We start from the raw sequence: 57,671 nt of genomic DNA on the forward strand, positions 1-57,671 counted from the left end.
CTAAAGGCTGAAACAATGATGAAATGTTTTATTGCATATCGCCGCAAGAGCGACCTTCAGAGCATCATCCAACGAGGAGAACAAGAAATGCTCAAGACCCCAATCGCCCGGGGCGTGGCCCTGGCCACTCTGGGAGCAACCCTAGCCATTCCTTCCATGGCTCAAGCTGCTTTTATCGAAGATACAAAGGCTGGCCTGGAGCTGCGTAACTTCTACATGAACCGTGATTTCCGCGATGACGCTAGTACTGCAAAGAGCAAGGCAGAAGAGTGGGCTCAGGGCTTCCTGCTACGAGTTGAGTCAGGATTCACCGAAGGCACTGTCGGCTTCGGCGTCGATGCTCTGGGTCTGTTGGGGGTAAAACTCGACTCCAGCCCTGACCGCACCGGAACAAACTTACTGCCGGTCGATAATGATGGGTCTGCACCCGATGATTATTCCCAGCTTGGCCTAACTGCCAAAGTAAAAATCTCCAAGACAATTCTGAAAGTTGGCACGCTTGAGCCAAAGAACATGGCTCTTCACCGCAGTGACTCTCGCCTGCTCCCACAAACCTTCAAAGGCGGACAGATCGTCTCCAATGAAGTTGAAGGATTGACATTAGATGCGGGTTACATAACGGAAGTTAACCAGCGTAACGACTCGAACTATGATGACCTGACAGCACTTCTGAACGGTGCTTCATTAGGCGGCGGTAGCATTGATGATTTCATTTTTGCTGGTGCTACTTACAAGTTGATGGACAACCTTACCGGTGCCTATTACTACAGCAATCTTGAAGAAGCTTACAAGCAGCACTCTTTCAATCTGATTCATGTTCTACCGCTTGGTGAGAAGCAGTCGCTGAAAACCGATCTGCGCTATGCCCGCTCGACAGACGATGGCTCTTCTAATGTCGACAACAAGGCCTTGGGCGCAATGGTCACCTACTCGGTCAGCGGCCATAGCTTTGGCTTGGGCTATCAGGAAATGAATGGTGATACCGGCTTCGCCTTCGTCGGCGGCTGGTCCGATCCTTATCTGGTGAACTATGTAATGACTGGTCCGGACTTTGCCAAAGCTGATGAAAAATCATGGCAGGCCCGCTACGACTTCAACTTTGCCGCCATCGGCATTCCCGGCCTGAGCCTGATGACCCGCTACGTCAGCGGTGATGGCTTCGATAGAACTGACGGCTCCAACGGTGGTAAAGAGTGGGAGCGCGGCACCGATATCAGCTACGTATTCCAAGAAGGCGCCTTGAAGAATCTCGGTGTTAAATGGCGTAACGTTACATATCGCAGCACCAACAACCGCGATGCTAATGAGAACCGTCTGATCGTCAGCTACACCATCCCGCTGATGTAATAGCGGCCTACCGCATCTCGATGCAGTAGATAGGAAACCCGCTTCGGCGGGTTTCTCTTTTTTCGGAAGTTTGTTGGGTTATGCCTTCAAATATTTCAAACTACACCTCGGATTTGTGTATTGGCAGGTGACTCCCTGGAAGGCACTTCCTCCACCCACCATGCCCCGCCGAAGCCAGTTCCAAACCACTTACTCACCGCCTGCCGCTTATCGCCTGCAACTTATCTGCCGCGTCATTCAAACCGAAGCGGGAACCTTGCGCCGTTGTCATGCTCGAAACCTGAGGCAACGGGACTTTTCGTCCCACAAGACTCAAGAGGAGCTGCAGATGTCTACCGAATCCACTTTTGGCACCAGCGATAACACCCCAATTCCCGACGCATCCACTTCAAGCCCTTCGTCGCTGATCGATAAATCTGCCCACCGCCGCAATCTTCAGGCCGCCCAGAACGCGCTGATCGAAGAATTCCATACGCTTATCGCCGACACCGAGCGCCTGCTCAAGCACACTCAGGAAACTGCCGGCAGCCAGACCGAAGAGCTGCGCGAGAAAATCACCGCCAATATGAATCGTGCTCGGGAAATGCTGAAAGAGCAGGAAGGCACGTTGCGTGATCAGAGCGAGGCCGCCATTCAGTGCACCGAGGAATATGTTCAAACGCACCCTTGGCAAAGCATTGGTATCGCTGCAGGCGCCGGCTTTCTTCTCGGCATGATCATGCGCCGCTGATAGAGGAAAGCAGGCCAATGGAAGCGAAACATTCCGATGAAGCGCCCGCACCGTCCCTGAAAAAAATGGGCGGTGCGCTTGTCGGCCTTCTTCAAGGGCATCTGGAACTGCTGGGAATAGAGCTTCAGGAAGAACGTAGCCGTGTATTCAGGTTGTTCCTCCTGGCCAGCATAAGCCTGATCCTGGGTCTGCTGGTTCTGGTAGGACTATCAGCGGCCATTGTCATCGCCTTCTGGGAAACCAACCCCATCGCGGCCATTCTGATTCTTTGTGGGGTTTATGCGATTGTCCTTGCGATATGCATCAGCAGGGCCATTCGCCTCGCCAAGGCGTGCGCTTCGCCCTTCCAGGCAACAGTCGAGGAACTGGCCCGCAATCAGGAGCGTTTACTACCATGAGCACTCCATTGAGCACATCCAGCGATCTGACCATGCGCAAAGATCTGATTCGACTGCGCATGGAGATGAATCGTCAGCAGATCCTCTATCACTCACAGCCTCTGGCCCATCCGGTACAGCGCATAAAGGGCATGATTATCAACCGTGGCACAGCTTCCGGGCACCACACCGATAAAAGCCCATTGATGCTGGCCGCGACCGTCGTCCTCGCGATATTCGGGCCACGCCTGGGTAAAGTGGGCAAGCTCGCCCGGCTGGGCATCACGCTCTATCCGCTGGTTCGCAAACTGCGGCAGTAATCAGGCTGCCTGATCCGCGACGAAATGGCTGAACCGTAGGGCCGAACGTGTTCGGCCGCTGCCGGCAAATTCATGGCCGCATGAATTCGGCCCTACGGGTGCTGGTCAGATCTGTAATCCCCACATGGAATGCGCCACACTGGCGCTGTCGGCATGCCAGGAACCTGGCGGCAACAAGGAGATAGCCCTTTGGACTGGCACACATTGCTCAATCGTGAACGACTCGGAAAATCTGTTCACAGCACCGAAGAACTCGGACGAAGTCCGTTTCACAAGGATCACGACAGGATCATTTTTTCCGGGGCCTTCCGCCGGCTCGGGCGCAAGACGCAGGTGCACCCCGTATCCAGCAACGATCATATCCACACGCGCCTGACCCATTCGCTGGAAGTCAGCTGCGTCGGTCGCTCGCTGGGTATGCGCGTGGGCGAAGTATTGCGTGAAAACCTGCCCGAATGGTGCAGCCCGGCCGACCTCGGCATGATCGTGCAATCGGCCTGCCTTGCCCATGACATCGGCAACCCGCCATTCGGCCACTCCGGGGAGGATGCCATTCGCTGCTGGTTTCAGCAGGCTGCGGGACGCGGTTGGCTGGACGACATGACGGATGCGCAGCGGGCGGACTTCCTCAACTTCGAGGGCAATGCCCAAGGCTTCCGTGTGCTCACGCAGCTGGAGTATCACCAGTTCGACGGAGGCACCCGGCTTACCTACGCCACGCTGGGCACCTATCTCAAATACCCATGGACGTCTCGCCATGCCGAGGCGCTGGGGTACAAGAAACACAAGTTCGGTTGCTACCAGAACGAGCTGTCGTTGCTGGAGCAGATCGCACACAAGCTGAACCTGCCGAAGGTTGCCGACCAGCGCTGGGGGCGCCACCCCCTCGTGTATCTGATGGAGGCCGCGGACGACATCTGCTACGGGCTGATCGACCTCGAAGATGGCCTCGAAATGGAGCTGCTCGAGTACGCGGAAGTCGAGGAACTGCTGCTGGCGCTGGTTGGCGACGACATTCCGGAAACCTATCGCCAACTCGGCCCAGGCGACTCCAGGCGCCGCAAGCTGGCGATCCTGCGCGGCAAGGCCATCGAGCACCTGACCAATGCCGCTGCCGCTGCGTTCGTCGAACAGCAGAATAACCTCTTGCGCGGCGAACTGCCGGGCGACCTGGTCGAGCATATGCATGGTCCTGCCAAGGCCTGCGTGGTGCAGGCGAAAGCGATGGCCCGCCAGAAGATTTTCCAGGACAAACGCAAGACCCTGCACGAGATCGGCGCCTACACGACGCTGGAGATCCTGCTCAACGCTTTCTGCGGGGCGGCGCTGGAACAGCATCGTGGCGGTACACCTTCATTCAAGAACCAGCGGATCCTCGATCTGCTCGGACGCAGCGCACCCTCTCCCGAGCTACCGCTCTACCAGTCGTTTCAGCGAATGATCGATTTCATCGCCGGCATGACCGACAGTTACGCCACGGAAATGGCCGGAGAAATGACCGGTCGCTCCAGCCCGGTCTGACCCCATGAAGCGTCTGTTGCGGCAAAGCATTCATTGGCATCCCGGGCGCCCCGCCTGGGGCGCGGCGATGGTCGCAGGCTTCGGCTGTGCGCTGCCGCTGTTGCTGGGCCTGTTCAGTGGTCACCCGGGTTTTCTCTGGGCGACGGTAGGTGCATTCCAGGCCGCCAAGGCCAATCCGCTTCATCGCTTCGGCATGCTGCGGATGCTGCTCCTTATCGCACTGGGCGCCGGCAGTGCCGGCCTGGGTTTCTGGTCAGCCACCCACCCGTTGATCAGCCTCGGCCTGTTCGCCTTCTACGGTTTGCTTCTGGCCTGGTTGCAACGATATGGCAGCGAGGCCGGCAAACTCGGCATCGGCCTGGCGATCTGCCTGTGCCTCGGCCAGGGCCAGCATGGCGTCGCCGATTTCAACAACCCCTATGCGATTGCCGTGCTGTTCGCGCTTGGCGGTCTGTGGGTGACGCTGCTGGCGTTCGGTCTGCGCGGCATGCATGGCTTGCGTATGTGGCCGTACATGCCACGATTGCTGAGCATCCTGCGGGTGCTGCGGCGGCACGCTCGACGGACGCCGATCCGGCAATGGCGAGTACACGCGCTGACCTACATGCTGGCCGGCGCGCTGGGTGGTGTGATCGTGAACATGGCGCAGCTGCCGAGAGGCTACTGGCTGACGCTGGCGGTGTTCACCACATTGCAGATGGACCTCGAGCGCAGCCTGGTTCGCGCTCTGCAGGCCAGCCTTGGAATCCTGGCCGCCGCCGCCATCCTCATCTACATCGGACATGGCCTGGCCGACCCGCCGCTGATGGTGATGATCCTGCTGCCGCTGGTTGTGCTCGGCAGGGCCTTCCAGGCGAATCACTACGGGCTGTTCGTGCTGCAGACCACCCTGCTCTTCCTGCTGCTGGCAGAAACCCTGGCGCAGGATTGGAACCTGCCGCAGATACGCCTCATCAATGCCAGCCTCGGCGTGGGCGTTGCGTTGCTCATCGCAACGCTGATGCACCTGCTGCATCTGCTGCTGGCCAGGCGCTCACGAAGGAAAGCCCAGCTGGCAGCAGCGCAACGAACCGACGAGCAGACTACTTCTCGGTCCTGATCGGGTTTTCCGGATACCACACATCCATCAGAGGGCTGACGTTGTACTCGGCAAGCTCGCTACGGCCTTTCAGCCAGGCATCCACCTTGGCGCGCTGCTCTTCGGTGACCGAACCACGGCGCGCCAGGCAGACGAAACCGTAGTCTTCACCGCCGATATAACCAAGCTCGTTGGCTTCCATCGCCTCGCTGATGAATGCTTCGAGGAAGTCGTCCACGGCCTTGCTTTCGATACCTTCGCGATAGGTGAGATTGATCTCGAAGCCCAGCTCTTTGTTTTGACTATTTTGAGAACATTGTCATTATCTTCTAAACAGCTCTGAAACGATTGATTAAGACGCCAATGGAAGCAAAAGAAAAATGACAATTATCAAAAAAACCCAAGCTATCCGCTATCACCCTTTGGCTGCAATCGACCCAGAGTTGGCGAATCTGATTATCCAAGGGGCAGCCGACCACCAAAAAATCTTCGGTCTCAGAAAATACAGCGTCCACGCGTCCATACAACTGTTGGAGGCCTACTGTGACATTACCGGCCAACGGATCACCATGGACACGGTCAGAAGCCCCTGTATCGAGGGGATCTTGCGTGGATTCTCCTCCGCCATGGCAGGCAATGCTCTAGTGGAGCTTCCAGAAAAAAAGCGTGAAACCTTATGCCGTTGCCTCTATCAATCGCTCACGACGGCTCTAGCGCAGCTTCCTGAAGCTCACGATTTTTCCTGGAACTTCTCCCTGTTCAAACCAGATGCAAGCGTGTGCGCGGAGATTGCTTCGGCTAATGAGTACAAACGTTGGTACTGGAAAGGTTGGTCAATCCTGCGCCCGGACGAAACTGGTGTGTACGTACGGCTCGCCCAGCTCGTAGCCCCTTATGGGCGGGTATTTGTAGAGGCCATCTTCGCAGAAATTGAAAGGTACTTCCGTGGCCGACCTGGCGCATTTCGCGTTGAATGGAACTACATGTTCGACTATCTCGGTGAGCACCACACCATATGGCCCCGGAGCACCTTCAAAACCGAGGCAGGCGTGAAAAGTTTCATACAGGCCTTTACAGTTGCTTACTTCAGCGAGGCAAAGGAAGCCCAGAAGGATGCAAAATCACAAATCAAAAACTGGGGCAGATTTATAACATCGATTGAGAAGTGCCTATGCAAAACTGGGGTATGGGCAAAGCTAACCTCACCAATCAAGCGACCACCACCGTCAACCAAGCATGGATCTGAAACCAAACTAGAAGAGCGAGAAGGCGGGCTGCTTGTCCAAGAAAAGCTACTTACGAGCATTCCCCTTTACGTAACCGATTCAGAAGCCGTTGACGTACTGTTTTTCCACATCAAGAACGACCTTGCCACAGTTCGTAACTGGGCAATCCATCAGGTTGCAGACCTGAAATCCCGAAAGGCCCGTCGTGTCTTGCTCGCTCAGAGCGGCACCCCGATCATCGAGTACCAAGGCCGGGGAATCGTAAACCGGTACACACTGGCTGACATCTGCGCGACACTGGAGGCCGCCGACTCTAAGGTGCCATCAAGTTTCCTTTGCAAGATTTACAACCGACTCACCGGTGAAAACTTCGATGCCGCGGATCTTGCCAACATTTACGGGTTCCCCGTTACAGGAAGTCTGTTCCCACTTCAGTGCTTATTAGTGCTTGAGCATCCTGAAATCACGACCGAGTTTCTAAAGAGCTTCGAGCTTTACAATCAGCAAGGTCAATTGGTGGGATTTAACGAAGAGAAGCGCCTGCTAACTGGATACAAAGACCGCAAGAATCCAGATGTTCGAGAGCAGGTCATCGAGCTCAATGACACTTCTTTCAACATAGTGAAGGATATTATCGAGATAACTAGCTCTGGACGGAGAAAGCTACGCGCGCAAGGGAAAGACAGCTATCGCTACCTATTTATCACTTCAGGGAAAGCCTTCAGCTTTAATAAGGCCGATGTAACCATCTGGAACGAACATACCTTTCGTGGCAATTCTAGCTTACGCGAACAACTGATCACACAATTCAAGCCCCACAGCGACCTGCCGGTTGCCCAGCTGGTCGAATTCATCAAACGAGTACGGTTGACCAAGATCCGGGCATCTAGGGCGGTTGAAATCTTTATTCATAGTAAAAGTAGCGAAGCCATGTCTAAGGCCCTCGGCCATGAGCACTATTACCCAGATCTGCTCAGCCACTACCTACCGGACGCTCTATTGGCATTCATCAAAGCTCGGTGGATCCGGATCTTTCAGAAAGCGCTCGTCTGTGAAGCCATGAAGAATAGTCACCATCTCCTCCGAGTGACCCGATTCAACACCATGGATGAACTGGATGCTTTTCTGGATAACCACCGAATTAAAGAGATTCCCTACCAAGCTTCAGATCCTGAGCGCACAGAACAGCGGACAATTACCGAGGCTAGTGAGGCTGTTTTTTCTATCGGCGTGCCGTTCCTGGCTTCTTTGCTCTCACTTGAAGCAGCAGTCAAAACCTCCACTGATCGGGCCCGCGTATGCGGCAAAGCGGAATACTGGGCGTCATTTGCAGACAAAATTAAATCTGAAATCACAAGCGGCTATAACCGCCTGCTGAAGCAACACCTAGATGCTGCGCTGAAACTAGTTGATGCGAAAAAGATGGAGGCATTGATCTATGTCCCTGCTCACTGGGCGTGAATCCAGCACCGGGTATGAATTTCTCGATGACTTTGTGATAACAAAACTAGCGCCTCATACGTCAGCACCCTGGCTGCTAAGTGACTTCTATAAGCATCGCTGGGCAATTCAGGCCCACCAAAAAAAACCCATAGAACTCGATTGGACGGTACATCTTGGGGATGGCAGTCTATTGACTGAGGCCAAGAACGAAAAATTATTACGGTCGTTGCAACATCTGCTCATAATTGGTGCGAACGGAGTCAATGAAGAGTTTTCCACGCGCGCGCCCGTGACCCAAAACATGCGTCTGTCATGCACGTTAAGACTCATTGACTACCTGTTGATACACTCAAGAAGGCTTGGCCTTATCAAGTTCGGCCTTGGCGCCTTGAGCGCCGATGATTTGAAAGGAATTCTCAACCATCTTGCCTCTACTCCATGGGCTGAAGACTCCGTTTATGCATGGCCTGAACGCTCATCCGCGTTCTGCAATGCTCAGCTGTGCAATCTCAGCGATAACGAGGCCGAGATAATCTTTGCCAAGTATCCAAGTATGTTGGAGGTGAGCGACGATGAGTGTGAGAATCTCAAACTCGATATCACCGTGGCTGATATCCCGAGGATTCGTGCGGCACTCATGAAGGCTAATCTGTACTACGGGAATAGTAGCAATGGCTACAAGGTAAGCACAAAAGCACTTTCGGAGCGCATCTACCCAGACACGTTGCGTGGGCGACAAACGCCAAAATCGGCTCTCGAAGTACTTAATTTCTACCCCAACGAAATCAACTACAAGCGCGAGTATCCAGGGGTCAGAGTCACCACAGGCGAGTCTGATATCCTCCAAGACACCGTATACTATTACTATCGGTACGCGCTCGTGAATAGCGCGACACTCAATACGTTAGGGTTATCCGCACCCGCAGATACCAACACCATCACAGAGTACATTCCAAAACTCAACGAATCTTCCCGATTCAGAAGCGTGCCGTCAGACAACCTGTTGAAGCTATTCCGCCGCAGTGTGGAATTCCATGTCGAACATGGGAGGAAGATCCTGAACGGTTTCATCAGGGTAGCAGCGCGTAGTCACGCTCAGAATATCTCAATGACCCAACAATCCAAAGAGGACTTTTTGAGAATTATCGGCCCGGAGCTCGCTAACTTCGGCGTCAAAAAGTTAGGCCTATCCAGCAACCGCAGCACCAATAATAAATCTCCTCGAAAAGGCAGCCGGGAGCAGTACTTCCAGCACCTGCGCGCCAACCACGGACTGCTTGAGCTGGTATACGTCTACCTGGGCAGCATACAGATGGTCGTTGGGATGATCATGGCGCGGCGCATTGACGAGTTGGTCACTCTGGACGCTGCGAACTGCTTGGACAAAAGCAAATCATGGCTCGTCTTCAACTTGGAGAAATCCACCCGCGACGCCTTGGGAATGCGGCAGCGTGAGTCTCGGCCTATTGACGCCATTGCCGTGGAAATGATCGAGGAGCTTCGCCGCTTTCAAAAGCTACTCAAGCGTCTCCGGGTTATCGACGATCTGACCGGCCTCTTCGCGACCCCATCGTCGCTGGGGCACAAAGGATTACAGGACTGCTCGCTTCACCTGTACAACCGCCATCTGGACTTCGCCTGCGACTACTTCGAAAGCGATATCACTGCTGACGGGGAACGCTACTACGTACGCCAGCACCAACTGCGCCGCTTTTTTGCCATTATGTTTTTCTACACCAATAGCTTCGGCGAGTTGGATACCCTTCGCTGGATGCTCGGACACCGCGACATTGAACACGTTTGGCACTACTTGACCGAGTGCCTAGAGCCCAAAGATCTCAGGGGCGCGGGCGCCCGCTATTTTGCTGACCTCGCCAAACACGAACGGTTAGACAATTACCAGAATTTGCAGGATCTGCTGTTTGCGGAATTCAGCACCACCAAATTCTCCTTGGTCGACGAGCAAAAAATCGAAGACTACCTTTCGGCGATGCTTGAAGAAGGTAAAGCTCGGATTGAGCCAAAATTTTTCAACGATGAAAATGGTAAATCCATGCAAGTCCTATTCATTGTCAGCTGAGAATAAAATGAACACACTACCCAAGCGCGAGCTGATTGATCAATCCATAGCGAACATCTTCAAATTACTGGTAGATATAGGGCAATCACCAGGTAACTATACTGACAACGAAAAAGTTCTGAACGCACTGAAGAGCCAAGGTGGCTTATGCTCTTTGGACATTGAGTTCTTCATACAGAATGAAAGCTTCACAATCCATCCCATAAGCCTTAACACTCTAAAGAAAAGGCTCGCCGACAATGAGCCTGAGAAAGATTTTCAGCACTTAGAAAAATTGCGGGCACATGCACAGAATGCTATACGCAAATTCAGGAAGGAACTGACGCCTCCAAATAAACGTACTCGTTCTGCACTGGAGGATCAGGTCGAAGAACTCAAGTCTTCGATTTCCACACTCCAAGCGGTAAATATGGTTTTAATACAGGCACTGGAGATTAACCGGAAAGATTTGATCACGATCTCTGACACCACGAATACGGGATTGCGGCAAAAGAGAATTAACGACGCAATCAACAGAATCATCAAGATACTAGGGTTGAATCCTGCCCCCTTTGATGACGTGACCGTTCTATCCATGAAAAATCATTTGCAGTTGGTGCCAAATGGCAAAGCGAATCATTGAGTACCCCGAAGCATCTCAATTGTTCACTCCAATCCCGAGACTGCGACTATACGACTATTTATCGCACGATAAACTGCATACACTTGATAGTAGCAATATACCATTCATGACTTGGCCTGATGGCTCGCCTTGCTTGCAGGCCAACGCCTACATGATCAAGACGCGCATGCAACCCAGCCGTGGCGGCAATGGCCCATCAAGATTTGGAACCAAAGGGGGTACCTTTGGTGAATACGCCGGGCAGATCAGTCACCTGATTAGATTCTGTTACTATAACAAACTCAACTTCATAGCCCTTTCCGACGACGATTTTTGCGACTTCATCGACGGACTCCGCAAGCAGACAAAACTAAACAATCCCACTCAGCTAAAAAGAACTGAGCGCACAATTACCAGCATAGGCAGAAGATGTTTAAGCTTTCTCTCACATGTGGGAGAGATGAATGGAATTCATAATTTCGTTGGAATAGGTGGAACCATTTCTATTGAGATGGTGGACTCAGTTTTCTACCGAAATGGAAAAGCCATCAAACGCTCCAGCGTTCACCACAGGTCGTTCAGGACGGCCAGTGCCAAAAAGACCCGCAGACCTATTGGCGAAGCCACCATCGCAAAGTTGCACAACGCGATTGATGAGATGTCCACATCGGAATTTTTATGCAATCGTCGGCATCTGATGATTTCCCTGTTCGAGGAGCTGGGTGGCCGTCGAGCCGAGATTCAGGCGATTACTGTTGCACAAGTTTTCGCTGCTAGCAAAATTAAAAAGCCAATAATTCGACTTTCCACGTTGAAGAGAGGCGGGACTGGGCTGACTCGTGAGCTTGAGCTTAGCCCACCAATGATAGAAGACCTCCTGAACTACATTCGCGGCGACCGCCGCTCCATCATGAAGCGATTCAAGGACGCTCCAGACCACGGTTTTCTACTAGTGACAGAGCGAGGCGGACGCCCCTTAGGGATAGATACCTTGACGACCGAGTTTTCGTTAATTCGACGTGCAGCGGGCATCGAGGAACAAGCCTGCTCGCACCTCTTCAGGCATGCTTTCTGCACCAACATTGTGGCTAAGCTCATTGCTGAAACACAGGCCCTGAGCCCCGACTCATTCAGGCAAACACTAATGACAAACAAGATGTTGGCCGAGCGCGCCATGGCCTTGAGCGGCCACGCAACGCTTGAGAGTTTGCTTAACTATGTGGACGCCGCCTTTAGGGAAAAATCCAAGTACGAACAGGTCATCCATAACGTCCAAGTTGCCAGGACTTATGAAACCTACCAGCGTCGGAGAAAACAGCTCTTAGAAGATTTCAAAAGAGGGAAAATCAGCAAGGAGAAATACATCAAGCGAGAAGAGGCTCTGACGGCAGCCATGGATCTTGACCTTGCATGAGCGACTGCACGACCAGTGCGCGGGGATCCTAGCTTACCCTCTAGCCCAGTACCTCTGAACAGTCCTGAGTGTCACCCCTAGCCTACGAGCGATCTCGTCTTTTTGTAGACCTTCACCCTGCATGCGCTTCACGGAGTCACGAGTACTGTCTGCCTTCCGCCCTCGAATTCCCCGAAGCGCATCCTCTTGAACAACTGACTCAAACCGCCCCGCACTCAGCAAAGCCCTAAGCCTTTTATTACTCAGCACTATCTGCTCTTCAACGTCGAGACCAGAGCAACGCGCTTCAACAACCAGCAGAACATCGCTGGGAGCGACACCGAGCACCTTGCAGAGAGCGGCAAGCGTATCGATGCGAGGAAGGGTTTGGCCGTTTTCGATCTGGCTCAGATTTGAAATATGAAGGACTTCGCCGCACTCAGTGCGTGTCAGACCAGCTTGGAGCCTGGCATCCCGCAGCACCTGCCCCAAAACCTTTTCAAGCCTCATTTTCTTCGCGCTCAAAAACGAGCATCAAACCAATTTTGACGCGACACATCGTTAGCTGATAAGCTAACGATGTGTCGCATGATCTTATCAGAAACCCCCGTCAATAAATGCCAATTGAAATCCTTGGCACCAGCCAAGCAGGTGTGATTGCAGCCAGCGGCCCCCTAACCGAGTCCGCAAAGAGCGATGTCCAGCTTCTGCTCCTGCCGCCCTGAATGACACCCCGCCTCCACGGCGGCATAGCGACTGAACAGATATTTTAAGCGGAGGAACACCATGGTTGCTCAAGCCGGACATATAGACTTTGAGTTCAAGTCAGAAAGCGCAGGACTTTGGTGCCTCAATAAGAAAGGCAGCGAGCGCTGGATGAGCATTACGCTGGCCAGTACCGAAACCAATGGTGTTGTAAATACAATAGCTACAAATGATCCCGAGATCATTAAGCGGACGCTCAAAGAACCAGGAGAAGGGTTATTCATCCGAAGCTTTCAAGCGGTCGTAAGCTGCGATTTTCCTGACAACAAGGGAATTGCAGTTGCTGATGTATTAAAACTGATCGAGCAGCGAACCAAGCGGGGCGAAATATTCCATCTCGTGCACACCAAGTTCAATTGCTATCAATTCGGAGGGCCGACCAAACTGATGGCTAGTCAAGTTCAGATGGGGTCTGATGTAGTGCTCTACACCGCCGAGCCACCTGCGCGTCGGTATTACGGTGGATAAGCGATGAAAGAATTGCATGAGATAACCGATCTGCTCTACGGCGATGGAATACAGATGCCTGGAGCAAAGGTCAGTCAGGATGAGGCTGTTCGGATTGCCCGTGAGCGCCACCCATACTCTGAGTACTGCCTCATTTCTGATTGGCGCTGGATAGATCTGGACGTCACCTCAGCGCAACTCAACGAGTTGACTAGAACTAACCGTCAACCAGTCGTCATCTACGCACACACAGTGATTTACGATAGTCAGCGCCGTTGGGATGTAGGCGACTTTGTGCGCACAAGCTATCTACACAAATTCGAGCAAGGGTTCATTTTCCAAACCCTAAGTACAGTTTATATTTTAATGGGAGATGGCATCAGAACAAGAGCTTCTCTTGAGACTCTCGGACGGATTTTTTGATGCCTATGACAGAGCTTTCCAGGCGCACAAAGCTGTGTCTAATAAAAGCACAAAACACCCAATTTTCATGGCGCGTGACTGGATACCTCACTGATGTCCATATCTTCGCTAGGTCTGCCGTGGGTCGCGTTTTCAGTCATCACAGCTCACGTAAAGTATTCAGGGAAGGGACAACAATTCGCACATCCGATGTTATCCACCTTTATAAAGAAAGCGGCTTCTGGGTACTACATACAACGAGCGGCAGTTTCTACGTGATCGCGACTTTTGAACGCAAAATCGGATGGTATTCGCTGATGCATTTCAAGGCTTCTGGGGAAGCTAGGTTGCGCGTGCCCTGGCGCCTCTTGAACTAGCTTAGGCTGCTTATGCAATGTAGATTGACCTGCCATTCCCTTGGTAAGGCCTGGCTGACATCAGATCTTTGGTGTATATGTTGATGTATGTATAGCTAAGAGTCGTCTACACTTTCCGTGTGTAGCCACTACTAGGAAAATGTATCAATGCCGACGATAGCCGAACAGCATCAGATCCTCGCGAAGTTAATTGAGGATTTATGTGAACTCAAGAAGGAGTACTATCACCTTTGGCATTACACATGTGGCAAGTCAGTACCGGATGACTATCAAAAAGCAGTGGATAGTTTGATGGAAAATGCTAAGAACGAGTGCGGAGAATTGGCTCTTACTGCTCCGGGATTTTTATATTGGGAGATTTGGGGGGCCTTCAATCGAGTTGATACAGCACTGGATACGGAAGCGATAAGACGTCTTCTACGCAAGAAGTTGGAAATAGAGCTTGAAGTATGAGATTTGGCATCTTCATGGCGTGGATTCAGCCTGACTGCTATTCGCCGGTACTTGGCTAATACGCACCGCTCCACGCCCTTCTCGCTAATTAATCTGGTCAACAACTGCCATCAACCGCTTAGCGCCATGCCTTGCTTTGGGCACCAAAAGATCTGGCGTCCACCCACCACACTGGCTTAAAACTCTGTCAGCACTGAACTATTCAGCTCCTCGCGCAGAGTTCGCCATTGCGGCAAATGGAGGTCGAGGAGAGAGGTGAAACGTTCGTTGTGATGCCGCTCATGCAGGTGGGCCAGCTCATGCACCAGGATGTACTCCAGGCATTGCACGGGCTTCTTGGCCAGCTCCAGGTTGAGCCAGATGCGTCGGGCTTCGATGTTGCAGGTGCCCCACTTGGTCTTCATCCGTTTGATGCCCCAGGCCCTTACTTCAACGCCTAGCTTCGGTTGCCACTTTTCCAGCAGCTCTGGCACCAGGCGCTTCAACTCTGCACGATAAAAGTCCTGAAGCACCTGCTCGCGTCGCTCGACGGTTGTCTCCGGTCGCACGAAAAGATCCATGCAGGCCTTCCCGCGCAGCGCTATATGCAGTGCTGTACCACTGCTCTCGTGCACGCGTAGCCGATACCGCTGCCCCAGAAAGTAATGGCTTTCGCCGCTGACCATGCGTCGAGCGGATTGCCGGGGCTGGGCCTGAAATTTGGCCCTCTGGCGTTTGATCCAGCCGAGCTTACCTACGACTGCCAGGCGCACGGCTTCGTCATCTACCGCCAACGGCGCGGCCACACGCACACGTCCTTGCGGCGGATAAACGCCCAGATGCAGGTTCTTGATCGGCTTGCGCACGACCTCCACGGTCAAACCGCTGACCGTGATGTTGCGGGACTCAATACTCATGCTGATGCTTGACCAGTTCCAGCAAGGCATCCAGCCGCTCGTTGTCCTGTCCTGCTGAATAGTCGCCCAAGGCCTCGGCGGCGGCTTTGCCCCACTGATCCAGCACATGCTTGATCGCCAGGCGCACACGTTTGATCTTCATGGCATTGCCGCGCCAGTCGTCTTGTCGGCTGTCCAGCACAGCGGCATCCACAGCCAATGCCAGGCCGGCATTCTGACCCAGGTTGTCATACAGCGCTTTGCGGGCAGCGCTATTGATCGAGCCAGGATAGTTGGTCGAGCTGGTTGGGTTCTTGGCCTGCTGAGCCAGCTTCACCACCTCATCTAGGTATTCCTGGTAGCTGATGGCGTCTTCCTTGCGCTTGGCGATCAGTGCATCGAGCAGCGAAGACATGGTCTCGTAGTACTTCGGGTTGATCGGCGACTCATCGATGATCAACTTGCGCACGTTGTTCTCGATGGTCTCGGCGACGGCTTCCTGGCTTTCGCGAATGCCCTTGGGGAGAGCGTCCACCGCATCGACACCACGCTCCACGATCAGCTGGATCAGCGACATATCGTCGAAGGCAGAGATCTTCTCGCTGTCATCGGCACGGATGTAGGTGTCGATCAAGAAGCGCATGTCCGGCTCGTAAGCCTTCAGGTCGATGTAGTCGCCGCTGGCCAGTTTCACCTCATCGCGCACCTTGGTGAAGTGATCGACCTCATCCTTGATCTCGCTGATTTCTCTGGCGCTATACCCGGCCTCTTCCAACTCGTTGGCTAGATTGCCGAAGCAGCGAATCAGCGCGGAGGTCATCTTGTACAGGTTTAGGCGCTTCGGCTCGTTGGCTTTGAGCACCTCGGCATTACCTGAGTCGGTGCCGCAGAAGAAGCGGAGATAGGCAGGCGTGTCCTTGGGCTTCTCCACCGGTTCGCACAGGGCCTTGATTGCCTCGCGGGCTTCCTCCAGGTCTTCATGGGCCTTGCTCAGCCGGTCTTCCAGCAGGCCTGCCACATCGGCCTTGTCGTAGCCGTCCAGTGCACCGCTGGTGTAGTCGCCGATGGCGCCTTCCAGCTGCTTGAACAAGTCTTTGTAGTCGATGATGTAGCCGTACTGCTTGTCTTCACCGTCCAGACGGTTGACCCGGCAGATGGCCTGGAACAGGCCGTGGTCGCGCATCTGTTTGTCGATGTAGAGGTAGGTCGCGGAAGGCGCGTCGAAGCCGGTCAGCAGCTTGTCCACCACGATGAGCAGACGCATCTGTCCCGGTTCCTTGATGAAGCGCTGCTTCACCTCCTTCTCGAAGGTTTCCGGGTCTTTGTCGCCCAGCATCTGGTTATAGATTTCGTACTGGCGTAGCTTCTCGGTCAGTCCTTCGCCAGTGGCTTCACCCTTGATATCCGCTGGCGAAGGCTTGTAGCTGGTGACGATGGCGCACTTGTCGCCCATCCCGGCCTTGCAGAACAGCTCATAGCATTTGCAGGCCTCGAAGATGCTGCTGGTGACCAGCATGGCATTGCCACGGCCATCGGCCAGGCGGTGCTTTGTAGCCATGTCGAGAAGGATGTCGGCGACGATCTTCTCCAGCCGCGACTGGCTCGACAGTACTTTCTGCATGGTGCCCCAGCGCTGCTTGAGCTGGGCCTTGGCCAGGTCGTTCAGGCCCTTGGTCTTGGCCTCGAACCACTGATCGATCTTCTGCTGCGAGGTGATGTTCTGGTCGATGTCGCGGGCTTCGTAGCGGAGGTCGAGCACCACACCATCGGACACCGCCTCGTCAAATTTGTAGGTGTGGATGTAGCGGCCAAACACCTCAATGCTCTTCTGCTTGTCGGCCTTGAGCAGCGGCGTGCCGGTGAAGCCGATAAACACGGCATTGGGCAGGATGGCCTTCATCGCCTTATGAAGTTCGCCGGACTGGGTGCGGTGGCACTCGTCGACGAACACATAGAGATCGCCCTTGGCACGGAAGTCTGGCGGCAGACTCTTGCGCAGCTCCTCCACAAAGTCTTCGACATCGGCATCCTCGCGGGTGCCGAACTTGTGGATCAGCGAGCACAGCAGCCAGGGCAATGGCTGGTTGAGCTTCTCGATCAGATCGGCGCCGCTGGTGGTGCGCACAATCTGCTCGTTGACGCCGGTAAACACCTTCTCGATCTGCTCATCCAGCTCAGTGCGGTCGGTGATGATCAGCACCCTCGAATCATGGATGTTTTCCCGAATCCACTTGGTCAGCCAGACCATGGTCAGCGACTTACCCGAGCCCTGGGTGTGCCAGATGATTCCGCCCTCGCGCTTACGCAGGTAGCGCTGCGCCTCGCGGATGCCGAAGTATTGGTTGTGCCGGCAGAGCTTCTTCACCCCGCTGTCGAACACGATGTAGTCGTGAATCAGCTCCAGAAAGCGCGTTTTGTTGCACAGCTGAAGCAGGTGCCGATCCAGCAGATTATCGGCAGCCGCGCTGTCCGCGTTTTCCTCCTTCCAGGTGAGGTAGTACTTCTCGCCGGTCTGGATGGTGCCGTAGCGCAGGCCTTGGGTATCGTTGCCGGCCATCACGTACTGCATGGTGGAGAAGAATGGGTGGATAAATTCAGCCTTCTGGTTATCCAGGTTCTGCCGGATGCCCTCGTTAACCGCCACCTTGGAACGCTTGAGTTCCAATACGCCGAGGGCAATGCCATTTACATAGAGCACGATATCCGGGCGCTTGGTGTTGGCCTTGGCATCAGCGCCTTTGACGGTGACTTCCTCGGCAATCGCGAAGTGGTTGTGCCCAGGATGCTTCCAGTCGATCAGCCAGACGGTCTGGGTGTTTTCACCCACCTCAGGCTTGATCTTCACGCCGTAGCGCAGCAGCTCGTACACCACCTTGTTGCGGTCATACAAGCCCTTGCTGGCATCGTTAGCAGCCTTGTTCAGCTCGAAGATGGCCCGGCTAGCCAAATTGGCTTCAACGCCCTGCCCAGCTAGCCAGCCACGGAGCAGCTCGGTCTCAATATTGGCGTTGCCAGAGCGCTCAGCCCAGTCACCCAGGTACTTGTAGCCCAGCTGTTGCTGGAAGAGCGCAACCACGCGCTGCTGAGTCATTTTTTCGATCTGGCCGACGGTGCTGCTCATCAGTCGATTTCCTTTTGCGTCACGCAATGTAAGTCCTTACTCCGCCAGCCTCATCAATCGCACCGGATACCTTTATGGGGTAATCGATGCCAGATCTAAAAGCGTGAAGCGCGGTCGTCCTTGACCTACACGGATCACATGCAATTTCACTTGAACGTGCTTGTGTAACCACTCCCGATTCAAAATGTCGGGATCCTCGATGGCAGGGTCGACCTTGCCTTTGATAAGGCCAGACTGATCACTAAGCTTGAATTCGAATGTCCTAGCACCAGGCAGCACACCTTGAAACTCCCCTCGGTAGGATTCCTGCTGCTCCTGAATATTTTCGTCTTGTAAACGCTCTACTGAAGATTGAAGTTGCTGGATGTCGCTGAAACGGAAAAAGCGCCTTTTAAATTCCAATCCACACCAAGAGTCTTGCTGTGCTAAATAGCTAAGAAATTCAGCGACCTTTCTTACCGCTCTAGGGTGAATTTCTTCGACCAGTTCTGCTACATCATCGTCGGAGCCTTCGGCAGTCGTGCGTAATAGCGCTTGAATTTTCTCTAGAGCCTCTTCACCTTTTTCTGGCTCTGGAAATAGGTCTTCTTGTGTGGTTGGTAATTCGAACTCAAAACCAAAAGAGCCTATGGCAGTACCGGTAATCAGCAACTGATTTCTGCTTTTATCCGGAATAGGCCCCATAAAATTAAGACTTTTATTTAGACTTGCGGCAACGGCAGCAAATGCATCGGTAAACGCCCCCGTAGCTTTGCTGGCAAAATCAGCAGATATTCCATGGCTACCTATAACCGGACGGCCTCTAAAGGTTAGGCGTGCTTTCTCTAATATACGGTTGGCAGGGGCGTTGGCAAGAGCTATCTCGGCTGCTGCCAGACGCTCTTCGAAAGAAATTCTTTCAATAACATTTTCGTTCGGAATGCTAGCCAAAATTTCCCGAAGTTCTTTGATTTCCGATTCAATAGATAAGCGGGTCGTACTCATTTTGCCGTCTCCTGCGAATCTTTTTGACTCAATACTCGCCGAGCCTCAGCGTCCTCGTCCGGTCTCAAGTCTATCTGTAAAAAACCCTTCCAAAGACCATCTCGGCGATGCGACCACATACTGTACCAGTAGCTGATTTGGCGCACCTGCCGGGTATCCGTTGGCTCTCCTAGCACATGAGGATAGGCGTCTACTTTATAGGTCGCTTTTACATGGGCGTTGCTAAGCAAATTACGTGCTTTAGCGAAAAGTGAGACTTGAGTCTCCCCTGTTGGCAGATGAAAATAGGTCACTACATCTACGTCATTTGGGGGGCGGGTTTCATGGTTTTCAACGTCCTGCATGAAACTGCCGTCCACCCACTGAAACCCGTTTGTCAGTCCTGCGCCATGAAGTGCTGCACGGTAGTCGAGGAAACCTTTCAAGATTTCAGTGCGCTCAGGCGTAAAAGCAAACTGTTCAATAAAATCGCAAAGCCCCACCTCATAGGGCGAGCGATCTGAGCTATGCCCTGGTTGTTGAGGTCGTATTGGGGGCAATACGCCAGCCATTGTCCATGCGGGAATCATCCATCAGACTCCTTGATTAGTTAGACGGATCCTACCAGTAAGCAGCTCCTGCATCATGCCCTGCTTGAGCTGCTGGGCTTTGTCGCGGCGGGCTTCAAGGGTGGCAAGTTCGTTCTCCATGTCGGAGAGGGTGCCGGCTATCGCAACCTGCTCGCAATGGCTAGGGACTCTTAATTCCAAGGCTCTCAATTCTGCTGTGTTGATACTTGCCTGGCTAACCGCTTGTTTTGCCAGCGTTCTAGCAATGCGTCTGATTGGCTCAGAACTGAGCAGGAAGAATAAAAATCCACTATCAACGCCTGAGATAGGCCGCAACAGAATTAAATTCATCCCATGATAAAGTGACCTTCCACCTAAATAGCGAGCCACTTTTCCAATATGGTCAATGCTATTGATGTGACTATAAAGTATATCGCCTTGCTGTAGCTTGTATGGCTCTATTTCGGGGGCGATTTTTGCATAACCTACGCGCGCAAAATTGATGATTCCGTCTGATATGGTCTCAATTCTAGTGACTGGGACACCAGCTTTATCATCTTGAGTATAAATACAGCCATTCGATAGCCGAGAAACAAGCTCTCCAAGTCGCTTCACTTCCCACCCCTCACTAAATTCCGGTAGGCGTCGTTGGCCGGTAAGGAGTTGCTGCATGGTGGCTTGCTGGATGTCGCGTTTTTTGACGATCAGTTGACTCAGAGAGACAATAAAATCGTCAATTAGCTTCAGTGAAATTCCGATTGCTTTTTGCTCATCGATAGATACAGGCAACGGCAGCGTAAATCTCTCAACGTCGCCACAGTTTAAGCCTGGTTGAGCAGCCCCCTTCACATAATTTGAAACTTGGTTTCGCCCAAAGCTGCTTAAAAGCATGTACTTCAAAAATTTGGAGTCAGCTTTTTCCGGATTGACAGCAATCCTGGCTGTCGTTTGGGTCAAGTTTGCGGCGTCTAGCCAAGAGGGTATCTCTTCAACATGCCCTGTGCCCGCGCCGACAATTGTAATTATTAGGTCTCCAGTCTTTACTCTGGCATTTATGTACCGCTCTTCGACTGAACTGGAAACTCTGAACATCTCGTCTGCATCAACCCAACCTTTCGAGTAGTCTTGCCCCCTGATCAGCAGTCTGCCGCTTGACTCATATTCGCCTGGTTGGACGATTCCGTATCGAATGGTTCTTGCCGGATCAACCAAGTCACTAAGCTGAGTGACATCCCAGTCATGCGGTAGCCGTCCCAGTTCAGTGTCTTTATAACCATTCATACCTCAAACCCCATCTTTGCCAGATGCGCATTAACCTTGGCCGCTAGCGCTTCCACCTCAGCATTTAGCGCTGGCAGCGGTGTGGCATAGCGCTCGGCCAGTAGGCGGATACGACCAGTCAGGGCCTGAGATACGCGATCCAGCTCGGTCTGCACATCGGCTTGCAGGGTGGCCAGCCATTTGTCGTTGACCACAAGGATTTTCAGCTCGGCTTCGCCGAGCTGGGTGTAGTGGGCCTGCACCTTTGCATCCAGTGCCTTCTGCTCGGCTTTCACCTTTTTGCTTGCCTCGGCTTCGCGCTCGATCAGCGCCAGGCATTGTTCCAGCGCCTGACGTTCTTCATCTGCGTCGAGGTCATGTTTTATGGCTTTCAGACGTGCCTTGACGCTGGCGGCGGTGAGCTTACCTTTGTCGGTCTTGCCTTCGGCCAGCGGGCCGTCTTCGCCGCCCTGCGCTTCGTCCAGCTCTTCCAGCTCGCGGCTGATGGCATCCCGCTTGGCTTCCAGCTCAGTGATGGCGGCAGCTTCGGCGGCGTAATAGCGTTGTACGACCAGCTCGGGCGGCAGCAGGTCGGTATTGGGTTCGCCCTGGCTCGTGCCACTAGCGATCAGCGGCTGCCAGCCATCGATGACCAGTTGATACACGTCATCCTGCAAGGTGGCGTACCAGTAGTCCTGGAGGTGCTGGTAGACGTCATAGGCATCCAGCAGCGGCGCTGCCTCGAAGCGGTGCAACAGATCTTCGGCCAACTCTCTGAGCAGCGCCTTGGGCTGATCTCCAATGGCGATGCCGGCAAGGTTCGGGTGGTGTTCGTCACGCCAGGCTTCGAACAGGCCCGCCACCGTCTGACGGAAGGCGTCGAACTCGGGGTGGCCGAAGATGGTTGGCTTGATCTCGCTGATGGCGACTTTAAGGCTGAGGTAGCCTGGGCGCAGAGGCTCGAATAGCGCGCCGCGCAGGTTAGGCATTACCTGCCAGTAAGCATGCAGGGCGTCGATATCACGCTCGGGAATGCCGCCATGCAGGTGGGCTTCGATGTCCTGAAGATCCTCTGCTTCGCTGGTGTCGATATAGCGCGGGATATTCAGGTTGAAGTCGTTGGCCTCGATTTCGGCCATGGGCACCAGTCGCGCGAATTTATCCACCTCATGCTGCTCGGTGAAGGTATCGACGATCTTGTGGATGTCCTGCTCACGCAGACGGTTCTTGTTGCCGTCCTTGATAAAGCCCTTGCTGGCGTCGATCAGGAACAAGCCCTTGCGCCCGGCACTGCCCTCCTTGTCCAACACGATGATGCAGGCAGGAATACTGGTGCCATAGAACAGGTTGGCCGGCAGGCCGATGATACCTTTGATGTAACCCTGCTGGAGGATGCGCTTACGGATCACGCCTTCGGCACCGCCACGGAACAGCACGCCGTGGGGCAGAATCACCGCCGCCTTACCGGTGCTCTTCAGCGAGGTGAGCATGTGCAGGAGGAAGGCGTAGTCGCCGTTCTTCTCAGGCGGAATGCCGTAGCTGAAGCGGTTGTACTCATCCTCTGCCGGGTTGAAGCCATTGCTCCAGGCCTTGGTAGAGAACGGCGGGTTGGCGACGATAAAGTCGAACAGCTTGAGCTTGCCCATTGGGTCTTTGAAATGCGGGGCGTACAGGGTGTTGTCCTTCCAGATTTCCGCCGTGGGGCAGTCGTGCAGGATCATGTTCATCTTGGCCAAGGCGCTGGTGGCGTTGTCCATTTCCTGGCCGTAGATAGCCAGATCCAGGCCGGTGACGCTCTTGGCTTCGTCGTGCGCTTTGAGCAGCAGCGAACCCGAACCGCAGGTCGGGTCATAGATGCTCTGCTTGCTATCAGTAGCACCGGCCAGGCCGATGACCTGAGCCATAATCCGCGACACCTCTGCGGGGGTGTAGAACTGGCCCTTGCTCTTGCCAGACTCGGTGGCGAAGTGGCGCATCAGGTATTCGTAGGCATCGCCAAGGATGTCGTCGCCCTGGGCGCGGTTGCTGCGGAAATCCAGCCCTGGCGTGTTGAAGATGCTGACCAGATTGGACAGGCGGTCGACCATCTCCTTGCCCTTGCCGAGCTTCTCCTGGTCGTTGAAGTCGGCCACGTCGATGACGCCGGTAAGGTTATTGGCCTCGGCTAGGCGTGCGATGATCTGGTTGATCTTGTCGCCGATCTCTTTGTCGCCCTTGAGTGCCACCATGTCGGCAAAGCTGCCGCCGTCCGGCACCTCGATCAGAGAGTTTGGGTCGCCCGCGTACTTGTCTGAAACGTACTTCACGAACAGCAGTACCAGGACGTAGTCCTTGTATTGCGAGGCATCCATCCCGCCGCGCAGCTCGTCGCAGGATTTCCAGAGGGAGGAATAGAGTTCGGACTTCTTGATGGCCATCGGGCGTACTACCTTGCATTACGTATATGGCAGGTAGCAGCGGGCAAGGCCCCGTCCGCGTCCCTGCCGAAGGATGGGGCGAGAGTATCAGAAATGCGGAGCAGGCCTCATCCTTGGCCGGCAGCAGAATAGCCTTCGAGATGTTGAATTTCTGAAAGACAGGCGCCAACTCCACATCAGGCATCTAGGATGCGGCATCGACGGATCGTGGCTTGAGTTTTAGAGAGATTCCTTCCTTGTCGCCCCAATGACCAGCTCATCTCCCAAAGCCCAGCCAAGCTTCTCCAGTAGCGCCGGAGGAAGCTCAACGATGACGTCTCCGCTGCCATCTCCTGGGTCTTGGCAGACAACTCGCCAGCTCTCTGATGTCGCCATCGCTTCGACCTCACGGTGAAAGAACTCAGTATGGCAGTATCGCCTTGGGCAGGACGGCTTCATAGGGAGGAGGCTACATTTCCATGCAGTTACCAACCGTAAAGCGCTGAAGCACATTTGGGCATTCTGAACCACACGACAATGCCATCGACACTTTGATACCTAGAAAACTGCTGGCCTCACTTTAAAGTGGCGAAAAGTCGATACAGCGAGAGCCAAAATGTCATTTACGGATTTTCAATTCCCCACGCTCGGTCACTTCAACAAAGTGCTGTGTGATTGCCTAGGCCTATGGAGCAGTGACGGGAAGAGTGTCAAGTTTCATGTACCTGCTAGCGAAAAAGCCAGGCGGGCAGCATTGAGATCTGCATTCGAGGCCATTAAGAGGGAGAACGGCACTTATGGGTCTCTCGACGAGCTTGTGTCCGTCACGACTCAGATCGCACCTGAATCAAAGCAGGAAGTAAGAAAGAGCAAGACCATTCAGTCCTATGTGTCCTATCTGGCCAAAGAGGATTACTCCTCATACGAAGAACTCAGGGAGTTAACAGGCTATATCGAGATTCTCGTCCATGAGAAATACGGAGCCTCGAAAGTTTCCGATCTTGCAGCGAAACTCTACACTTCAGCGTTGCTACACTACAGAGAGTTCATAAGGGAGTACTCGGCAACATCTGAAGACTGCATTGATGCCTACCAAGGTTTTCTTGCAGGCACAATGATCGACTTGGTCAGAGCTATCTCCGATGTGGAGCCAAGGGGAGTCCTCGGTAAGAGTACAGAAACAAGCAGATGGCCTCTGCGTGAGTTTGTCGAGAAATTCTGTAAGGAAACCGGGGTGACACCGTACAAACTTCACCAGTTTCACGCTCTTCGTAAGCAATCCGTTAACTGCAACCTGACTGACAGCGAGCTATGGGGATTAGATTTCTCGTCAAAGCCGGTCAGTACGCAGTCAAAGCAGGTATTTGAGCGAATGAGCAAGGAAGGCAAAATAAAATGGGAAGTTATTTATCCATTTATCAAGCCGCTTGCGTGTCTTTTGCCTGCGGAGGCTGAGGGGCATGGGTTTGCCAACAAAGCTTTTTGCGCCTTTGTGTCCCACAACCTGTATATGCATGCCACCGAGATAGGCGATTTTGACCCCAGCACTCAACCCCAATACCCAAAGATTAAAACCCTAGACAGCGCCACTCCAATCAGCGACTGCATTGATCAGATACTGCATGACGACGTAGTCGATGAGAAATTATTGGATGATGCGTTTGGAGCGTACCATGAATTCTTGACAAACCTTAGATCAACAGGGGCATTTTTGCCCTGCGACACCGCCATACCTGACGGGCTTGCAGTTCTATACAAAAAGGATTATCTGAAGTTTTTTGAAAAAGAATGGCTATCAAACTTAACAAACAGTCCAGCGTGGATTGAAGACTGGTCATTGGCTAGTAGATTCATGCTAACCGGCGCCAGTGAAAGCGCACTAAAACATTTCAAGCAGGCACTTGAAAAGGCTAAGTATTCCGCAGGCCCTCTGTTCATTCCTTTTTATGTGCAAGTATGCGCATTCTGCAAATCGCAGTTTAAAGTGCTATCTCGCAATGGTGAAGAAGAGGTATTTGACCGGTTTTATGATTCATTGGGAGGCGAAGCCGCAAAATATGCTGGCCTACTAGGGTACACTCCTGGCTCCACCCGTGATCCCGAAACGCTTTTGCCTAAGTTCAATCTCCCTGGAAAGAATCGTCTGATCATTCAGGAAATCGACATATTGACTAGGTGGTTGCTTAATGGCAAGAAACTATAGCATTTACGTTAAGGGATAGATGGTGGTAATGAAATTATGTTAACCGCTCAAGTTGAACATGCACATAATAACAGGCTGGAGAGTCGCTCTGGGGCAAGCACCTCTCAGAATCACCAATATAATTACAGCGCTTGCATAGCCCCTGCGCATGGTGGCAACGTTCAAGCAAACGCAGTCTTACAAGGACGACACCTGATGCACCAGAAACGAATTGCTTTGTTGATCGATTGCGACAACGTCAGTCACAGTGCCATTGAAGGCGTGCTGGAAGAGCTCGCCAAATACGGCATGGTCAACGTACGACATGCTCATGGTGACTGGAAGAGCGACGGTCTCTCTGGCTGGGTTGAGCGGCTCCATCCATTCGCTATCCGCCCGATGCAGCAGTTCGCCTACACCAAGGGCAAGAACGCAACTGACGCAGCCATGATCATCGATGCGATGGATCTGCTGTACAGCAAGAACATCGACGCTTTTGCCCTGATGACCAGCGACAGCGACTTCACTCCACTGGCTCTACGCCTGCAAGAAAGTGGCTTCCCGGTGTATGGCTTTGGCGAGAAGAAGACTCCTTCTGCCTTTGTGCATGCATGCACGTCGTTCATCTACGTGGAGAATCTTGTACGGGCCGCAGACGACGACAAGGTTTCTCAGGACGAACAACCCCGGAAAAAGTCTCGAAATGAGCTGCGTTGCGACACATCCCTAGTGCGCTTGCTTCGAAACGCGGCAGACCAAACAGCCGGAGATGATGGCTGGTCGCTTCTCAGCAGGGCATCGGACTACATCCACAACAACAGCTCGTTCTCTGTGGTGAACTATGGCTATCAGAAACTGGGCGATCTCATACGCACCTCGGAGCTGTTCGATGTTGAGATGCGCGGCACTGCTATGGTGGTTCGTACCGTTCGCAAGCAAACGCCATCATCAGCCCCTGAACCCGCCTGAGCTTCTCCTACTCGAAGACAGCGGCCAATGCCCGTGCGCTGACCCATAGCATCGGATGCTAGGCGGCTCTCGCCTCCTAGTCTGCTGCTGGCCCGCAATAGGTAATAGATTGAATCCGTAAGCTAGATCAAGGATGAATTGCCCGCATGTACCTAGCACGCACAACGGACGGCAGACGCATTCCAGCCACCCGAGATGAGAGCGGGTATTGCCCGAGTTGCAACGAGCAGTTGACTGCCAAGCTGGGCGATATCTACGAGTGGCATTGGAGCCATAGGCCTGGCCAAGCTTGTAGCTATCGAAAGACATCGACCTTATGGCAGTACAGTTGGATACGTCACTACCATGCTTCGGGTGAGTGGGAGATGGAGACCAGCATGGGCGGAGTGGAATTCGATGGAGTCCATCCGGAGAAGCGCCTCTCCCTGCTGCTTGCTCACAAACTGGATATGACGGCGCTCAAGGCGTTCATCGACGCATCTGTCCAGTTCGATCTCAAACCAGTGGTCATTTTCAACGCCAAAGCCTTCGAGCGATACCAGTTCGAGGACTACCGATTGAAGCATCCCAAGCGGTCGGACAACGGCTGGATTTTCTTCTTCTCTCACGCGTTCCCAGGCCATAAGCGCACAGCTTCACTCTGGCTCGACATTGAGCAAGGCAAGCATCCGCATTTTGGTCTGAAGAGCGGGATCTACAACCTGACCTATTCGGCGGAGTCCCATGGGGCAATTACTGTCAGCCGGACGCCACGGGTCAAATCAACGCCCCGTCCCGCTAGTCCATCGTCTGGAGTCATCGGGCAAGAGTGGTTAGGCGCCGAGCCTACCCAAGCCAGGACAACCGAATGATCTCGCTCAACTGCCCCCGACGTACCTTGTTGCCAGCCAAACATGCAAAGGTACGGTTTCAGCAATGAGAATCGAGGCGCCCCCTTTGTCAGTTCACTGTCGTGTTCCTGTCGTGTTGGCCTGGCTGTCTACTCTCCACACTAGCTACATCGTTCAACGTGATGGAGCAGCAAAATGAAAACCTCTGAATCCAGCCAGCAACCCCGTCCACTCACTCCTACTGAACTTGCTCAGTGCGCCAGATTGTTTCGCGAAGCCAACCGCTGGTCTCAAGAGCAGCTAGCTGGGATCTCAGGGTTGAGTGAGCGAACGATTCAGCGAGTCGAGAAAGGCCAGTCAGGAGACTTCAACACACGACGTGCCCTGGCGCGAGCATTCGAGTTCGAGGACATCGATGTTTTCAACAAGGCCTACGAGATTCCCTCCGAGGAAGAATTAAGGGCCGCCCAAGAGAGATTCGACAAAGAGAATGTCACCTTGGCGGCCACACCGCTGACCACAGGGAGGCAGCAAGCCAAACTGGTGACAACTAGTACGGCGGACATTTCCGAGCCGGCGTTCGAGTTGCCCCGCGAAGCCGAGGAAGCATTTTCCAGTTTGGTGGACTATTTCAGGGAGTACCGCGATTGCGCCGACCTGTATAGCGAAAGGCAGAAAATCGACGTGTATGACGAGTTGCAGTCGTTGATCGATGCACTCAACGCGCTTGGAGTGTCTCTGCTCTACGGCGAACGAAAGGTGAAGATGAAATGGGGATCAAACCCAGCCACTGAACCGATGTCCGCCAATGTCCTGTACGTCGTTGCCTTTCCGCTGGGCGAAGAGCCTACGCAGTTCGCCACGCCGAAGTCCTGTGGCATCCGCCTGTAGGTGCCCGCTTCAGCCAGACTCGCGCTGAAGGGATATAAATCGTCGCCGAAACTTCATATTGCCGTGGCGGCAATTACGGCGAGTGCATCTACCCTTTAGCGTTGAATTCCCCGCTAGAAAGGTGTCAGCGGTCACCAAGGAGGATGTGGCAATGCGTGAATCTGTGAGCGGTGATGTCCTGCGCGTGCGGGCAATAGCAGGAACCTATGTGGTGGTGCTGGACTGGGATTTTGTTCCTGGCAACTAGCACAAAAAAGCGGGCCTTATGGGCTTCGCTATCCAACGAGAGGAGCTGGGGGGGGGGAATCGGTCGTCGAGCGCTATTTTACATATGCCAGGCGCGTTTTACGGGCGCAAGTCTCTAATGTATGCATTTCAATACGTTAGATGAGAATATTCTACTTAGCGCCTTTAAATAAAGACATTATGCAGCTGTCCATCCAGCGAGGGTTGATAGCCCTGAAGAACCTTGCTGCTATGGCCAAATAGCGCACTTGCACTGATTTGGGATACGGCTCATCGGTTTTATGATTGATTTTCCTGATGGCTCACCAGCGACTGGAGGTTTACCCGGAGAGCGTTGGCGTCCATGAAATGTCCCTGAGCAAAATTGAGGAAGTGGCCGACAACGAACTCAAGGAATCGATGATAAATTCCACAAGATGCCCCCATGTGGTTTAACGCCATGGCCAATCGACGTTCGATGCTGCCGTCACCATAGGCTCCGAGAAAGAGCCTTATTCCATGGTTGAAGACATGTTCCGTGTAGTCCATCAAAGGCGTATAGAGTGGCCGCGTAGCTGCTTGGCTTTTTCCTGAGTGATACATGCTATTAAGGTGCAGTTGGATCACATCGAGAAGAAATAGTGGCTTTTCCTCACCTACGAAAATTTGATTTCCATGGTTCTGGATCATCTTGAATAGAATAAATCCAGCCAAGGCATTAGGGTGGGCGGCCAAATGATGTATTTCCGCATAGGTAACTGGTAATGGCAGGGCCCCTAGCGAATACAGCAAAAGTCCATGGCGCTTGCGCTCAAAATCAAATTGATTACTCGCTGCCATTGCTCGCCAATAATTGCCTGAGAATTTGCTATTTCATATTGATTGGACTTGTGGAGCGCGGCGAATGCGCCGTCCATGCATAGCCATGCTATATCGTTTGCAATCGATAATTGCATTGCATCGTATACAGTGGAGTCTATGCCATTCTTGATCGAGTAAATCTCAAGCGCTGCGTCATGTAGGACTGGATGAGCAATTGACGCATTATCCAGGATCAATTGCAGCGCCCTCAATGAGTGCCCATCACGCGCCTGGATATCCTTGGCAGTCGTGCGGAACAACTTTCCTTTTTCGGTGACCCCCATCAACATGAAGTTTTGGTCAGAAATCTCTTCAACCCAACGGCTAAGCGCCTCCTTAGTTGCTGCTGGCAATACAAGCTTAACACCAATATCCAACATGCTCTGCGCAAGATCTGTCACCGCCAGATAGCCGATACCATATGCATCAAGCACGACGGCATCCGGAAATTCATTTCCCTGATCAAAAAGTGTTGTTTTGGGTACGCCGGCATCAGTCCAGCAATTCAGCGCCCCCTTGAAAGCATTGTCCGGGCACAAAAAATGCCCGCGAATATATAGCGGGATGTTATCAGCTTTATTAAGCTGCTTCCGTTTTCCTGTGCCTTGGCTTTGACCCAGTTTTTCCTCCAAGAACGGTATGATCTGCTCATTGTCCGAAGGCATTGATAACATTGCAAAGCAATCACTTCCGTCGTTATGTATATGCCGGAGTCGCAGAGCAATTCTCAAGCAAGCAACGTAGGGTGGAAGTCGCTCTACGAGCTTGTAATTGACCATTCCCAGCGAACCGGTCTCACCCACAGCTAAGTTATTTAGTAACTCCGCTAGCTGGCTAGATGATTTTAGTGTGTACTCATTGAAAACTTGATGACCATCAACGATTAACTTGATCACTGTGTCGCCATCCTGCTCAAATTGGACGGCAGCTACACACTGCTCTAGTGTCGCCGAAACCTCGAACTCGCATTTCTTATTGCTGCTGACAGTCAGTCCGAAGTAAAAATTAACCATCTCTACAGCCAGAGCGTGCGGATCCTCTATAAACCACTCAACCCATCGAGGTTCTACACGCTTGAAGTTGCCTGCCATGGCAAAAAAGTAAAGAATTGATACTGCTTCATGTGAGTGTTTTTTTAGTAGACCATCTGGTACTTGGTCATGAAACTCGATCTGCTGATCTTCAGTTTGATACCGAGCACGTAGCTGGCAGCCTCTCAGCCAGCTATATGGTATTTCTGGTGACTGTGCAACGATCTGATCACTAATCCTGATAGCTGCCTCAATATCCCCAAGCTTCTCCGCTCGCAATGACTGATAGCTTAAAATTGTTAAGGATTTTTCTGACCCTGCCACCCTTGCAATAACATCATCAAAAGTCTTGTACTGCTGTGCTTCTAATAGGCACTTCAGATGTGTCAAAACAAACGGAGATGGCCATAATTTTTGATCTGGAATTAGGCGCGAGGTGAAGCGTAAAGCTTTATGAGCCAAATCTGAATTGACTAAATTCTCAGCCAAGTCGAAAACTCGCTCTGGAGCAATGTTCGTCAGCTCTCCTTCCCATGCATCCCAAAAATCATCGACAAGTTGAGATAGCTGGTTTTTTTGGTGAAGATCACTGTCGTTATCCAACTCACGGAACGAACAGCCGAGCAGGTTGACAAAAGACTTCTCCATTTCAGTTGCATCATCTAACGGGGAGTCCTTAGATAGCCACTCGCTAACCTCAGCCGTATTTGCCAGACGGAAAAACGGGATTACATCCTCCAGCCTGCAACTAGTGGCAGATAGAAAATTACGGCACCAAGTAGCCCTGAGTTGGGGGTCATCTTTAGCTGCCAAGATATCGCGCTGCCGCTGAGAAATTCCTTCGTCATCCCCTGCAATGGCCTTGATTGTGGTGGCTGTTGCTGTATGGGCGGACTCCCAATGAGGCAAGTTATTTTTAAGGGTGTTAAATAATGCTATTGGCGAAATACCTCTATACGTTTCAAATATAGGGCAAGCCATATTGTAGAGGCGCGTATCGACCCCATTCGAGATATCTATTAGTTCGACAACCTTCTCGGCAAGTCTGTCTACCTCCTGTTTCACTTCAGGGGGGCAAAGCCATAGATGTTTCTGGGCGACACGAGGATTAAGTTCGTATGCGCTCGCCAAGACCTCTAGAACCTTGGCGTTGTAGGAAGGGTAAGTTCTACTTAAGCGCTGAGCCATGCTAGTGGCTAAGGCAGTAAGCTCCAAACGAAGACTCCCTACCACAACACCTGTAAGCACTGGCTCAGGAATTACGAACTTGCTCGCAGCATCTTCAAGGCACGCTTCATCGGCATATTGGCTGAGGTACACCTCAGTTGCGTATTGCCCAGGGGCGAGCTCTGAAAGATAGTGCTGTTTAGCGGGCTCTTCCTGATCAGTTTTATGAGATAGGCGCAAGAGAGCAGCTAAACAGACATCTTTGACCATTGGGATTTGAGTGGTCGCCGCGATATTCGATACTGTTCCCCAGGCTGTGTCATGATCCTTCGCGTCGACTAGCCCGCCGTATATAGAGATTACATCCACTAGAGCGGAGGATTCAGGATCGCTCTTGGTCGTTGCCTTCAGCATGTCCAATTGGATTTTGGCGGTGGTAAGATCCTTCTTGCGAAGACTCTCAAAGACCATCTCCATTGGGACTCGGAGGTCATCTGGGGCAAGTGACTTAATTACGTTCAGAATTTTGTTCTGGACGTTGTCTCCACTACCACTGTGATGCTGCTCAATGATTTTCAAGCGAGTTCCCTTACACTCAATCACCGAATAATCTTATTCCCGGCAACGTTGTCTCCGCTACCAGTGTGGTGCTGTGTCACTTTGGTGATCATCGATGGTGCAGAAATTTCTGCTGCCGCATTAATTTCGCGAATTAATTGAGCCATCTCTGGCGACTGCTCAATACGTCGAGTAATCGCAAGTTCACTCATCTCATCATTGATTCCTAGCTTGCTTAGCTCTGTTGCTACTGCTTCTGCTACGACATCCTCCTTGATCCATTGACCCAAACGCTCCTTGAGCTTTGCAGCACTCAGCTTCAGGCCGCACTTGAAGATGTCATAGGCAGAGTTTGCAATTATTGCGGTGGTAATAAAGTCCATTTCGGAGCTCCCTTGAATTTAAAGCGATCTATCTGTTGCCTATCGGGTTGGCCAGACTCTATCACCTGAGCTGACGTTTGGTTGATTTTCTTATTAGCACAGATGCGATAGCTGCTGGGCCTAGCTTTGACAGGTCTCCTATCGAAGCAGCGTTAGCCAGTTCACCCTGGAGCTGTTGCGGCGTGGTGGCCTGCCCCTGTCTTCAGGCTGCTGAAAAAAGACTGGCTTGGAGCGGCAAGTTTATGCGGTGACCACGACAAAGCGAGCCGTCCTCTGGCTGTCGGCTCGCCGTCGCCCGCCGAAGTGGCACTGTAAACAGTGGCTTAGTGGGCGTGCTTTCGCAGCTACCAGCGCCCAGGACGGCCATAGCGCGAACAAGCAGTGCCACTCATTAGCTGGTAGAATGCGCACCGCATTTACTTTTGAGGATTTTCCATGGCTACCAACCGCTCCCGTCGTCTGCGTAAGAAGCTGTGTGTTGACGAGTTTCAGGAATTGGGGTTTGAGCTCAATCTGGAATTCAAGGAAGGCCTTTCGGAAAAAGCTGTCGATGACTTCCTGATTGCGTTCTTTGTAGAGGCCATGGACGCGAACGGCCTGGACTATGTTGGCGGCGAAGAATTCGGCTTGGTCTGCCTGGCGAAGCGTGGCTCGGTAAGTGAGGAGCAACGCGCAACCGTTGAGGCCTGGCTGAAAAACCGTAGCGAACTGACCAAGATCGAGGTCAGCCCCTTGCAGGACGCCTGGTACCCAGAGAAACCGATCAACGTTGCAAAGTGATCGCGCTGAACCGACGTCTCTGCGCACCCGGTTTCTGAATTAAAAAGACCATCCTCCTGGATGGTTTTTTTGTGTCATTGCATCATGGTCGAGCTGAATCCAAACGCGGTTAAGTAGCTCAGTCGAGCCAAGCTTTCTGAAGCGAACGCATCTCACATCCCTTTGTGAACCTTTTCTCGTTCACCGTCTTTGAAGCTTCGCCAGAAGCATCGCTATATAGCATCACCCTCCCCCGCCGTCTCCGACCGGCTCCAGCAATGAAATGGATAACCCAGGCTGTCGCAGAACAGCATCAGAGGCGCGCCGAAACTCATGCTTGGCCTTTTCACTAGCCTCTTGAGCCGAATCGTTTACCACCCTCACCGCTGGCACCTCACACTTCGCCAATTTGCTCATCAATGTGACAAGCAAGACGTGGAGCAAGCTGTAGGGCCAACTGAGGTCAATTGGATGAAGCGAAGTTCTGGGTTTAACGAGTGAAGCAGTGCTGGCTGGAATACCGTGGCACACCCCGGAGGCATGTCGGCAGAAAGCGGCTGTATGCTTGCAGGTAAAGCGAGGGGGGCAATGCGGGAAGGGCAGAGCGTTTTTGACAAGATTCTGATTATTTTTTGCTAATTAGCAAAACCTGGAACTCATCGACACAGAGTTTCTTGCGCAGGCGACGCGAACGATTGGTAGCCATTGGATCGATCCCTTTTTCAACGTGATGACGGCGCGCACTCTAACAGCAACCCGATGCCAAGGCGATGACCGAGAACCGGCTTTGCAACGGCTCGCCATCTTGTTTTGCAGTAATCCGTGTGACGCAGCTACGCTTATCGGATAGAGGCACAGCGCCTCTACGGGCCGGGCATAATGGCCCGCAATCGTTCCCTTGGTGCAGTGGGAAATCGCATGCCGAATCGAATCACCAGCAGCCCCCTGTGTGCGCTCAGAGGCGCTCGCAAATGAACAGAATCCTTCGTGGTATCTCCTTGGCCGTTCTGGCCTTGCCCATTGCGCTACCGATTCATGCGGCCGGCGTGAACCAGACGCTGCCTGCCCGTGTAGAGCAGGCATTGAAGGCCAACAAGATCAACAGCGATGCGCTGTCGGTGGTCATGCTGCCGCTCACCGGCGACGCCGCGCCGACGTACGTCAATGCGGACGTCTCGGTCAATCCGGCTTCGACGATGAAGTTGGTCACGACCTATGCTGCGCTCGAACTGCTCGGCCCCAACCACCAATGGAAAACCGAGTTCTATTCCGATGGTCCGCTAGTGGACGGCGTGCTTAACGGCAATCTTTATCTGAAAGGTGGCGGCGACCCAAAGCTGAACATGGAGAAGCTCTGGCTGCTGTTGCGCGATCTGCGCGCCAACGGCGTTAGCAAAGTCACTGGCGATCTGGTGCTGGATCGCAGCCACTTCGTCCAACCCGACCTGCCGGTATTCGACGATGACGGCGGTGACCAGAACAAGCCGTTCCTGGTCGGGCCGGATTCATTGCTGGTCAACCTCAAGGCCCTGCGCTTCATCGTCCGCAACGATGGCGGCAAGGTGAACGTGGCGGTCGAGCCGCCCATCGCCAGCGTACGCGTCGACAACCGCGTTAAGGCGCTACCGGCGGCCAAGTGTCCAGGCTGGCCGGACGTGCTGTACAACCCGGTCACCAATGGCGACGGCGTCACTGTGGTGGTCACTGGCAAGCTCGCCGCTGGCTGCAGCGCGCAGACCTATCTTTCCCTGTTGGATCACGAACGCTATGCCGCCGGCGCGGTACGCGCCATCTGGGGCGAACTGGGCGGCAGCATCCTCGGCACTGACCGTGTCGCCCAGGTACCAAGCAGCGCCCGCCTGCTGGCCAGAGCCTACTCGCCGGACCTCACCGAGATCATTCGTGACGTCAACAAGTACAGCAACAACACCATGGCCAAACAGCTGTTCCTGAGCCTTGGTGCGGCATTCCGCAACGAAGCGGATGCCGATGATGCGAAGGCGGCCCAGCGAGTAATCCGCCAGTGGCTGGCAAAGAAGGGACTGATCTCCCCACATCTGGTGATCGAGAATGGCTCCGGCCTTTCCCGTGCCGAGCGGGTCAGCGCGCGCGAGCTGGCGAGCCTGCTGCAGGCTGCCTGGCGCAGCCCCTACTCGGCCGAGTTCATCTCATCGATGCCCCTGGCAGCAGTCGACGGCACCATGCGCAAGCGCCTGCGCAACACACCGGTCGCCGGCAAGGCACATGTGAAGACGGGCACACTGAACACGGTGCGCGCGATCGCGGGCTACAGTCGAGACGGCGACGGCAATGTCTGGGCTGTAGTGGCGATCCTCAACCACCCGCGCCCATGGGGTGCCTCATCAATCCTCGATCAGGTGCTGGTCAGCCTGTACAACCAGCGCGGCGAAAGCACCGCTCAGCGCTGATCGCTCCAGGCAGACCTGATCATCACCGTGCCTGGAGTTTCCAGGCGCGGTGGATGCGCGGATTACGGCGGAAGTCTTCATCCAGCGTTGAAGCGGTGATTTCCTCTACCGCGTAACGATCCATCAGGCTCGCGTCCAGCACGAATTTGCGGAAGTTGTTGGAGAAGTACAGCGTCCCGCCGGTAGCAAGGCGCGCCATGGCCAGGTCGAGCAAGGCGACGTGGTCACGCTGCACGTCGAACACACCTTCCATGCGTTTGGAGTTCGAGAAGGTCGGCGGGTCGATGAAGATCAGGTCATATTCGCCGCGATCCGCTTCCAGCCAGGCCATCACGTCTCCCTGCTCCAGCCGCTGGCGGTCCGAGAAGCCGTTGAGCGAAAGGTTGCGCCGCGCCCAATCCAGGTAGGTCTTGGACAAATCGACACTGGTGGTACTGCGCGCTCCGCCCTTGGCCGCGTGCACGGTCGCCGTAGCGGTATAGCAGAACAGGTTGAGAAAGCGCTTGCCGGCCGCTTCGCGCTGGATGCGCAGGCGCAGCGGGCGATGATCGAGGAACAGGCCGGTATCCAGGTAGTCGGTCAGGTTGACCAGCAGCTTGACGCCACCCTCGCCGACCTCGAGAAATTGACCCTGAGCGGCCTGGCGCTGGTACTGACGCGTGCCGCTCTGCCGCTCACGACGTTTGACCACAACCTTCTCACGCGCAATGCCCAGCGCCGACGGAATGGCCGCCAGGGCATCGAGCAGGCGAGCCTGGGCCTTGTCCGGATCGATGGAGCGTGGCGGAGCATATTCCTGCACATGCACCCAATCGCGATACAGATCGACCGCGAGAGCGTATTCCGGCATATCGGCATCGTACAGCCGATAACATTCGATGCCCTCGCGACGCGCCCATTTGCCGAGCTGACGCAGGTTCTTCTGCAAGCGGTTGGCAAACATCTGCCCGCCTTCGCTCAGTCGTGCCTGCTCCACCTGGGCCTGCTGAGGCTGTGACTCGGTGGAGGCAGCGCGTTGACCGGTAACGAACTGGTCCAGTTCGACCTTGATCAGCAGCAACTTGCACGGCAGCGCGCCGTTCCACAATGCATACTGCTTGTGGCTGCGGATGCCCATGCGCTTGCCAAGGTCCGGGGCGGCCGTGAACACCGCGGCCTCCCAGCCGAGGCAAGCCTGGCGCAGGCGCTCGCCGAGGTTCTGATAGAGATAAAGAAGGCTCGCCTCGTCACCCAGCCGCTCGCCGTAGGGCGGGTTGCAGATAACAAGCCCCTTCTGGTTCTGGTCCGGGCGCGGCTCGAAAGTCCCGACGTCGCCCTGGTAGATGCGGATCCAGTTCGACAGCCCGGCGCGCTCGATATTGTTGCGCCCAGGCTGGATCAGGCGTGGATCGGCTTCGTAGCCACGAATCCACAGCGGCGTTCTGGCCAGACCGGATTGCGCACGCGAGCGCGCCTCATCATGCAAGCGGTTCCATAGCGCCGGCACATGACCAAGCCAGGCGCTGAATCCCCAGCGCTCGCGCTTGAGGTTCGGCGCGATATCGGCCGCCATCATCGCGCCCTCTACGAGAAAGGTACCCACGCCGCACATGGGATCGGTCAGCGCACCACCACCGGCGGCGATGCGCGGCCAGCCGGCACGGATGAGGATCGCCGCTGCCAGGTTTTCCTTCAGCGGGGCCGCGCCCTGCTGCAACCTGTAGCCACGCTGATGCAGGCTGTGCCCTGACAGATCCAGCGACAGGACCGCCTGTCCCTTGTCGAGCCGCAGGTGTACCCGCAGATCGGGATCGAGCTTATCGATCCTTGGGCGCTCGCCCGAGGCAGTACGCAGCCGATCGACGATCGCGTCCTTGACCTTCAGCGCACCGAAATGCGTGTTGTCGATGCCCGAGCCACGCCCACTGAACTCCACTGCGAGGCTGCCGGACGGCAACATGTGCTCCGCCCAATCGACTGCATGCACCCCCTGGTAGAGCGTTTCGGCATCCGTCGTCGAGAAGCGGCTCAGTACCAGCAGCACACGGTTTGCCAGACGCGACCACAGGCATAGGCGGTACGCCACGTCCAGCGCTCCGTAGCCGCGGACCGCTGCCGTCTGCTCGCGAGGTTCTTCCAGGCCGAGCAGGGTGGCTTCCTCAAGTAGCAGGCCTTCGAGCCCCTTCGGGCAGGTCAGTATCAGTTCATGGCGATCGGTCATGGTGGTTCCAGAAAAAGTGCTTCGGACCGCCACGACCCTTTCGTCGGAACAAGCCCAGCAGGAATGAATTACAGATGATTCGAAAAATTGCCGGTGCGCATTGCGACCGCGCTCAGTACTGCAGGTTACGCACAACGGTCGGCCGGCTTATGGGTAGATCCACAGATTCGTTACCTACTTATGACAAAACGATCGTTCCAGCGTATCAAGCATTGGGTTAGAACTCGTCCTAGGCCGACATCGCAACGATGCCGGCGAGGCGCGCCACGCCGGCAGCGCGCTTCAATTGGCAGTCTATCTGCCCGGTCTCGCCATGAGGCCACAGGAACACCAGTCAACCACTGAGGGCAATACCCAATGAGAAGACTCAAGCGTGATCCGATGGAACGAGCATTTCTGCGCGGTTATCAACATGGCATACATGGCAAATCTCGCGACCTCTGTCCTTTCTCCCATCCCCAAGTTCGCCAAGCCTGGATCAACGGCTGGCGGGAGGGTCGCGGCGACAACTGGGATGGTCTGACCGGCACGGCCGGTCTGCATAGACTCAACGAACTTCACGCGGTCGGCTGATTCACCGATCCACCCGACTTGATACGGCACGCCCTACCCGGGCGGCGGGCTAGAAGCCCAGGGGCTCCGACAGGAGCCCCTTCCCGGCAAATCAACGTGCCTGCGAGCGCAGGGCCGCAATGGCATCCACCGCCTCGCCGATCAGCGCCGGTCCCTTGTAGATGAACCCCGAGTAGAGCTGGACCAGACTGGCACCCGCCTCGATCTTCTCCGCCGCATGCCTGCCCTCGGTGATGCCACCCACGGCGATGATCGGCAAGCGCCCGCCGAGCGTCTGCGCCAGAACCCGGACGGTATGCGTGCTCTTGTCACGCACCGGCGCACCGGACAGCCCACCGGCCTCGTCCGCATGAGCCAAACCGGCAACCCCCTCCCGCCCCAGCGTTGTGTTGGTTGCGATGATCGCATCCATACCGGCCTGGAACACCGCCTCACCTACCAGCGCGATTTCCTCGTCGGTCATGTCAGGGGCGATCTTGATCGCCAGCGGTACGCGCTTGCCATGCATGAGCTCAAGGTCTTCGCGGCGCAGACGCAGCGCTTCGAGCAACTGCTTGAGCGAATCACCGAACTGCAGGCTGCGAAGGCCCGGTGTATTGGGCGAGCTGACATTGACCGTGACGTAGCTGGCGTGGTGATAGACCTTCTCCAGGCACAGCAGGTAATCGTCCTCGGCACGCTCGACCGGGGTATCGAAATTCTTGCCGATGTTGATTCCCAGAACGCCCTTGAACCTGGCTGCCTCGACTCGTGCCAGCAAGGCATCGACCCCGTGGTTGTTGAATCCCATACGGTTGATGATCGCTTCGGCTTCCGGCAAGCGGAAAATCCGCGGTTTCGGGTTGCCAGGCTGCGGGCGCGGCGTCACGGTCCCGACTTCGATGAAACCGAACCCCAACTGCGACAAACCACGAATCGCTTCGCCGTTCTTGTCCAGTCCGGCCGCCAGCCCCACAGGATTCGGAAAATCCAGCCCCATGACTCGTACCGGCAGATTCGCCGGCGCTTTACTCAGCATTGCGTTGAGCCCCAGACGCCCACCAGCGCCGATCAGCTCGAGAGAAAGCTCATGGGACGTTTCCGGGGATAACTTGAACAACAGCCGGCGGGCCAGGTTATACATACGCAGCCTAAGGTCTCGGGAAATGTGGTGGCGGAGTATAGCAGCACGAGGACCGTCCAGCCGCTGCCGATAGCATCCGGATGCGCCGCAGCAAACCGAGACCTGCGAGCTATTTCAGACGCCTCAGGCCGAGCAGCTGCCCTTGTTCGGCGAACTCCAGCTCGAATGAACCAAATACGCCTTCATGGGTCAGAAACGGGCGCAGGTGATGCGCAGGCAAGCTGACTCGCGTGCCGTCGCGGCTTCGAATCAGGACTCGATTCGCATGGCCCTGATACACCGCCTTCATTCGCTCGGCGGACAGCGCGATATCCAGCACCAGGTTCGGCATGGAGGCTCCTTGATGTTCAATTCAGCGATAGTGCCACAACGCCCTTCCCTCTTTGGTCAGGTCCGTATGCAGCTCCACCGCCGCGGATCGAGCAAAGCCCGTGCGCAAATCGCACAGGTCTGCCACACTTCGGCCGTAGCCCTGAGAGCTCAAGCATCATGATGAGCCTGCCCGAGCCAATGCCTTCACTGACAACTCAAATTGCACGACTTGCGCAACGCCTCGGGCTGCGCTCCAAGGCTGCGCATTCGGTACTGCAGCGCGCCAGCAACCTGCAGCTGCCGTTCAGCCGCCTCCCGGAACCCGAGCCCAGCATTTTCTGGACTGACGGCCCTTGCCTGCAACGTCTGCTGGAACTGCCGCGCGGCGCGCTCTCCGGTCCGGTGCAGGAAGACAAAGCCCGCGCCCATGCGGCACTGACCCGTCTGATCAGCAAGGACTGTATCCGGCTGCAGCTCGATCTCCGTCAGATCGACGGCTTTGGCGGCCCGCAGAGCGGCGGTGCTAGCTTCGCGACATTCGAAGCCTTCGCCGCTACACCTGCCTGCCGACAGATTCGAATCATCAGCTACAAGGACTTCGTTCGCACCCTGGGGGCAGCGCTGCCCGGTTTCGACACCGGCGCCCCAATCGAAGTGCGCCAGGCCAGCTGGCTGGGCGAACGGCTGTACTGGGCTGGCGAGCACCACCTGGAAGCCTTCGCCTGCGCCGTGGCCTATGCGCGCCTGCGCGGCCTGGAAGTGATGCTGCCGGCGGACGTCACCGACTATCGCCTGGACCGCTCAGGCGTTCACGCGCTGGATGCGGACTACCACGCCGTGACCATGCCCGCCCAGGCCTGGAGCGATCGCGAGTTCATGGCCCTGCTTCTCGACAGCCAGGTGCCCTATGCGCGTCTGACCCTGCTACGCGATACCAGCAATTCGGAACTGCTTCTGCTGGAGAAGCGTGACCCTACGGCCAATGCCATCGGTGAAGGGCTCAAGCTGGCCGGAGCGCCGGACCTGATTCGCTACCTGCGAGACCTGCCGCAAATCACCCGCTTCAAGGTCGGTTTGCCCGCCCAGAACTGAACGCCGCGCAGCACCGGCGACCCTCATACCGAACCAACCGCAAAATACGGCGCACCGTCCCGGTCGGCCGGTGCGCCGTATACGCTCAAGCCTGGCTGGCCGCCTGTGGGCTGACGCCCGCAGAACGGCCTGCAGGCCTTCAACCATGCGCAACCGACTGGGCTAGCCCCTGCAATACCCGGCTGGCCACCGCGTATATCGCATAGTCATTGCCGCTGGCGCCTCGTAGCTCAGCCAACATCGAACGCCAGCGTTCCAGTTGCACCGGCCTTTGTGCCAGCCACGCATCGACCCGTTCACTGATCGGTTCCGGACCATTGTCCATCTGCAGCACGGACACCGTGATACTGCGCTGCTGCGAGTCGAGGTCGTCGCGGAAGCCTTCGCGGGCCAGCGCTTGCCAGTTATTGGCCACCGGCATATTGGTCAACTGGTGCAGATACCACGGCAGTTCCAGCGCTCCGCCGACGGCGAAGTAGGCAGCGGCAACCTGCGCCGGCACCTGTCCTGTTTCGTCGGCCGCCTCGAGGATCGGCAGCAAGGTGTACAGATGACTGGTGCCGGCGACCATCCGCGCCAGCAGCTCGGGCACGCCCGCTTCGGTGTAGCGCCGATAACGCTCCTGCCAATGGTCGCGGGTCGAGCCTTGCAGCAGCTCGTCCAGCTTCAGCCCGAGGGCTGCGACCCGAGGTCCGAAGTGCGCGACGTCCCGCGCGGCATCGAGCTCGCTGCGACGGTTGCGCAGGAACCAGCGCGTCGCACGTCGGCCAAGCCGCATCAACTCGTCCATCAGCTTCAGCTGCAGGTCCGCGGGCACCTTGTAATCCAGCGCCTCGATCTGCCGGAACCAGTGCGGCAGATGGAAGATGTCGCGCACGATGACATAAGCGCCTGCGACGTTCGCCGCACTCATACCGGTCGCCTCGTTCAACCGCTGGACGAAGGTGATGCCCATGTTGTTGACCAGATCGTTGGCGATCTGCGTCGCGACGATTTCGCGCTTGAGGCGGTGCTGCAGCATCGCGGCGCGAAAACGTTCAGCCAACTGCTGTGGAAAGGCAGTGTCCATTTCCCGCGCAAGGTAATCGTCGTCGGGTACCCGTGAATCCAGCAGCGCTTTCTTGAGTTCGATCTTGCTGTAGGAGATAAGCACGGACAGCTCTGGCCGGGTCAGCCCCTTGCCGAGGTTTGCACGCTCAGCCAGCGCGTCATCGGACGGCAGGAACTCCAGCGATCGATCGAGCTGCCCCGTCGTCTCCAGCGCGCTGATCAGCCGGACATACTCACCGGCTCGTTCACGCGAACGATGCTGTGCCTGGGATAACGCCTGGGTCTGCTTGTAATTGTTCTGCAGCACCAATTCGGCCACCGCGTCAGTCATCTCGAACAGCAGCTGGTTGCGTTGCTTGGCCGTCATGTCGCCGGCGCTGACCACTTCGTTCAACAGAATCTTGATATTGACCTCGTGGTCGGAGCAGTCGACCCCGCCAGCGTTGTCGATGAAGTCCGTATTGCTCGCGCCACCATGTAGCGCGTACTCGACCCGCCCCAACTGCGTCATGCCGAGGTTGCCGCCCTCACCCACCACCTTGGCCTGCAACTCGTTGCCGTTGACCCGCACCGCATCGTTGGCCTTGTCCCCTACCTCGGCGTGGCTCTCGCTGCTGCTTTTCACATAGGTTCCGATTCCGCCGTTCCAGAGCAGGTCGACCGGTGCCTTGAGCAGCGCGTTGATCAGTTCGGCCGGAGTCAGCTGATCCGCCTCGATGGCGAAGCGCTCCTTCATCTGCGCAGTGATCGTCACCCGCTTCGCCGAGCGGGGGAACACGCCACCGCCTTCGGATATCAGCGAGGCGTCGTAATCCGTCCAGGCCGAGCGCGGCAGCGCGAACAGGCGCTTGCGCTCGGCAAAGCTGCGCGCAGGGTCGGGGTTCGGATCGATGAAGACATGTAGGTGGTTGAAGGCCGCCACCAGCTGCAGGGTTTCGGACATCAGCAGGCCGTTGCCGAACACGTCACCGGCCATGTCGCCGATGCCGATCACGCTGATGACGTCGGTCTGCACGTTGATGCCGCGTTCACGGAAATGGCGCTGCACCGACACCCAGGCGCCGCGCGCAGTGATGCCCATCTTCTTGTGGTCGTAGCCGGCCGAGCCGCCCGAAGCGAAGGCATCGCCGAGCCAGAAGTCGTACTCGGCGGCAATGCCGTTGGCAATGTCGGAAAAACTCGCCGTGCCCTTGTCGGCCGCCACCACTAGATAGGGATCATCGCCGTCGTAGCGCAGCACGTTGGCCGGCGGTACCACCTGGCCTTCGCGCAGGTTGTCGGTGATATCCAGCAGACCGCTGATGAAGATGCGATAGCAGGCGATGGCTTCGGCCTGGATATCGTCGCGTGTCCCGCTGCTCGGCAGGCGGCGTGGGACGAAGCCACCCTTGGCGCCGCCAGGCACGATCACGGCGTTCTTCACCTGTTGCGCCTTGACCAGGCCGAGCACCTCGGTGCGGTAGTCCTCTTCGCGATCCGACCAGCGCAACCCGCCACGGGCCACCTTGCCACCGCGCAGGTGTACGCCCTCGACCCGCGGCGAATAGACGAAGATCTCGTACATCGGTGCCGGCCGTGGCATCTCCGGGATGGCACGCGGATCGAGCTTGAAGCTGAAATACGGCTTGGGTTTGCCGCTGGCGTCCGGCTGGTAGAAGTTGGTGCGCAAAGTGGCCTGGATCAGCGCCAGGTAACGCCGCAGGATGCGGTCCTCATTGAGCACCGCCACGTCATCCAGGGCGCTGAGGATCGCCTGCTCCAGGCGTTGCTGTTTGTCCGCCAGGTCGTCGTCGCCGAGCTTGCGCGCCAGATAGAAGCGCATCTTGAACAGCCGCACCAACTCGCGGGCAATGTCGGTGTGATTGAGCAGCGCGCTGGCGATGTAACCCAGGTCGAAGCCCATGCGAATCTGTTTGAGGTAGCGCGCATACGCGCGCAGCAGCGCGACCTCGCGCCAGGTCAGCCCAGCGGTCAACACCAGCCGGTTGAACGCGTCGTTCTCGGCCAGACCACCATAGATGTGTATGAAGGCATCCTGCAGGGTCTCGTTGATCTCAAGCAGATCGATTTCCAGCCCATCGGCGTAGGTGAAGGCGAAATCGTGGATCCAGTAGTCACGGCCGTTCCTGTCGCGCAGGCGAAACGGAAATTCGCCGAGCACCCGCAGACCGAGGTTCTCCATGATCGGCAGGATGTCCGACAGCGGCAGCGGCGTATCCATGTGGTAGAGCTTGCAATGCAGACGGTTCTCGCCCGCCGTGATCGGCTGGTAGAAGCTCATCACCAGCGGGCGTTCATCATTCAGGTCGAGCAGATGCTGCATGTCGACCGTGGCCGATTGTGCCGAGAAGCGCTCGCGGTAGCCGGCCGGAAAGCCCTTGGGAAACTCGCTGAGCAGATGCGTACCCTTCGCTTCACCGAAGCGTTCGACGACCAGCCCCTGATAGTCATCCTGCCAGGTGCGGCAGGCCTGCAGCACCTCCTGTTCGAGGCGCGCCGGGTCGACCTGCACCGGCTTGTTCGGATCGAGGCGCAGGATGAACTGCACACGCGTCAGCACCGATTCGGAGAAATAGGTGGAGAATTCGCAATCGCTGGCCTCGAGTCGCTCCTGCAGGACCTGCTGAATCTTCAATCGCGTCTCGGTCGAATAACTGTCGCGCGGCACATAGACCAGGCAGTAGCAGAAGCGCCGGTACGGGTCGAAGCGCAGGAACAGACGCAAGCGGTTGCGCTCCTGGATCTGCACGATAGCGATGGCGTTTTCGAACAACTCGTCGATGGGTGCCTGAAACAGTTCGTCTCGCGGCAGCACTTCAAGCACCTGCACCAGCTCCTTCGCCAGGTGCGCCGAGCTGCCGAAGTTGGCACGCTGCACGACGGTTTCCACCTTGCGGCGGATGAACGGGATGCGACGTACGCTCTGGGTATATACCGACGAGGTGAACAGCCCGAGAAAACGGCATTCGCGCACGACACGGCCCTGCTCGTCGAACTCGCGCAACGAGACGAAATCCGGGTAAGCCGGCCGATGCACGCGGCTGGGCATCGCTGCCTTGGCGAACGAGAGAAGAAGCGGCTCGCGCAGGTAGCTGACCGACTGGCTGGTAAGCGACTGCTCCTCGTCCGACAGCCCGGTGCGCATGCTGCGCGATAGACCCAGCAGCGAGCCTTCGTCATAGGCGATGCGTCCGCCGTCGCCCTGCTCCACTACGGAAAATTCCTCGTAGCCGAGGAAGGTGAAATGGTCATCGGCCAGCCAGCGCATGAAATCACGGATCTCATCCAGCTCGTCGGCGTCGATGCGCAGGTTGACCTGATCCAGCCGCGCCTGCAGGTCGCCGACCTTGCCTTTCATGGCAGCGAAATCACCGACCACCTGGCGCACATCGGCCAGCACGCCAAGCAGCGACTGCTCCAGCTCACGCAACGCGGCAGCACTGGCGCAGCGGTCGATCTCGACGAAAATCAGCGACTCGGCATGGCTGTCCGGCGCCCGCTGATCCTTGGGCAGCAATTCCAGCAGCGCACCATCGGCGGAACGCCTTACCTGCAGCACGCTGGTCTGCAGTGTATGAATGCTATAACCGCGGCGGGTGAGCTCCATGCGCACCGAGTCGACCAGGAATGGCATGTCCGGATGCAGTACCTCGACCACGCTATGGGTCGACTGCCAGCCATGTTTCTCGTAGTCCGGGTTGAACACCTGCACTTCCGGCATGGCTGGATCGAAGCGCTCCAGGAGGCGCCAGCTGGCCAGCGTCGAACCGACCAGATCGCCCATGCGCCGCTCGGTGAGCTCGGTCAGCGCGACGATACCGAAGAACTGCTCGGCGAAGACGCTCAGCTGCGGCAGGATTTGGGGGTCTACGTGTTGTGCCAGTGCGGTCTGCAGTTGCTGCTGAAGGTCGGCCTTGCTGGCCGCTGAAAAGAACGCCATGTACGGCTCCGATTGGCTTGCTGGGGAAGACGTGTCGCTAGTGACTGACGCCACAGGTCGAAGGTTCAAGGTTAGTCTAGTCGAGGCGTAATGCAGTAAAGTGGCACGCCCCTGCCGCCTCCTGCGACAGACTGTTGCAGCCGGTGGCCCTGCCAGCCGGGCCGACCGAAACTGCCCCACCTGGAAGAATCGAGACGATGGATCACCGTGAATCGATAATCGCGTTGCGACAGTTCCTTTCCACCCAGATCCTGGGCCAGGAGCGCTTGATCGAACGACTGTTGATCGCCCTGCTCGCCGACGGCCACATGCTCGTCGAAGGCGCGCCGGGGCTGGCCAAGACGCGCGCGATCAAGGAACTCGCCGAAGGCCTGGAGGCCGAGTTCCACCGTATCCAGTTCACCCCCGACCTGCTGCCCGCCGACATTACCGGCACAGAGATCTATCGCCCGGAGACCGGCAGCTTCGTCTTCCAGCAAGGACCGATCTTCCACAATCTGGTGCTGGCGGACGAGATCAACCGCGCACCGGCCAAAGTGCAGTCGGCGCTGCTCGAAGCGATGGCCGAGCGCCAGGTCAGCGTCGGTCGCAGCACCTACGACCTGCCGCCCCTCTTCCTGGTCATGGCCACGCAGAATCCCATCGAGCAGGAAGGCACCTACCCGCTGCCCGAGGCGCAGCTGGATCGTTTCCTGCTGCACGTGAAGATCGGCTTTCCTGATGCCTCGGTGGAACGCCGCATCCTGCAGCAGGCCCGAGGCGAGGCTATCAATGGCGAGGCGGTACTCGAGCACAGGGTCAGCCAGCAGGCGATCTTCGCCGCACGCAAGGAAATTCTCGGCCTGTACATGGCCGACGCGGTGGAGGAATACCTGGTGCAGCTGGTCATGGCCACCCGCACGCCCGGCAAGTTCGATACCGAGCTGGCGGAATGGATCGCGTACGGCTCCAGCCCCCGCGGCTCGATCGCCCTGGATCGCTGCGCACGCGCCCACGCCTGGCTGGCCGGGCGCGACTTCGTCAGCCCCGAGGACATCCAGGCGATGCTCTTCGACGTGCTGCGCCATCGCATCATTCTCTCCTTCGAAGCAGAAGCCGCCGGCATCGACCAGGACCGCGTCATCCAACGCATTCTCGACGTGGTGGCGGTGGCCTGATGCAACCGCAGGCTTCCGAGGGCGGACGGCCGAGCGAGCCGGACCACGGCACACGCGTGACCCTGGCCGAACTCATCGACATCCGTCATCGCGTGCGGGAAGTGCCGTTGTTCTCGACGCCCAACCGGCGCAGCCCGCTGGTGGGCCTGCACCACTCCAAGCTGCGCGGCCGCGGCGTGGATTTCGATCAGGTGCGCATCTACCAGGCCGGAGACGATGTGCGCACCATCGACTGGCGCGTTACCGCGCGCACCCAGGAGCCGCACACCAAACTCTTTCATGAGGAGCGCGAACGGCCAATCTACATCGTCGTCGAGCAGAGCCCGCGCCTGTTCTTCGGCAGCGGCCGACTGTTCAAGTCGGTATTGGCGGCACAGGCTGCCAGCCTGATTGGCTGGGCCGCACTTAGCCACAACGACCGGGTCGGCGGGCTGGTGTTCGGAGCCGAGCAACAGGAGATCAAGCCACGGCGCAGCAAGCAGAGTTTGTTGCAGCTGCTCGACCGTCTGACCCGCGCCAATCGCCAGTTGCAACCAGACACCGCGCTCGATCCCGAGGCGTTCAGCCTGGCGCTGCGGCGTGTACGTGAAGTGCTGCGGCCCGGTAGCCTGTCGGTGGTTCTCTGTGACGAACGGACCCTGACCGACGCTGCCGAGCAGCAGCTCGGCCTGCTGGCGCGGCATGTCGATCTGTTGCTGCTGCCGATACACGACCCGCTCGACCACGCGTTGCCGGCGGCCGGGCTGCTGCGCTTCAGCCAGGGCAATGCGGGCCTGGAACTGGACACCCACGACGCCGGGCTGCGTCAGCGCTATCGTGAGCTCGGCGAGGCCCGCACCATGCGTTGGCGACGTCTGGCCGATCGCTTGCGGGTACCGTTGATGCCACTCGATACCCAGCGCGACCTGGTCGAACAGCTGCGCGAGCATCTGAGCGTCCAGCGACCGGGCAACCAACCATGAATCCCCTCGATCAACTCGAGCCGCTGATCACCCCGGAACCGATCGCCTGGTGGCCACCGGCACCGGGCTGGTGGCTGCTCGGGCTGTTGCTGCTGGCCAGCCTTGGCTTGTTCTGGCGACTTCGCCATCGACTGACCAGGCGCAAACCCCGCGTACGGCCCGAGCCGGAGCTGGATCCCCAGCGCCAGGAGGCGCTGGCCGAGTTGGCGCGCCTGCACAAACCCTACGGCGGACAGCCGGCCAGCCAGTGGCTGCAACAGCTCAACGCACTGCTCAAGCGACTCTGCCGGATCCGCTATCCGGCCAACCACCCGCATACCCTCAGCGGGCGCGCCTGGCTGGCGTTCCTCGACAACCGCTGCCCGGCCGCCGGACTGACGCGCTGGATGGTCCTGGTCGAGGGCGCCTATCGCGCCGAGTGCCGCCTGGACGACAAGGCCATCGACGGGCTCGAACAGGCCGTGGAAATCTGGATTCGCAAGCATGTTTGAACTGGCCTGGCCGTGGATATTCCTGCTGACCCCGCTGCCCTGGCTGTTGCGGGCGCTGCTGCCGGCGGCCGACAGTGGTGAGGCCGCATTGAAGGTCAGCTTTCTCGATGAGCTGCAGCACCTTTCCGGACGCCGCGCCCGGGTATCCTTGCCCTCGTGGCGGCAGCAGCTGCCCTACCTGACCATCTGGCTGCTGTTGCTGTTCGCGGCAGCGCGCCCGCAATGGCTGGGCGAGCCACTGCCCCTGCCGACCAGCGGCCGCGACTTGCTGCTGGCGGTGGATGTGTCCGGCTCTATGGACTACCCGGACATGCAATGGCAGGGCGAGGAGCTGACGCGCCTCGAGCTGGTCAAGGTGCTGCTCGGTGATTTCATCGAGCAGCGCCACGGCGACCGCGTCGGCCTGATCCTGTTCGGCAGCAAGGCCTATCTGCAGTCGCCACTAACCTTCGATCGGCGGACCGTGCGCGTCTGGCTGGACGAAGCGAGCGTGGGCATCGCCGGCAGCAATACCGCCATTGGCGATGCCATTGGTCTCGCGCTCAAGCGTCTGCGCGAACGCCCGGCGAACAGCCGAGTGCTGGTGCTCGTCACCGACGGCGCCAACAATGGCGGTGAGATCGAACCGTTGCTGGCGGCGACGCTCGCCGCGGAAGAAAACGTGCGCATTCACACCATCGGCATCGGCGCGGTACCAGAGGAAGGGGGCGTGCTCAGCCGCTTCGGCTTCAACCCAGGATTGGATCTGGACGAACCCACCTTGCGCGCCATCGCCGAGCAAACCGGCGGCGAATATTTTCGCGCGGCCTCCAGCGAACAGCTGCAAGCCATCGGCGAAGCCCTCGACCGTCTCGAGCCGGCAGTCCAGCAGCCGACCCAGGCACGTGTAGCCGAGGCCCTGTATGTCTGGCCGCTGTGCGCCGCATTACTGATCAGCCTGATGATGGTCGCCGCCAGTCTGTGGAGCGCACAGCTGCAGCGCCTGGCGTGGCGGCGGGAGCAGCGTCGATGAGCGAATGGCTGCCGCAGCTGCTGCGGCCCTACTGGCTGCTGATTCTGCCGCTGCTGATCTGGTTGCTCTGGCGATTGTGGCATCGGCAGTTGCAGGTCGGACGCTGGCAGCGCCTGCTGCCGGAAACCTTTCACGCGGCATTGCTGACCCGTGGGCGGTTGCGCCAAAGCCGTCTGCCCTGGATCGTGCTCGGGCTGGCCTGGCTGCTGGCAGTCGGTGCCCTGCTCGGCCCGAGCTGGCAGCGCTACGAGCAGCCCAGCATCAAGCGCAGCGATCCGCTGGTGGTATTGCTGGAGCTGACAACTTCGATGCTCGCCAGCGACGCGGCACCGACTCGCCTGGCCCAGGCCAAGCGCGAGCTGCTCGACCTGCTGGAGCGCCGCCAGGACGTACAGACGGCCGTCGTGGTCTACGCCGGCAGCGCCCACATCCTGGTGCCGCTATCGGATGATCTGGCCACCACCCGCAATCTGCTCGACGTTCTGCACCCGGCATTGATGCCCGAGCCGGGACAGCGTGCCGACCTTGCCGTCGAGAAGGGGCTCGCCCTCATCGAACAGGCTGGCCTCGGTCGCGGCCGCCTGTTGCTGATCGGCAGCAGCCTGGACGAGCAGGAACGCGACGCCATCCGCGCCTTGCTGAGCGACCAGGACGGGCGGCTGCTGATCCTCGGAATCGGCACCGAACAGGGCGCGCCGATCGCCGCTGAAAACGGCAGCTTCCTCAAGGACGCACAAGGCGCCATCCTGATTCCGCGACTGGACAGCGCCGGCCTGCAGCGCTTCGCCGGCTCGCTCGGCGGTCGCTACCAGCAGGCACGCATCGGCGACAGCGACCTGACTGCGCTCGGCCTGCTCGACGCCAGCGGTGCACTGCAACAGGAGAACGAGATGACGCGGCTGGAAGCCTGGCTGGATCAGGGCCACTGGCTGCTGATTCCACTGCTCCTGCTCACCGCGCTGGCTGGTCGCCGCGGCTGGCTGTTCTGCCTGCCGCTATTGCTGCTGCAAGCACCACCGGCCAGCGCCATGGAATTCGAGGACCTGTGGCTGCGCCGCGACCAGCAGGGCCAGCGTCTGCTGGAAGCGCAACAGCCGGCCGAGGCGGCCGAGCGTTTTACCGACCGCCGCTGGCAGGCCGTGGCCCGCTATCGTGCCGGCGACTACGCTGGCGCGGCCGAGCTGTTTGCCGAGGGCGACAGTGCCGCCGATCACTTCAACCGCGGCAACGCGCTGGCCCGCAGCGAAGCCTTCGAGGCGGCCATCGAAGCCTATGACCAGGCGCTCGAACGGCAACCCGACCTGCGGGCAGCACTTCGCAATCGGACGCTGGTCGAGGAACTGCTGCGCCGCCGCGAGCAACAACCTGAGCCCGAGCAGGCTGAGCAACAGGAGCAGGCTGAGCCGGAACAATCGCAGCCGCAGCAGCGACCGCCGGAATCCGGCTCGGCCAGTGCTCCGACACCGGATGACGCCCAGGGCCAACAGGCCAGCGAAGCCAGCGGTGCAGCGCAGGCCTCGGCAAACGAGAAGACCAGCGAAATCGACCCACTCCAGGCCAAGGCACAGCACGATGGCCTGCCCGATCTGGAAAGGGAGCAGGCGATGGAACAGTGGCTACGCCAGGTTCCCGACGAGCCCGGCGAGTTGCTGCGGCGCAAATTCCTTTACGAACAACGCAAGCGTCAGGAAGTGAACCGATGATGATGCGCCTGATGGCTATTCTTCTGCTCGGCCTTTTGGCCGTTCAGGCCAGCGCCGCTGGGTTGTTTGCGCGAGTGGATCGAACTCAGCTGAGCATCGATGAAACCCTCGAACTGACGCTGGAGACCCAGGGCGGTGCTGCCTTCGGCAAACCCGATCTGGAGCCTCTGGAGCAGCTGTTCGAGATCTTCGATACGCGCCAGGTCAACCGCCTGTCCAGCAGCAACGGCGAAGCCATGGCGAGCACCCGCTGGCTGATCACCCTGCGCCCGCGCCAGACCGGTTACGTGGTGATTCCACCGTTGCAGGTGGCGGACTGGCGCAGCGAGCCGATCACGGTGCTGGTGCAGGAGTCGTTGAAGGACACCGAAAGCGATCAGCTGGCGCCTATCTTCATCGACGCCAGCATCGACCAGGAAAGCGTCTACGTACAGGCGCAGGTGATCCTCACGCTGCGCATCTACCATTCGGTCTCGCTGTACGACGACAGCACCCTCTCCCCGCTGCAGATGCCCGAGGCGCTGGTGGAACGCCTCGGCGAGCCGCGCATGTACGAGAAGACCATCAACGGTATCCGCCATGGCGTCATCGAGGTGCGCTATGCGCTGTTCCCGCAGAAATCCGGTGAACTGACCATCCCCGCCCAGCTATTCAGCGCCACCACCGTCACCAATGGCAGCAACTCGGTGTTCGGCTCGCGTGGCGGTCGTTCCACCCAGGTTCGCTCGCCGAGCATCCCGCTGACGGTCAAGGCCAAACCGGTCGACTATCCAGCCGGCGCGCCCTGGTTACCGGCTCGCAGCCTGACGCTGGTCGAAGCCTGGAGCCCGGAGCCGCAGCAGGCCCAGGTCGGCGAATCGCTGACCCGCAGCCTGCTGCTCAAGGCCGAGGGGCTGACCAGCACGCAGCTGCCGGCGATCGGCTCCCCGCAAAACGCCGAACTGCGCCGTTATCCCGATCAGCCCAGCCTGGCCAACGAGGTCAGCGCAGCCGGCCTGGTCGGCAGTCGGGAACAGCGCGAAGCCTTGATCCCCACCCGCAGCGGGCCATTGCAGCTGCCCTCGCTCGAAGTCGTCTGGTGGAACACGGTCGAAGATCGCCTGGAGCGCACCACGCTTGAGGCACGCACGCTGGATGTCGCGGACAACCCGAATCTCGCCCCGCCAGCGACCGAGCCGCCGGTGCCGTCGGCATCGACGGCGGAGCAGGCCGTTGTCTGGCCTTGGCAGCTGAGCACAGCTCTGCTGGCGCTCACGACGCTGATCGGCTTCGGGCTGTGGCTGCATGCGCGCCGGCAGCCTGCGGTGCAGCGTGCGTTGCAACCCGGCCCTACCCCACGCAGCCTGCTCGACGATCTACGCCGCGCCTGCCAGGCCAACGATTCGCAGGCCACCCGCCAGGCACTGGACGCCTGGGCGCGGCAGCAACCGGAAACGCTGGCGGACATGGCGGCGCGTTTCGTGCCGCTGTCCGACGCGCTGGATGGCCTGAATGGCGCGTTGTACAGCGAAGCCGGCCAACGCTGGCAGGGCGATGCGCTGTGGCAGGCGATCCAGACCCTACCACCGGCCAGCAGTCCGAATCTCGATCAGGAACAGGGCGCATTGCCGCCGCTCTATCCACGCTGATGGCCGTCTATCGGCGGCCCTGGTGAACCTTGGGGCTGCTCGCGGCGGCATGCACCAAATTCTCGCTGGCATATGGCTTGCTTCAGGGTTGGCATAACCAATCTTGCGCACCGCGCCATCGGAAAAAGGCCATCAAGCATGACGGACCCCCTCTCGCCGCACCGACACGACGCACTGGCCTGGGTCGCCGGCAGCGATGCACCGGAAAAGAGCTCGGTCAACCTGGGCTTTCTGCCGCTCACCGATGCCGCCTCGCTGATCGTCGCCGCCACCCAGGGCTTCGCCCAGCCATTCGGGCTAACGCTCAACCTGCAGCGGCAGAACTCCTGGTCCGCGCTGCGCGACAAGCTGATCGGCGGCGAACTGGACGCGGCGCACGGGCTGTACGGCCTGATCTACGCGGTGCATCTGGGCATCGGCGGCAGCCCGGCGGTGGACATGGCCGTGCTCATGGGCCTGGCGCAGAACGGCCAGAGCATCAACCTGTCCGCCCCGTTGAAGGCCGCAGGCGTGACCGATGCCGAGGCACTGCGCGCCAGCGTGCGCCAAAGCGGTGCACGCCTGACCCTGGCGCACACCTTCCCCACCGGCACCCACGCACTGTGGCTCAACTACTGGCTGGCCGCCCACGGCATCGATCCGCTGCGGGACGTGAAAACGCTGGTGCTGCCGCCTTCGCAGATGGTCGCGCACCTGCGCGCCGGTCGCATCGACGGTTTCTGCGCTGGCGAACCCTGGGGGGCGCAGGCCATCTCCGAAGGTGTCGGCTTCACCCTGGCGACCAGCCAGTCGATCTGGCCGGACCACCCGGAAAAGGTGCTCGGCTGCACCCGCGCGTTCGTCGAGGAATACCCCAACACCGTCCGAGCACTGGTCATGGCCGTGCTGGAGGCGAGCCGCTTCATCGACCAGAGCCAAGAGAATCGCCGCAGCACCGCACAGCTGATTGCCGGGCGCGACTACGTCGATGCACCGCTGGCGGCCATCGAGTCACGCTTTCTCGGCCTCTACCAGGATGGCCTCGGCAATGCCTGGCAGGACGAGCATCCGCTGCGCTTCTTCGGTGAGGGGGCGGCGAACCTGCCCTATCTCTCCGACGGCCTCTGGTTCATGACCCAGCTGCGCCGCTGGGGCCTGCTGCGCGAAGACCCGGACTACCTGCAGGTGGCCAACCAGGTGCAGCAGATCGAACTGTATCGCCAGGCCGCCGGCGCGCTGGGCATCGCCCTGCCTGACACAGCCATGCGCAGCGCCACGCTGATGGATGGCAAACACTGGGACGGCAGCGATCCGGCCACCTATGCCCGCAGTTTCGCGCTGCATGCCATGGCAAGCCCTGCCATGGCTGCACTTTGAGAAGGACTCCGGCATGCTGCGTATCCTCCTGATCGACGACACCCCGCGGAAGATCGGCCGTCTGAAGAGTGCGCTGATCGAGGCCGGCTTCGAGGTCATCGACGAATCCGGCCTGACCATCGACCTGCCCGAGCGGGTCGAGGCGATCCGCCCCGACGTGGTGCTGATCGACACCGACTCACCCGGTCGCGATGTGCTCGAGCAGGTGGTGCTGGTCAGCCGCGATCAGCCACGCCCCATCGTCATGTTCACCGATGACAGCGACCCGGACGCCATGCGTCAGGCCATTCGCGCCGGGGTCAGTGCCTATATCGTCGAAGGCATCCAGGCCCAGCGCCTCAAGCCGATCCTCGACGTGGCAATGGCCCGCTTCGAAAGCGACCAGGCAATACGTGCGCAACTGCAGGCCCGGGAGCAGCAGCTGGCCGAACGCAAGCGCATCGAGCTGGCCAAGGGCATGCTGATGAAGATGCGAAACTGCAAGGAAGAAGAGGCCTACACCCTGATGCGCCGCCAGGCGATGAGCCGGCAGCAGAAGCTGATCCAGGTCGCCGAGCAGATCATCGCGATGAACGAGTTGCTCGGCGAATGAGCGCGCCCGGTCACGGTGCGCCAGGCAAGCTACTGCACCAGCGGCGGGCAGGCGCTACAGCGAATCATCGTGCGCCACCGCTGCCTAGAAACGCCGCTGCGCCCCAACCTAGTGGCATCGCACTGGCCGGCGAGCGTCAAGCGCGGAACTGGCAAGCCGCTTGCTTGGCTGGATAGGCCGAACCAACGAAGGTGTCGGCACAGACAAAGGCGTCCTCGACTGCATGTACGCATGCGGATCGGACGCCTTTTTTGTTGCGCGCTTCGCGCCCAAGGCTGGGGAGCTTCAAGATGACCATAACCGCGACCGTGGCGATCGCCTGCGCCCTGCTGCTGCTCGGCCATTACCTGAACCGCATGGCCACTGCCAGCCACACCCAGCGCGTGCGCGATCTGCGCGTACGGGCACTGCTGGAAGACCTGGAAATTCTGCGCCTGCTGCAACAACACCGCGGCCTCGGCGCGCAGCACGAGGCCGCCGCGGTTGCACTGCGCCATGCCGTGGCCGCCAGCCTGACCCAGCGTCTGCAACAGCGCAGCGCTATGCCCGATCCACACGCGGTCGCCAGTGACTGGGCGCAACTGCGCGACACGCCGGCCGATTTCGACGGCCATAGCCGCCTGATCGATAGCCTGATTGCCGCCATCGACGAGCGCGAGCCGCTGGGTCAGGCCTGCCGTACGCTGGAGGATGTGGCGCGCCTGCGAGGGCTGTGCGTGCTTGCCTCGAACCAGGGCGGTTGCACACCGGGCCTGCAAGCCCGTCTCATATCTCTGTGCCGACGCCTCGGCAGTGACCCGGACGTGGAGCTGAAACGCCTGATCGGCAAGCTGGAGCGCGGCGTGATCCACGCCCAACAGCCAAGGCTCAGCCCGCCGCAGTGCTTCGCACTGATCACGCCGTTGATCGACGCGCGCCTGCGCTCGATCCAGCAAGGTCTGCAGCAGGACAGCCTCCAGACGCTGCCCGGCATGTATAAGCAGGGGTGATGGGATCATGACCACGCTATCCGGCGACCGTAGCGGTGGCCGTGGAACCGGCCCAGGCCATGAGCGGTGGTCGCCTGTGGAGCGGCCTTCCCGCGAGGTACCGCCTTGGTGCTGGTCCATTCGCGGTCAGACCGTTCCGCACCTGCCCAGGGCGAGTGACACAGCGCTAGAATGCCCGCCTTCATTCGACGACCGAGCACCTCATGGCGCGCCTCAACCTTCAGTTTCCGGAAGACCAGTACTGCTTTTCCACCCAGCTCACCGTGCGGATCACCGATATCAACGCAGCCAACCATCTGGCCAACGACTCGATGATTTCGATGATCTCCGAAGCGCGGGCGCGCTTTCTGTTCGCCTACGGGGTGCCGGAGACGCGCCAGGACGGCAGCGGCATCATCGTCACCGACCTTGCCACCACCTACAAGGCCGAAGCCCACGCCCGCGATGCGCTGCTGTTCGAGGTCGGCGTGATGGATTTCAACAAGTACGGCGGGGACATCATCTTCCGCATCACCCGGCCGGCCGACGGCGTGCTGATCGCCATGGCCAAGTCCGGCTTCGTGTTCTACGACTATGGGCAGGCGCGGGTGGTAGCGATGCCCGAGGCATTCGCCGCCAAGTTTCCACGGGTCAACCGGATCGACTAGGCGCGCTCCAGCGCCTCGAGCAAGCGCTGCACATCCTCGCGATGGCACAGCTCGGTGCCCGGCCGCATCACCGTCGCGGCACCGGCCGCGATGCCCTGGCGCACCGCCGCGTCTACCGAACGCCCATCCGCCAGTGCCTGCACGATGGCACCCAACATGCTGTCGCCCGCCCCCACTGCGCTGACCACAGGCACCTGCGGCGAGCGCAGACGCTCCAGCCGTTCGCCATAGGCATACAGCGCACCCTCGGCCCCCAGCGACAGTACGACGATTTCGGCGCAGCCCCGGGCGATCAGGCTGCGCAACGCCTCCTGCTGCTCGACCTCGCTGATCAGAGTCCTGCCCATCAGGCTTGCAAGCTCGTCGAGGCTGGGCTTCATCAGGTACACCCCGCCACACTGAGCCGCGTAACGCAGCGGGTCGCCGGAGAGATCGACCACCAGCCGGGCACCGAGCCGCAGGCTCAGGGCGCGCAGGTCATCGAAGAAAGCCAGGTTCGTGCCGGGCGGAAAGCTGCCGCTCAGTACCACGTATGCAGGCGCCGGGCGCAGCGCCGCCAGCGTCTGCAGGCAGCGTTCCAACTCCTGAGCCGACAGCACCGGGCCAGGTAGCACGAAGCGGTACTGCAGGCCCGACTCCAGTTCATCGACGGTGAAGCTCTCCCGCGTATCGCCGGCGATGGGCACCGGGTGATGCACCAGTCCGAGCTCGTCGAGCGAGCGCCGCAGCAGATCGCCGAACGGACCGCCCGCTGGGTAGACGGCGACTGCCTTGCCACCGAGGGTCTTCACCACCCGGGCCACGTTGATGCCGCC

The 57,671-nt window shown here is 57.6% G+C and carries 47 protein-coding genes and 3 pseudogenes (1 of these 50 running past the window's edge); 32 read left to right on the top strand and 18 right to left on the bottom strand.

The genetic code is table 11. From position 1 onward, the window contains the following. Nucleotides 1-87 precede the first annotated feature (87 nt). From HZR81_RS04870 to HZR81_RS04895, 6 genes are all read left to right on the top strand, one after another. A complete protein-coding gene (locus tag HZR81_RS04870) occupies nucleotides 88-1,347 on the top strand; it encodes an OprD family porin (protein ID WP_500127554.1) in 1,260 nt (419 codons plus the stop codon). Nucleotides 1,348-1,675: 328 nt separating this feature from the next. Then, entirely contained in the window at nucleotides 1,676-2,077 is a 402-nt protein-coding gene (locus tag HZR81_RS04875; protein WP_181087169.1) for an ElaB/YgaM/YqjD family protein, read from the top strand. A 17-nt stretch (nucleotides 2,078-2,094) separates the two neighbouring features. Continuing rightward, nucleotides 2,095-2,475, top strand: a complete 381-nt coding sequence (locus HZR81_RS04880; RefSeq protein ID WP_181087170.1) for a phage holin family protein — start codon at nucleotides 2,095-2,097, stop codon at nucleotides 2,473-2,475. Continuing rightward, nucleotides 2,472-2,774, top strand: a complete 303-nt coding sequence (locus HZR81_RS04885) for a hypothetical protein (RefSeq protein WP_200599563.1) — start codon at nucleotides 2,472-2,474, stop codon at nucleotides 2,772-2,774. The genes HZR81_RS04880 and HZR81_RS04885 overlap by 4 nt, the downstream gene beginning before the upstream one ends. Before the next feature lie 189 nt (nucleotides 2,775-2,963). Continuing rightward, complete coding sequence (locus HZR81_RS04890; protein ID WP_279641080.1) at nucleotides 2,964-4,295, top strand: deoxyguanosinetriphosphate triphosphohydrolase; 1,332 nt, start codon at nucleotides 2,964-2,966, stop codon at nucleotides 4,293-4,295. A gap of 4 nt (nucleotides 4,296-4,299) precedes the next feature. Next, complete coding sequence (locus tag HZR81_RS04895) at nucleotides 4,300-5,394, top strand: FUSC family protein (protein WP_013983010.1); 1,095 nt, start codon at nucleotides 4,300-4,302, stop codon at nucleotides 5,392-5,394. Here the strand turns inward: HZR81_RS04895 and HZR81_RS04900 are convergent. Further along, complete coding sequence (locus tag HZR81_RS04900) at nucleotides 5,378-5,662, bottom strand: YggL 50S ribosome-binding family protein (RefSeq protein ID WP_430731795.1); 285 nt, start codon at nucleotides 5,660-5,662, stop codon at nucleotides 5,378-5,380. The two genes, HZR81_RS04895 and HZR81_RS04900, sit on opposite strands and share 17 nt — an antisense overlap. 91 nt (nucleotides 5,663-5,753) lie before the next feature. Here HZR81_RS04900 and HZR81_RS04905 point away from each other — a divergent pair, with 91 nt between their 5' ends. The 4 genes from HZR81_RS04905 (at nucleotide 5,754) to HZR81_RS04920 (ending at nucleotide 12,137) form a co-directional block, all read left to right on the top strand. Beyond that, nucleotides 5,754-8,060 carry a hypothetical protein gene (locus tag HZR81_RS04905; RefSeq protein ID WP_430731793.1) on the top strand — a complete coding sequence of 769 codons (2,307 nt, stop codon included), beginning with the start codon at nucleotides 5,754-5,756 and terminating at the stop codon, nucleotides 8,058-8,060. Beyond that, the gene (locus tag HZR81_RS04910) at nucleotides 8,038-10,122 is read left to right on the top strand and encodes an integrase (protein WP_500127472.1); all 2,085 of its coding nucleotides are present in this window, start codon (nucleotides 8,038-8,040) and stop codon (nucleotides 10,120-10,122) included. The genes HZR81_RS04905 and HZR81_RS04910 overlap by 23 nt, the downstream gene beginning before the upstream one ends. A 7-nt stretch (nucleotides 10,123-10,129) precedes the next feature. Beyond that, entirely contained in the window at nucleotides 10,130-10,744 is a 615-nt protein-coding gene (locus HZR81_RS04915) for a hypothetical protein (protein WP_200597903.1), read from the top strand. 151 nt (nucleotides 10,745-10,895) lie between these two features. Next, nucleotides 10,896-12,137 carry a site-specific integrase gene (locus HZR81_RS04920; RefSeq protein ID WP_500127473.1) on the top strand — a complete coding sequence of 414 codons (1,242 nt, stop codon included), beginning with the start codon at nucleotides 10,896-10,898 and terminating at the stop codon, nucleotides 12,135-12,137. 33 nt (nucleotides 12,138-12,170) lie between these two features. Here the strand turns inward: HZR81_RS04920 and HZR81_RS04925 are convergent, their stop codons facing one another. After that, nucleotides 12,171-12,626, bottom strand: a complete 456-nt coding sequence (locus tag HZR81_RS04925) for a helix-turn-helix domain-containing protein (protein WP_500127555.1) — start codon at nucleotides 12,624-12,626, stop codon at nucleotides 12,171-12,173. Between the two features lie 276 nt (nucleotides 12,627-12,902). On the opposite strand from HZR81_RS04925, the gene HZR81_RS04930 reads away from it, so the two are divergent. The 3 genes from HZR81_RS04930 to HZR81_RS04940 all read left to right on the top strand — a co-directional run bounded on the left by HZR81_RS04930 (nucleotide 12,903) and on the right by HZR81_RS04940 (nucleotide 14,560). Next, entirely contained in the window at nucleotides 12,903-13,349 is a 447-nt protein-coding gene (locus tag HZR81_RS04930) for a hypothetical protein (protein WP_200597909.1), read from the top strand. 3 nt (nucleotides 13,350-13,352) lie between these two features. After that, nucleotides 13,353-13,751: a DUF6957 family protein gene (locus HZR81_RS04935; protein ID WP_234463404.1), complete on the top strand. Its 399-nt coding sequence runs from the start codon at nucleotides 13,353-13,355 to the stop codon at nucleotides 13,749-13,751. A 503-nt stretch (nucleotides 13,752-14,254) separates the two neighbouring features. Then, the gene (locus HZR81_RS04940; protein ID WP_500127474.1) at nucleotides 14,255-14,560 is read left to right on the top strand and encodes a hypothetical protein; all 306 of its coding nucleotides are present in this window, start codon (nucleotides 14,255-14,257) and stop codon (nucleotides 14,558-14,560) included. A 176-nt stretch (nucleotides 14,561-14,736) separates the two neighbouring features. Here the strand turns inward: HZR81_RS04940 and HZR81_RS04945 are convergent, their stop codons facing one another. The 7 genes and pseudogenes from HZR81_RS04945 to HZR81_RS04975 all read right to left on the bottom strand — a co-directional run bounded on the left by HZR81_RS04945 (nucleotide 14,737) and on the right by HZR81_RS04975 (nucleotide 24,140). Beyond that, entirely contained in the window at nucleotides 14,737-15,486 is a 750-nt protein-coding gene (locus HZR81_RS04945; protein ID WP_500127475.1) for a M48 family metallopeptidase, read from the bottom strand. Further along, nucleotides 15,446-18,556 carry a type I restriction endonuclease subunit R gene (locus HZR81_RS04950; RefSeq protein ID WP_500127476.1) on the bottom strand — a complete coding sequence of 1,037 codons (3,111 nt, stop codon included), beginning with the start codon at nucleotides 18,554-18,556 and terminating at the stop codon, nucleotides 15,446-15,448. The genes HZR81_RS04945 and HZR81_RS04950 overlap by 41 nt, the downstream gene beginning before the upstream one ends. A 72-nt stretch (nucleotides 18,557-18,628) precedes the next feature. Then, nucleotides 18,629-19,540 (bottom strand): hypothetical protein, encoded by a 912-nt coding sequence (locus HZR81_RS04955; protein WP_500127477.1) that lies wholly within the window; start codon nucleotides 19,538-19,540, stop codon nucleotides 18,629-18,631. Beyond that, nucleotides 19,537-20,109 carry a DUF6932 family protein gene (locus HZR81_RS04960; protein WP_500127478.1) on the bottom strand — a complete coding sequence of 191 codons (573 nt, stop codon included), beginning with the start codon at nucleotides 20,107-20,109 and terminating at the stop codon, nucleotides 19,537-19,539. Before HZR81_RS04960 ends, HZR81_RS04955 begins: the two co-directional genes overlap by 4 nt. Nucleotides 20,110-20,112: 3 nt before the next feature. Next, nucleotides 20,113-21,369: a restriction endonuclease subunit S gene (locus tag HZR81_RS04965; protein WP_500127479.1), complete on the bottom strand. Its 1,257-nt coding sequence runs from the start codon at nucleotides 21,367-21,369 to the stop codon at nucleotides 20,113-20,115. After that, nucleotides 21,366-23,765, bottom strand: a complete 2,400-nt coding sequence (locus tag HZR81_RS04970; RefSeq protein ID WP_500127480.1) for a type I restriction-modification system subunit M — start codon at nucleotides 23,763-23,765, stop codon at nucleotides 21,366-21,368. Before HZR81_RS04970 ends, HZR81_RS04965 begins: the two co-directional genes overlap by 4 nt. Before the next feature lie 184 nt (nucleotides 23,766-23,949). Continuing rightward, nucleotides 23,950-24,140: pseudogene (locus HZR81_RS04975) on the bottom strand (AbrB/MazE/SpoVT family DNA-binding domain-containing protein). Nucleotides 24,141-24,360: 220 nt separating this feature from the next. Between HZR81_RS04975 and HZR81_RS04980 the strand changes: the two are divergent. The 5 genes and pseudogenes from HZR81_RS04980 to HZR81_RS05000 all read left to right on the top strand — a co-directional run bounded on the left by HZR81_RS04980 (nucleotide 24,361) and on the right by HZR81_RS05000 (nucleotide 28,616). After that, complete coding sequence (locus HZR81_RS04980; protein ID WP_500127481.1) at nucleotides 24,361-25,947, top strand: hypothetical protein; 1,587 nt, start codon at nucleotides 24,361-24,363, stop codon at nucleotides 25,945-25,947. Between the two features lie 195 nt (nucleotides 25,948-26,142). Then, a complete protein-coding gene (locus HZR81_RS04985) occupies nucleotides 26,143-26,895 on the top strand; it encodes an NYN domain-containing protein (RefSeq protein ID WP_200597928.1) in 753 nt (250 codons plus the stop codon). 146 nt (nucleotides 26,896-27,041) lie between these two features. Next, nucleotides 27,042-27,182: pseudogene (locus tag HZR81_RS04990) on the top strand (competence protein CoiA family protein); the annotation flags it as partial. A gap of 90 nt (nucleotides 27,183-27,272) precedes the next feature. Beyond that, nucleotides 27,273-27,746 carry a hypothetical protein gene (locus tag HZR81_RS04995; RefSeq protein ID WP_500127560.1) on the top strand — a complete coding sequence of 158 codons (474 nt, stop codon included), beginning with the start codon at nucleotides 27,273-27,275 and terminating at the stop codon, nucleotides 27,744-27,746. Nucleotides 27,747-27,920: 174 nt separating this feature from the next. Then, a complete protein-coding gene (locus tag HZR81_RS05000; protein WP_430731463.1) occupies nucleotides 27,921-28,616 on the top strand; it encodes a helix-turn-helix transcriptional regulator in 696 nt (231 codons plus the stop codon). 525 nt (nucleotides 28,617-29,141) lie between these two features. Here HZR81_RS05000 and HZR81_RS05005 read toward each other — a convergent pair. The 3 genes from HZR81_RS05005 to gapS6a are packed head-to-tail and all read right to left on the bottom strand — an operon-like array spanning nucleotide 29,142 to nucleotide 32,841. Beyond that, nucleotides 29,142-29,681: a hypothetical protein gene (locus HZR81_RS05005; RefSeq protein ID WP_500127482.1), complete on the bottom strand. Its 540-nt coding sequence runs from the start codon at nucleotides 29,679-29,681 to the stop codon at nucleotides 29,142-29,144. Continuing rightward, on the bottom strand, nucleotides 29,618-32,479 hold the full coding sequence (gene gapS6b / locus HZR81_RS05010) for a GapS6b family protein (protein WP_500127483.1): 2,862 nt from the start codon (nucleotides 32,477-32,479) through the stop codon (nucleotides 29,618-29,620). Before gapS6b ends, HZR81_RS05005 begins: the two co-directional genes overlap by 64 nt. Nucleotides 32,480-32,499: 20 nt before the next feature. Further along, on the bottom strand, nucleotides 32,500-32,841 hold the full coding sequence (gene gapS6a / locus HZR81_RS05015; protein ID WP_200597937.1) for a GapS6a family protein: 342 nt from the start codon (nucleotides 32,839-32,841) through the stop codon (nucleotides 32,500-32,502). A gap of 435 nt (nucleotides 32,842-33,276) precedes the next feature. On the opposite strand from gapS6a, the gene HZR81_RS05020 reads away from it, so the two are divergent. Beyond that, on the top strand, nucleotides 33,277-33,621 hold the full coding sequence (locus HZR81_RS05020) for a YggL family protein (RefSeq protein WP_200597939.1): 345 nt from the start codon (nucleotides 33,277-33,279) through the stop codon (nucleotides 33,619-33,621). 622 nt (nucleotides 33,622-34,243) lie between these two features. On the opposite strand, the pseudogene HZR81_RS05025 reads toward HZR81_RS05020, so the two are convergent. Beyond that, nucleotides 34,244-34,306: pseudogene (locus HZR81_RS05025) on the bottom strand (hypothetical protein); the annotation flags it as partial. 265 nt (nucleotides 34,307-34,571) lie between these two features. On the opposite strand from HZR81_RS05025, the gene dacB reads away from it, so the two are divergent. Further along, nucleotides 34,572-36,029, top strand: coding sequence for a D-alanyl-D-alanine carboxypeptidase/D-alanyl-D-alanine endopeptidase (dacB, locus tag HZR81_RS05030; RefSeq protein ID WP_200629834.1), 1,458 nt, complete (start codon nucleotides 34,572-34,574; stop codon nucleotides 36,027-36,029). 22 nt (nucleotides 36,030-36,051) lie between these two features. Here the strand turns inward: dacB and rlmKL are convergent, their stop codons facing one another. After that, nucleotides 36,052-38,229 (bottom strand): bifunctional 23S rRNA (guanine(2069)-N(7))-methyltransferase RlmK/23S rRNA (guanine(2445)-N(2))-methyltransferase RlmL, encoded by a 2,178-nt coding sequence (gene rlmKL, locus HZR81_RS05035; protein WP_500127484.1) that lies wholly within the window; start codon nucleotides 38,227-38,229, stop codon nucleotides 36,052-36,054. Between the two features lie 357 nt (nucleotides 38,230-38,586). Here rlmKL and rmf point away from each other — a divergent pair, with 357 nt between their 5' ends. Continuing rightward, complete coding sequence (gene rmf / locus HZR81_RS05040; protein WP_011913504.1) at nucleotides 38,587-38,802, top strand: ribosome modulation factor; 216 nt, start codon at nucleotides 38,587-38,589, stop codon at nucleotides 38,800-38,802. 91 nt (nucleotides 38,803-38,893) lie between these two features. Here rmf and HZR81_RS05045 read toward each other — a convergent pair whose 3' ends face one another. Both HZR81_RS05045 and HZR81_RS05050 read right to left on the bottom strand, forming a co-directional pair. Beyond that, nucleotides 38,894-39,925, bottom strand: a complete 1,032-nt coding sequence (locus HZR81_RS05045) for a quinone-dependent dihydroorotate dehydrogenase (protein ID WP_063541031.1) — start codon at nucleotides 39,923-39,925, stop codon at nucleotides 38,894-38,896. A gap of 109 nt (nucleotides 39,926-40,034) precedes the next feature. Next, nucleotides 40,035-40,256, bottom strand: coding sequence for a DUF2835 domain-containing protein (locus HZR81_RS05050; RefSeq protein ID WP_063541030.1), 222 nt, complete (start codon nucleotides 40,254-40,256; stop codon nucleotides 40,035-40,037). 158 nt (nucleotides 40,257-40,414) lie between these two features. Between HZR81_RS05050 and HZR81_RS05055 the strand changes: the two genes are divergently transcribed. Beyond that, on the top strand, nucleotides 40,415-41,329 hold the full coding sequence (locus tag HZR81_RS05055; RefSeq protein ID WP_063541029.1) for a DUF6685 family protein: 915 nt from the start codon (nucleotides 40,415-40,417) through the stop codon (nucleotides 41,327-41,329). Nucleotides 41,330-41,468: 139 nt separating this feature from the next. On the opposite strand, the gene HZR81_RS05060 is transcribed toward HZR81_RS05055, so the two are convergent. Next, nucleotides 41,469-46,319 (bottom strand): NAD-glutamate dehydrogenase, encoded by a 4,851-nt coding sequence (locus tag HZR81_RS05060; protein WP_500127485.1) that lies wholly within the window; start codon nucleotides 46,317-46,319, stop codon nucleotides 41,469-41,471. Nucleotides 46,320-46,516: 197 nt separating this feature from the next. Between HZR81_RS05060 and HZR81_RS05065 the strand changes: the two genes are divergently transcribed. The 10 genes from HZR81_RS05065 (at nucleotide 46,517) to HZR81_RS05110 (ending at nucleotide 56,856) form a co-directional block, all read left to right on the top strand. Then, entirely contained in the window at nucleotides 46,517-47,476 is a 960-nt protein-coding gene (locus HZR81_RS05065) for an AAA family ATPase (protein ID WP_500127486.1), read from the top strand. Then, nucleotides 47,476-48,438, top strand: a complete 963-nt coding sequence (locus HZR81_RS05070) for a DUF58 domain-containing protein (protein WP_253751215.1) — start codon at nucleotides 47,476-47,478, stop codon at nucleotides 48,436-48,438. The genes HZR81_RS05065 and HZR81_RS05070 overlap by 1 nt, the downstream gene beginning before the upstream one ends. Continuing rightward, nucleotides 48,435-48,929, top strand: a complete 495-nt coding sequence (locus tag HZR81_RS05075) for a DUF4381 domain-containing protein (RefSeq protein WP_063541025.1) — start codon at nucleotides 48,435-48,437, stop codon at nucleotides 48,927-48,929. The genes HZR81_RS05070 and HZR81_RS05075 overlap by 4 nt, the downstream gene beginning before the upstream one ends. After that, nucleotides 48,922-49,941, top strand: coding sequence for a vWA domain-containing protein (locus HZR81_RS05080; protein ID WP_014596948.1), 1,020 nt, complete (start codon nucleotides 48,922-48,924; stop codon nucleotides 49,939-49,941). The genes HZR81_RS05075 and HZR81_RS05080 overlap by 8 nt, the downstream gene beginning before the upstream one ends. Next, nucleotides 49,938-51,644, top strand: coding sequence for a VWA domain-containing protein (locus tag HZR81_RS05085; RefSeq protein ID WP_500127487.1), 1,707 nt, complete (start codon nucleotides 49,938-49,940; stop codon nucleotides 51,642-51,644). The genes HZR81_RS05080 and HZR81_RS05085 overlap by 4 nt, the downstream gene beginning before the upstream one ends. Beyond that, a complete protein-coding gene (locus tag HZR81_RS05090) occupies nucleotides 51,644-53,272 on the top strand; it encodes a BatD family protein (RefSeq protein ID WP_500127556.1) in 1,629 nt (542 codons plus the stop codon). Before HZR81_RS05085 ends, HZR81_RS05090 begins: the two co-directional genes overlap by 1 nt. Before the next feature lie 138 nt (nucleotides 53,273-53,410). Continuing rightward, nucleotides 53,411-54,628: a CmpA/NrtA family ABC transporter substrate-binding protein gene (locus HZR81_RS05095; RefSeq protein WP_500127488.1), complete on the top strand. Its 1,218-nt coding sequence runs from the start codon at nucleotides 53,411-53,413 to the stop codon at nucleotides 54,626-54,628. A gap of 13 nt (nucleotides 54,629-54,641) precedes the next feature. Next, nucleotides 54,642-55,220 carry an ANTAR domain-containing response regulator gene (locus HZR81_RS05100; protein WP_013983023.1) on the top strand — a complete coding sequence of 193 codons (579 nt, stop codon included), beginning with the start codon at nucleotides 54,642-54,644 and terminating at the stop codon, nucleotides 55,218-55,220. Nucleotides 55,221-55,510: 290 nt separating this feature from the next. Further along, the gene (locus HZR81_RS05105; RefSeq protein ID WP_500127489.1) at nucleotides 55,511-56,209 is read left to right on the top strand and encodes a hypothetical protein; all 699 of its coding nucleotides are present in this window, start codon (nucleotides 55,511-55,513) and stop codon (nucleotides 56,207-56,209) included. Between the two features lie 203 nt (nucleotides 56,210-56,412). Then, on the top strand, nucleotides 56,413-56,856 hold the full coding sequence (locus HZR81_RS05110; RefSeq protein WP_011913518.1) for a thioesterase family protein: 444 nt from the start codon (nucleotides 56,413-56,415) through the stop codon (nucleotides 56,854-56,856). On the opposite strand, the gene HZR81_RS05115 is transcribed toward HZR81_RS05110, so the two are convergent. After that, nucleotides 56,853-57,671, bottom strand: partial view of a 1-phosphofructokinase family hexose kinase gene (locus HZR81_RS05115; RefSeq protein WP_500127490.1) — the 3' portion only. 117 nt of this gene lie beyond the right edge of the window; only the last 819 of its 936 coding nucleotides appear in the window; the start codon falls outside the window, past its right edge — the gene reads right to left on this strand; its stop codon occupies nucleotides 56,853-56,855. The genes HZR81_RS05110 and HZR81_RS05115 overlap by 4 nt on opposite strands.

Origin of the sequence: Pseudomonas sp. LM13, assembly GCF_041381355.1 — a bacterium.
GTDB classification, from domain to species: Bacteria; Pseudomonadota; Gammaproteobacteria; order Pseudomonadales; family Pseudomonadaceae; genus Stutzerimonas; species Stutzerimonas frequens.

What these genes read in the sequence shown, in the direction of transcription:
- gapS6a (WP_200597937.1), bottom strand. Translation starts at nt 32,841, where the DNA reads ATGGACTTTATTACCACCGCAATAATTGCAAACTCTGCCTATGACATC.
- HZR81_RS05005 (WP_500127482.1), bottom strand. Translation starts at nt 29,681, where the DNA reads ATGGCAGCGAGTAATCAATTTGATTTTGAGCGCAAGCGCCATGGACTT.
- HZR81_RS04870 (WP_500127554.1), top strand. Translation starts at nt 88, where the DNA reads ATGCTCAAGACCCCAATCGCCCGGGGCGTGGCCCTGGCCACTCTGGGA.
- HZR81_RS05055 (WP_063541029.1), top strand. Translation starts at nt 40,415, where the DNA reads ATGATGAGCCTGCCCGAGCCAATGCCTTCACTGACAACTCAAATTGCA.
- HZR81_RS04950 (WP_500127476.1), bottom strand. Translation starts at nt 18,556, where the DNA reads ATGAGCAGCACCGTCGGCCAGATCGAAAAAATGACTCAGCAGCGCGTG.
- HZR81_RS04885 (WP_200599563.1), top strand. Translation starts at nt 2,472, where the DNA reads ATGAGCACTCCATTGAGCACATCCAGCGATCTGACCATGCGCAAAGAT.
- HZR81_RS04930 (WP_200597909.1), top strand. Translation starts at nt 12,903, where the DNA reads ATGGTTGCTCAAGCCGGACATATAGACTTTGAGTTCAAGTCAGAAAGC.
- HZR81_RS05080 (WP_014596948.1), top strand. Translation starts at nt 48,922, where the DNA reads ATGTTTGAACTGGCCTGGCCGTGGATATTCCTGCTGACCCCGCTGCCC.
- HZR81_RS04965 (WP_500127479.1), bottom strand. Translation starts at nt 21,369, where the DNA reads ATGAATGGTTATAAAGACACTGAACTGGGACGGCTACCGCATGACTGG.
- rmf (WP_011913504.1), top strand. Translation starts at nt 38,587, where the DNA reads ATGAGAAGACTCAAGCGTGATCCGATGGAACGAGCATTTCTGCGCGGT.
- HZR81_RS05000 (WP_430731463.1), top strand. Translation starts at nt 27,921, where the DNA reads ATGAAAACCTCTGAATCCAGCCAGCAACCCCGTCCACTCACTCCTACT.
- HZR81_RS04940 (WP_500127474.1), top strand. Translation starts at nt 14,255, where the DNA reads ATGCCGACGATAGCCGAACAGCATCAGATCCTCGCGAAGTTAATTGAG.
- HZR81_RS04910 (WP_500127472.1), top strand. Translation starts at nt 8,038, where the DNA reads ATGTCCCTGCTCACTGGGCGTGAATCCAGCACCGGGTATGAATTTCTC.
- HZR81_RS05105 (WP_500127489.1), top strand. Translation starts at nt 55,511, where the DNA reads ATGACCATAACCGCGACCGTGGCGATCGCCTGCGCCCTGCTGCTGCTC.
- HZR81_RS05060 (WP_500127485.1), bottom strand. Translation starts at nt 46,319, where the DNA reads ATGGCGTTCTTTTCAGCGGCCAGCAAGGCCGACCTTCAGCAGCAACTG.
- HZR81_RS05095 (WP_500127488.1), top strand. Translation starts at nt 53,411, where the DNA reads ATGACGGACCCCCTCTCGCCGCACCGACACGACGCACTGGCCTGGGTC.
- HZR81_RS05090 (WP_500127556.1), top strand. Translation starts at nt 51,644, where the DNA reads ATGATGCGCCTGATGGCTATTCTTCTGCTCGGCCTTTTGGCCGTTCAG.
- rlmKL (WP_500127484.1), bottom strand. Translation starts at nt 38,229, where the DNA reads ATGACCGATCGCCATGAACTGATACTGACCTGCCCGAAGGGGCTCGAA.
- HZR81_RS05075 (WP_063541025.1), top strand. Translation starts at nt 48,435, where the DNA reads ATGAATCCCCTCGATCAACTCGAGCCGCTGATCACCCCGGAACCGATC.
- HZR81_RS05050 (WP_063541030.1), bottom strand. Translation starts at nt 40,256, where the DNA reads ATGCCGAACCTGGTGCTGGATATCGCGCTGTCCGCCGAGCGAATGAAG.
- HZR81_RS04895 (WP_013983010.1), top strand. Translation starts at nt 4,300, where the DNA reads ATGAAGCGTCTGTTGCGGCAAAGCATTCATTGGCATCCCGGGCGCCCC.
- HZR81_RS04985 (WP_200597928.1), top strand. Translation starts at nt 26,143, where the DNA reads ATGCACCAGAAACGAATTGCTTTGTTGATCGATTGCGACAACGTCAGT.
- HZR81_RS05020 (WP_200597939.1), top strand. Translation starts at nt 33,277, where the DNA reads ATGGCTACCAACCGCTCCCGTCGTCTGCGTAAGAAGCTGTGTGTTGAC.
- HZR81_RS04915 (WP_200597903.1), top strand. Translation starts at nt 10,130, where the DNA reads ATGAACACACTACCCAAGCGCGAGCTGATTGATCAATCCATAGCGAAC.
- HZR81_RS05085 (WP_500127487.1), top strand. Translation starts at nt 49,938, where the DNA reads ATGAGCGAATGGCTGCCGCAGCTGCTGCGGCCCTACTGGCTGCTGATT.
- HZR81_RS04905 (WP_430731793.1), top strand. Translation starts at nt 5,754, where the DNA reads ATGACAATTATCAAAAAAACCCAAGCTATCCGCTATCACCCTTTGGCT.
- HZR81_RS04935 (WP_234463404.1), top strand. Translation starts at nt 13,353, where the DNA reads ATGAAAGAATTGCATGAGATAACCGATCTGCTCTACGGCGATGGAATA.
- HZR81_RS04925 (WP_500127555.1), bottom strand. Translation starts at nt 12,626, where the DNA reads ATGAGGCTTGAAAAGGTTTTGGGGCAGGTGCTGCGGGATGCCAGGCTC.
- HZR81_RS04945 (WP_500127475.1), bottom strand. Translation starts at nt 15,486, where the DNA reads ATGCCTTGCTGGAACTGGTCAAGCATCAGCATGAGTATTGAGTCCCGC.
- HZR81_RS04875 (WP_181087169.1), top strand. Translation starts at nt 1,676, where the DNA reads ATGTCTACCGAATCCACTTTTGGCACCAGCGATAACACCCCAATTCCC.
- HZR81_RS04980 (WP_500127481.1), top strand. Translation starts at nt 24,361, where the DNA reads ATGTCATTTACGGATTTTCAATTCCCCACGCTCGGTCACTTCAACAAA.
- HZR81_RS04960 (WP_500127478.1), bottom strand. Translation starts at nt 20,109, where the DNA reads ATGATTCCCGCATGGACAATGGCTGGCGTATTGCCCCCAATACGACCT.
- HZR81_RS04880 (WP_181087170.1), top strand. Translation starts at nt 2,095, where the DNA reads ATGGAAGCGAAACATTCCGATGAAGCGCCCGCACCGTCCCTGAAAAAA.
- dacB (WP_200629834.1), top strand. Translation starts at nt 34,572, where the DNA reads ATGAACAGAATCCTTCGTGGTATCTCCTTGGCCGTTCTGGCCTTGCCC.
- HZR81_RS05045 (WP_063541031.1), bottom strand. Translation starts at nt 39,925, where the DNA reads ATGTATAACCTGGCCCGCCGGCTGTTGTTCAAGTTATCCCCGGAAACG.
- HZR81_RS04920 (WP_500127473.1), top strand. Translation starts at nt 10,896, where the DNA reads ATGATCAAGACGCGCATGCAACCCAGCCGTGGCGGCAATGGCCCATCA.
- HZR81_RS04970 (WP_500127480.1), bottom strand. Translation starts at nt 23,765, where the DNA reads ATGGCCATCAAGAAGTCCGAACTCTATTCCTCCCTCTGGAAATCCTGC.
- HZR81_RS05110 (WP_011913518.1), top strand. Translation starts at nt 56,413, where the DNA reads ATGGCGCGCCTCAACCTTCAGTTTCCGGAAGACCAGTACTGCTTTTCC.
- HZR81_RS05070 (WP_253751215.1), top strand. Translation starts at nt 47,476, where the DNA reads ATGCAACCGCAGGCTTCCGAGGGCGGACGGCCGAGCGAGCCGGACCAC.
- HZR81_RS04995 (WP_500127560.1), top strand. Translation starts at nt 27,273, where the DNA reads ATGGGCGGAGTGGAATTCGATGGAGTCCATCCGGAGAAGCGCCTCTCC.
- HZR81_RS05100 (WP_013983023.1), top strand. Translation starts at nt 54,642, where the DNA reads ATGCTGCGTATCCTCCTGATCGACGACACCCCGCGGAAGATCGGCCGT.
- HZR81_RS05065 (WP_500127486.1), top strand. Translation starts at nt 46,517, where the DNA reads ATGGATCACCGTGAATCGATAATCGCGTTGCGACAGTTCCTTTCCACC.
- HZR81_RS04955 (WP_500127477.1), bottom strand. Translation starts at nt 19,540, where the DNA reads ATGAGTACGACCCGCTTATCTATTGAATCGGAAATCAAAGAACTTCGG.